Origin of the sequence: Geothrix mesophila, from assembly GCF_022808835.1 — a bacterium.
GTDB classification, from domain to species: Bacteria; Acidobacteriota; Holophagae; order Holophagales; family Holophagaceae; genus Geothrix; species Geothrix paludis.
Genome location: NZ_JAKZLD010000004.1, coordinates 267,872 through 324,874, shown reverse-complemented (window position 1 = coordinate 324,874; position 57,003 = coordinate 267,872). Strand labels below are relative to the sequence as shown.

Below are 57,003 nucleotides of genomic sequence, written 5' to 3'. Positions count from 1 at the left end.
GGCGCGCCGTTCACCACCTTCACGGGGAGATCCCGGAACGCCTCGATGGTCGAGGGGCTGGAGTTCGTCACCACCGGCACCTCGCGGCTGCCCATGCGGGTCATGCCCGCGGGGGTGATGACGTTCTCGGCGGAGAGGGCGTTCACCACGTCCGCGGGGCTGAGGCTCCGGGCCGCCAGCTTGGCCGTGTCGATGTCCACGGAGACCTGGCGTCCCTTGCCGCCGTAGGGAAGCGGCGTGGACAGGCCCGGAATGGTGAAGAGGCGGATGCGGATGAAGTTGGTGGCGTAATCCACGATCTTCTGCTCGGGCAGCGTGTCGCTGCGGGCCGCGAGCTGGACCACGGGCACGTTGCTGGCATTGAACTGGATGACGGCCGGCGCCGTCATGCCCGGCGGCATGAAGCGCAGGATGGGGCCGCTCACCGCCGAGATCTGTGCGATGGCCGCGCCGATGTCCGTGCCGGGCTGGAAGTAGACCCGCAGCAGCCCGACGCCCTGGATGCTCTGCGACTCGATGCGCTCGATGCCGTTCACCGTGGTGGACATGGCCCGCTCGCTGATGGAGATCACCCGGCGCTCCATCTCCTCGGGGGCGAGTCCGCCGTACTGCCAGACCACCGCCACCACGGGGATGTCGATGCTGGGGAAGATGTCCACGGGCATGCGGGTGACGGACAGGCCGCCCATGAGCAGCACCAGGAGGCACATGACGGCGGTGGTGTAGGGGCGGCGCAGGGCCAGTCGGACGATCCACATGGCGAGCTCCTACTTCCCTTCCGTTGAGCCGACCCGGCCTTGACCCAGATCCGGGCCCTGATCCTGGTCCTGCGCCATCCGGTCCAGCTCGTCCATCCGGTCCAGGTTGCCCATGACCGAGGCCAGAATGTCCCGGAGACGGTCCCGGTCCTTGGGGTCCAGCCCCTGTTCCATCCCCTCACGCATGGACTGGCGGAAGGTCCGCAGTTCCTGGACCAGCGCCTCAGCCTCAGGCAGGAGGTGGAACAGCACCCGGCGCCGGTGGGCGGGGTCGCCTTCGGCCCGCACGAGACCGCGGTCCTGGAGGGTCCGGAGAATCCGGGTGGCCGTGGGCTTGTCCATCCAGGTGCATCGGGCCAGGTCCCCGTGGCAGCGGCCATCCCGCTCGGCCACGGCCATCAGGAGCTGGAACTGCTGGGGCGTCAGCCCATAGGGGGCCAGGCGGCGTCCGGCCACCTGCCGCATGCGGCTCTTCACCGCGGTGATCATGTGGGACAGGCTGGCGGTCTTCCAGGAGGCAGTTAGTTGCATAAGCAACAAGGCTACGCGACAGGAATCTCCGGGTCCAGCCCTGTCTTCCCTCCGCTTCGCCCCGGAGGGATCAGACCGCCGGAGCGGGGTCCGGCAGCTCCCAGTCCTCCAGCTCCCGGGGCTTGGGCGGCCCGGGGATCAGCTCCCGCAGCCAGGATCGGATCTCAGGGATGCCCGCGCCCTGGAGCGCGCAGGCCTGGACGGCGCCCGGGTGGCGCTTCTTCAGATCCAGCTTCTGGGGCCGGTGCAGGCGGTCCACCTGGTTGAGCACCAGAAGTCGGGGCTGGGCATCGCCGTCCTCGGGAGCACAGCCGATCTCACGCAGGGTGGCGCCCACCACCTTGAGGTGGTCCTCCAGGTCCGGATGGGCCGCGTCGGCCACCACCAGGAGGGCGTCTGCCGTGCGGACCTCGCCCAGGGTGCTGCGGAAGGCGGCCACCAGCTGGTGGGGCAGCTTGCGGATGAAGCCCACGGTGTCGGCCACCAGACAGTGCTTGGGCTCCGGGCTGCCCTCGCCGGTCTCGGGGTCGAAGTCCTGGCCCAACCAAGCCTTGCGGGTGGTGGTGTCGAGGGTGGCGAAGAGCAGGTCCCGGGGCTCGCCTTCGCCGGTGAGTGCCTTCAGCAGGGTGGTCTTGCCGGCGTTGGTGTAGCCCACCAGAGCCACCCGGGGCAGGCCCTGGGGCCGGCCCTGGCGCTGGGTTTCCCGAACCCGCTCCAGGTGGGTGAGCTCCCGCTTGAGCTGGCTGATGCGGGTGCGGATCATGCGGCGGTCCACCTCGATCTGGGTCTCGCCGGGCCCCCCGCGCACGCCCACGCCGCCCACCTGGCGCTCCAGGTGGGTCCATGCGCCCTTGAGGCGGGGCAGCTCGTATTCCAGCCGGGCCAGCTCCACCTGGGCCTTGGCCTCACGGCTCTGGGCCCGCTGCTCGAAGATGCTGAGAATGAGTCCCGTGCGGTCGAGGCAGGTGAGGTTCGTGGCCTTCTCGATGGCGTTCACTTGGCTGCCGCTCAGCTCGTCGTCGCAGATGAGGTGGCGGACCCCCTGCCGGGCGGCCTCGTCCGACAGGGCCTGGAGCTGGCCGGAGCCGTAGAAGGTCCGCGGGGCGATCTGGGGGCGCTTCAGACGGCGGTGGGCCCAGACCTCGAAGCCGCAGCTGCGGGCCAGCTCCACCAGCTCCAGCAGGTGGTCCTCGATGCGGTCCTCCCGGTCCTCGGGGCCCTGGCGGGCGATGAGCAGACAGCGGGGAGGGGTTTCGGCCATGAGCCAAAGCTGCCGTGCCCGGGGGCAAGAATCAAGTCCCGGCTACCCTGGTGGCATGGCCCTGTTCGAACGCACCATCGCCGACCGCTACCTGAAGACTCACCGGAAGGGGGCCTTCGTGCGGATCATGGTGCGGTTCGCCCGGGGCGGCACGGCCCTGGGCGTCTTCGCCATGGTGGTGACCCTGGCCGTGATGAACGGCTTCCACCAGGAGATCCAGGCCACCCTCTTCAGCGCCACGGCCCACTTCACCGTCTTCAACCTGGGTGGCGACATTCCGGACACCGAAGGCGCCTTGAGGACCATCCGGACCGTCCCAGGTGTGCAGGCCGCCTCACCCATCCGGCTGGAAAAAGGGCTTCTGCGGCGCCCGGACAGCGACATGCCCCCCGAGACCGTGGTGGTGAAGGCCGTGGACCCCACCACGGCCCACGGGACCTCAAGCATCTTCGACTCCATGAAACCCCTCCCCGTGGAGCAGCTGAAGGAGGGCGAGATCATCCTCGGCAAGGAGCTGGCCCAGCGCCTCAGCCTCAAGGTGGGAGACACCGTGGCCCTGGCGGTCTTCCGCCTGGAGCTGGGCCTGGGCGGCCAGCAGCCCAAGGTGGCGGCCTTCCGGGTGGCCGGGACCTTCTACAGCCACAGCTCCGAGTACGACAAGGCCTGGGCCTTCATCCACCTGGCGGACGCCATGCGGATCGCCCGATCCGAGGGCCGGGCCGAGATGATCGAGGTGCGCGCCACCAGCATCGACGCCATCGCGGACGTGAAGCCCCGCGTCCTCCAGGCCCTCGGCCCCGCCTTCCAGGCCACGGACCTGCGGGAATCCAACCGGGCCCTCTTCGCAGCCCTCACCGTGGAGAAGTGGGCCTTCGCCTCCATCCTCAGCCTCATCGTGTTGGTGGCGGCCTTCAATATCGTGGCCTCCCTGGTGCTGCTGGTGACCGAGAAACGGCGGGATCTGGGCGTGCTGCTGGCCCTGGGCGCCACGCCGAAGCAGATCCAGCGGCTCTTCGAGCTGCAGGGCCTGCGCATCGGGGCCGTGGGCACGGCCTGGGGCCTGGGCGTCAGCGTGCCGCTGTGCCTCATCCTCGACCACTGGAAGCTTCTCAAGCTGCCGGCGGCGGTCTACGACTTCATCACCTACATGCCCTTCCGGCTCAAGGTACTGGACGTGGTACTGGTGGCCGTCTTCCCCCTGCTGGTCTCCTGGCTGGCCGCGCGCTACCCCGCCAAGAAGGCCGCGGCCCTGGACCCCGTCGACGCGCTGAGGGCCGAATGATCGGACAGCCCCTTTCCATCGCTGGCCTGCACAAGACCTACCCAGGCAACCCCCATCCCGTCTTCGACGGCTTCTCGCTCGACGTGGAAGCCGGCAGCCTCTGCGCCATCGTGGGCGTCTCCGGCGTGGGCAAGACCACGCTCCTGAACTGCATCGCCGGCCTCGACCACTGGGAGGGCGGCGGCATCGCCGTGGGCGGGGATCCCGTGCCCGCGGGCGCCGAGGCCCGTGCCCTCTACCGCCGGCGCCGGGTGGGCCTGGCCTTCCAGCAGCCCCACCTGCTGCCCGAATTCACCGTGCGGGAGAACCTCCGCATGCCGCTCCTCATCGACGGCGACGGCTCCGTCGAGGCCGAGGCCTGGATCGGACAGCTTCTGTCCACCGTGGGTCTGGGCGACCTCGGCGAGCGCCTGCCCGGCCAGCTCTCCGGTGGCCAGGCCGCCCGCGCCGGGCTGGCCCGCGCCCTGGTGCGCAAGCCCGCCCTCTGGCTGCTGGACGAACCCACCGGCAACCTCGATCCCGCCACGGCCGAGGAGGTCTTCGGCTTCCTGATGGGCCTCCATGCCGAGCTGCGGCCCACCACCCTGCTCGTCACCCACAACCCCGGCCTGGCCGAGCGCTGCATGCGGACGGTGCGGCTCGGCTGAGCCGGGCTCAGGCCATCTGCCCCAGCTTCAGCTTGAGGTCCATGAGCGTGAAGGGCTTCAGGATCAGGCCCACGTGAGCGCCCTGCTCGAGGATCCGGTCACCCCGCTCGTCCCGGTAGCCCGTGGCCAGCAGGACCGGCAGGCCGGGCCGCAGGACCCGCAGGCGTCGAAGGGTCTCTTCGCCGTCCATGCCCGGCATGCTGAGATCCAGGATCACGAGATCCGGGACGTAGCCCGCCTCCAGCCGCTCCAGGGCCTGGGCTCCCCCGGCCGTGGCCAGCACCTCGTGCCCCAGGGCCTCGAGCATGACCGGCACGGTGCCCCGGACGAGCTCGTCGTCGTCCACCAGCAGGATGCGGAGGCGCCGGCCCCTCGCCTCGTCCACCGGGGGGATTCCCACATCGAAGGGAAGGTCGGCCTGGTACGTCGGGAAGACGAGGGTGATCTCCGTGCCCTGGCCCGGCGTGCTGCGGAGGTCCACGCGCCCGCCGTGGGCCTTCATCACGCCGTAGACCAGGGCCAGACCCAGGCCGGTGCCCTTGCCCGCCGGCTTCGTGGTGAAGAAGGGCTCCAGGGCCCGGGCCAGCACCTCCGGCGCCATGCCGTGGCCCGAATCCTCCACGACGAGCTCCGCGGTTCCGCCCATTCCGGATCGGGTGGCGAGGCGCAGGCGGCCGCCCTCGGGCATGGCATCCAGGGCGTTGACGCAGAGGTTCATGAGGGCGCTGGAGATGGCGCTGGGATCACCCATCACCAGGGGCAGGCCCTCCGCCAGCGCCAGCTCCACGCCCACCTTCTGCAGGGTCGTCCGCTGGAGGAGGGCCGCCTCCTTCCGGACCACCTCGTTGAGGTCCAGCGGCTGGGGCTCGGGGAGGTCCTTGCGGGCGAAGTCGGTGAGCCCCTTCACCAGGTCCCGGCCCCGGCCCGCGGCGTGGAGCAGAGTGTCCATGGACTTCACCAGGTCCGGATCGTCCGGGCGCTTCTCCTTGAGCATGGACGCCACCGCCATGATGGCGGCCAGCACGTTGTTCATGTCGTGGGAGACGCCTCCCGCCAGGGCACCGAGGGACTCCAGCTTCTGCCCGTGGGCGACCTCGGCCTCGAGCCGCCGCCGCTCCTCCTCGGCCTCGCGGACCGGCGTCAGGTCGACGGTCGCGGTTCCCACCCCCGTGATGCGCCCTTCGGCGTCCCGCACCGGCTCGCAGTAGAGGTCCAGGAACAGGCGGCGTCCCGGGCGGTCCAGCCACATCTGCTGGTGGATCTCCGCGCCCTCCTCCAGCACCTGCCGCTTCAGCTCATCCAGCCGGGCCGCCTGGTCGGGGGAGAACAGGTCGGCGTCGCGCCGGCCCACCATGTCCTCGGGCCTGGCGGTCCGCTGGTTGTAGGCCCAGACGTAGCGCAGGTCCCGGTCCTGGACGGCCACCGACACCGGCGCGTTCCGCAGGGCCAGGCGGAAGCGTTGCTCGCTTTCGCGCAGGGCCTGGAGCGCCTCCACCCGCTCGGTGATGTCCTCCGAGAAGATCACGATGCCGCCCACGGTCCCGTCGGCGGCGTGCCAGGGCCTGAGCTCCCAGCGCCGCCAGTACACGGTCCCGTCCTGCCGGATGAAGCGGTCCTCCTCCGAGTGAAGGATCTCTCCCGCCAGCCCTCGCCGGTGGGCCTCCCGCCAGGCCTCGGGGATCTCCGGGAAGATGTCGTAGTGGGAGCGCCCCAGGATGGCCTGCTCGCCCAGATGGAAATCGCTGAGCCAGCGCCGGCTCACGGCGAGGTACCGCATCTCCCGGTCGAACATCGCCAGGGCCGCCGGGGCGTGATCGATGAGCATCTGGAGGCGCTCCTGGCTCTCGCGGAGGGCCAGCTCCGTGCGCTTGCGCTCGGTGATGTCCTGGAAGGTGCCCTGGATGCGGACCACCCGCCCGCCCATGACCACCGGCTGGCCCTGGGTCCACACCCACTTGCGCGCCCCCGTGGCGCTCACCAGCTCCAGCTCCAGATCGTAGGGACGCCCCTTCTCGATGGCCTCCCGGATGGCTTGTTCGATCAGGGGCCGGGACTGGGCCGTGTAGAAGTTCAGTCCCAGTGCCGCAGAGGCCGGCGTCGAGGGATCGAGGTCGTGGATGCGGGCCACCTCCTCCGTCCACCAACCCTCGCCCGAGTCCACGTCGAAGCTCCAGCCCCCCACCTTGGCCATCCGCCCGATGCGGGGCAGGAAGCTGGTGATGGCGTCCTCGAACCGCCGGCCCCGCCGCTCCTCGGAGCGGGCATCGCCAGAAGGGGCGTCGTCCGGCCCCTGAGCCTCCTTCAGGCCCACGGCCGGGATCCTTCCGGGGTCTCCGTCGCCAGGAGCCCACGGACGGCGCCTGCCTTGCGCAAGGCGGGACGGAGAGATCTGAGGGAACCTGCCATGCCTGGACCCCTGGCATCGGAGATGAAGGCTTTCAGAGCGACCCGGAGGCCAACGCCCCGCGACCCATCATGCATCGGTTTGGCCGGAGCTCAACTCAAGAAAGTTCTTGGATCCCCAGGATCCCTGTCGGCAAAAAAAGATGCAATCGGAGCAGCCCCTTCAGGCCAGCCCCGCGTCCTCCCGGCTGAGGCGTGAGAGGGCGGCCAGATCCTGCTCGCCGTAGCCTTTGGCCACGGCGGACAGGAGACGGTCCCGCAGGAGGCTGGCGATGGGCAGGGGCGCCTGGTAGGCCTCGGAGGCCCGGAGGGCCAGGCTCACGTCCTTGAGCCCCAGGCGCAGGGCGAAGCCCGCGGGCTCGAAGTCGCCCCGCACCACGGCGCCTCCGTAAGCGTCGGCCAGGGGAGACTTCAGCAAGGCCGTGTTGAGGATCTTCAGGGTGGTCTCCGGCGCGACCCCCGCCTTCTCGCCGTAGGCGAAGGCCTCGCTGAGGGCCTCCACGGCGGTGACGAGGAGGCTGTTGCCCGCCAGCTTCATGGCGTGGGCCGTGGAGGCCCGCCCCCCCAGGGGGAAGGTGCCTTGGCCCAGGGCCTGGAACAGGGGTTGGCACTTGGCCACCTGGTCGTCGGGACCGGCGGCCAGGATCCAGAGCTGGCCCGAGGCCGCCGCGGGCGGGCGGCCGAAGACCGGCGCCGCCACGAAGCCCTGTCCAGCTTCGGCGTGGGCCTCCCCCAGGCGGGCGGAGGTGGCGATGCCGATGGTGCTCATGGAGACGTGGATGGCCTCCGGGGCAAGGGTCTCCAGCAGGCCGCCAGGACCGAAGGTGATGGCCTCTTCCGCGGCATCGTCCGAGAGCATGGTGATGGCAACCTCCGCCCCCGCCACGGCCTCCCGCACGGAGCCCGCCACCTGGGCGCCCAGGGCCCCGAAGGGCCGGGCCCGGGCCATGTCCCGGTTGAAGACCGTCAGATCGAAGGCGCCCGCCAGCCGGCGCGCCATGGGATCACCCATCCGTCCCAGGCCCAGGAATGCGATGCGCATGGCTCCCTCCCGTCAGGGGATCAATCCAGACGGCTGGCGGGGATCCCCTTGGCCCGCCGGTCCTCCAGCAGCTCGTTCAGGATGACCGCCGCCGCGGCGGCGTCCAGCAGGAGCTTGCGCTTGTCGGGCTTCACGCCCCGCTCCCGCAGCAGACGGTCGGCCTCGGCGCTGGTGAGGTGCTCGTTCACGAAGCGCAGGGGCAGGCCCGTGCGGCCCGCGAGGGCCTCGCCGAAGGCCCGGGCCGCCGGGGCCGTGGCGCTCTCGGCGCCGTCCTTGTGCCGGGGCAGGCCCAGGCAGAGGGCCTGCACACCTTCCTCCTTGCAGAGCCGGGCCAGGCGGTCGAGCGTGCGGGTCTCCTCCTGGGGCCACACCTCGAAGGGCGAGGCCAGGATTTCCAACTCGTCCGAGAAGGCGAGCCCGAGCTTCTTCGTGCCGTGGTCGATGGCGAGCCAGCGCATGACGTCAAGCGTATCGGGACCCGAGCCTCCCGGGGGCCTTCCATGGCACGGGCCACCAGCATCACCAGCCCAGGCATTGGCGGCAGCCTGAGCGCCTCCGGCCTACAGAGAAGGGTTCCTGGATCCAGTCCAGGCGGGAACAGAGGCCCTGCGCGGAGAGGGGAACAACTCTGAATCATAGATGAATGGCGGATCCTTTTTGGTTGATCCGGATGCTGGCCCCAACCAGAATTGGGCTTTCCAAATACAGCTTCTCGTCGTCGAGCCAATCTGCAACCGAGGTCCCCATGAAGCTCCTCGCCCGCCTCTCCGCCTCACTCGTGATGGCTGTCCTCATGGCCTGCGGAGGTGGCGGCTCAACCAGCACCCCACCTCCACCTCCGACGCTCTACACCATCACCGTGGTGACTGGGGCGGGGGTACAGGCCAACCCGACCTCCTCCCAAGTGGAGGCGGGCAAGACGCTCGCCATCCATGTCGCTGCGGACCAGGGCTACCAGATCGATTCGGTCACGGGATGCGGCGGAACCCTGAAGGATAACGTCTACACCACTGCGCCCATCCATGCCGATGGCGTGGTGACGGTCAAGGCCAAGCCCTGCCTCTATACCGTCACCGCCAGCGTTGGTACCGGGGTCCATACCAGTCCCACGGCTGCCACCGTCGAGTACGGCAAGACCGCGACCTTCACCTTGAGCCTTGACGCGGGATTCGTCCTGGCGACCGCTTCCGGATGCAACGGCACGCTGACCGGCCTTACCTACACGACGGGCCCCGTCACCTCGGAGGGTGTCGTCCAGTTCACCGCAGCCATGGACATCCCCAGACAGGCAGGGAAGATCGCCTATGTGGTCGCTCCGGATGTGCTGGCGGACATGCCCACCCTGCTTCAGTCCTACATGGACGCCGTGGCTACCGATACCGGCTGCGAGAGCGTTCTGATCCAGTCTCCAGCGGACCCTGCCGCCCTCCGGGCCCTCCTCAAGGAGCAGGGTGGCAGCCTCCGCATGGCCTTCCTGATTGGGGACATTCCGGCCCTCATCGAGCGGAACATCTCGCCCTACGGAACCTATCTGAATGTAAGTGATCACTATTACCGCGCCCTAGACTACCCCTACGACCCGCCATCCCTGGATGCCTCTGGCAGGTTCGTGGTGGATGTGCAGACGTTCAGCTACCTCCTAGTCAACTCCTGTCCCACCATCGCCGTGACGCGGATCAAGGGGCTGTCACCCACCAGCCAGCTCGGGGACATCCGCCGGTACCTTGACCGGAACCTGCTGCTGCGAGGCGACCGGAACCGCTATTCCAGGGGAATGACCTTCATCTCGGCCGCCACCGACAGCGGCGTGGACGGCACCAAGTTCCTGGAGGCCTACCAGAACCATCCGCTGTACGGGAGTGGCGAGGTGACCTTCCTGGGCAACACCTCGGCTGCAGCCCTGAAGCAGGGTTTCCTCGATGCGCTGGCCGCGGGCAAGGAGCACTGCGAGGCCAACCTGCACGGGGCGCCTCTTTCGGTGCTCTTCCAGGGGCAGAGTGGGGATTCCCTTTCCATGGATGCTCCGGAATTCGGGGGCCTTGTCACCCGGGCGAAGGTGGTCAGCCTGGCCAGCTGCTCGACGGGGGATTTCACCACCCCGGGCTACCTCGCGGGCCAGATCCTCTTCGGCGTTGACAGCAGTGTGCTCCTGGTCAGGGCCAACCCAGCGGTGACCCTCTACACCGATAGCGCCTTCGCCCGGGAGGCCCGCGGGCTCGACATGGCCCTGGGCGTCGGCCGTTCCTACATGCAGAGTTACGCCACAACCTACTCCGGCGCTCCCCCCCATTTCCTGGGCGATCCCACCATCACCCTCAGGGTTGCAGATTTGGTGGCCCCCCGGCCTCGGCTGTTCCTGCAGGAGAAGCGCCACCACCAGGAGTTCCGGGAGCCGCTTGTCTTCCAGACCGCCAGCCTGAATGGTGCGGCGGTGGTGCAGGATCTGGTCTTCCAGAACCTCGGCGAAGCGGACCTGATCATCAACGGGAACGCCTTTTCTGCCGGCATCGACCTCGACGGGACCTTCCCCTGGGGCGTCAACAGCCTTGTGCCTACCTTCCATACGCCGTATATCTACGGCGACCCATCCATCCAGACGAAGATGGACGGCACTTACACGTTCAGACTCGCGCCCGGGGCTTCCAAGACCGTCCGCGTGGAGTTCACGCCGGTGAAGGTGGCCGACGGCTCGATTCCAGTCGGCAACTACCACGGCGTGATGTTCTTCAGCTGCAACGACCCGGAGATTGGCTCCTTCCGCGTGGACCTCACCGCTCGGACCCAATGACCCGGAAGGCCATGACCTTCCTCCTGCCCAGGGCGAGCCCGGCCGGGCCTTCCACCCTCACCTTCGCCACCGCCCTGAGCCGGATCCGCCTGGGCTGGACGGCGGAGGGGATCTGTGTGCTGCGGTTCGTAGACAACCCGGACCGGGAGGAGGCCCAGGCTGCCCCGGCCTGGGTGCTGGAGGCCGTGCGGCGCCTCATGGCGCACCTGGGGGGCCACCCCCAGGACCTGACCCGCATCCCCGTGGACCTGTCCGGCCTCACGCCCTTCCAGCGGCGCGTGGCCGAGGTGCTGAGGGCCACGGCCCCCGGCCAGACCCTCACCTACGGCGAGGTGGCCCTGCTGGCGGGCCGGCCCGGTGCCGCGCGCGCCGTGGGCCAGGCCGTGAAGGTCAATCCTGTGCTGATCCTGGTGCCCTGCCACCGCGTGGTGGCCGCAAATGGCCCCGGCGGCTGGAGCGCCTTCGGATCACCCGAGGTCAAGGCGCGGTTGCTCGAGCTGGAGGCGCCCCCAGGGCGATGAGGTCGGGAGCCTCGAGGATCGGCGTCGACGCCCCCTCCCGCGCCACGCGGATCATGGCCCGGCCCAGTTCTTCCGTGGTGAGAATGGCCTTCGGGAAGAGCCGGCGCAGCAGGGGGAGGGCGGGCTTCATCACGGTGTAGAGAGCCTGGTACCAGCCCGTCCGCGACCGGATGCCGTGGAGCGGTTGGATCAGGCCGGGGCGGAAGAGGTACACCGCCTTGAAGGGCAGGCGCCGCAAAGCGTTCTCGGTCTCCCCCTTCACCCGGGCCCACATGGTGCGGCCCCGCTCGGTGCCGTCCGTCCCGGCGCCGGACACATAGACGAAGGTCAGGGCCGGGTTGAGGCGCGCCAGCACCTCCGCCGCCGCCAGGGTGAGGTCCCGGGTCAGGCGCCGGTACTCGGCCTCCGGCAGGCCCGCCGACGACACGCCCAGACAGAAGAAGCAGGCGTCGAATCCGGTGAACTCCGGCTCCACCGCCCGGTAGTCGAAGAAGTCCGCGTGGGTCACCTCCCGCAGCTTGGCGTGCGCCGGAAGGGTGGGCTTCCGCACGAGGGCCACCACCTCCGTGACGCCGGGATCCAAGAGGCACTCGCGCAGGACGCCCTGCCCCACCATCCCCGTGGCACCGAAGATCAGGATCTTCATGGGAGGCCTCCTTCCACGGCGGGCCGCCCCGTCAGCGTGGCACGGACGGGCACCTCCGCCGCGGTCTTCCAGGGCAGCGCGGGCCACCAGCGCTGGGTCGGCAGGGGGCCGCCGGGCTCGAAGCCCTCACCGGGCCGCGGCGTGGCCACCGGGACGCCCGCCGGGTCCGCCGCGGCCAGCACCCGCTCCACGGGTTCCGTCCAGCCGTGGGCCGCCAGGTTGAAGAGGCCCCAGTGGAGGGGCAGGAGCACCCGGCCCCGCACCATTCCGTGGGCCTGGATGGCCTGCTCGGGGCCCAGGTGCCAGTCGGGCCAGGCCGGGTTGTAGGCGCCCGCCTCAATCATGGCCAAGTCGAAGGGCCCCAGGCGCGCGCCGATGTCGGCCAGGCCCGGGAACATCCCCGTGTCGCCGGAGAAGTAGACCCGGTGGCGGGGGCCGAGGAACGCGAAGCCGCCCCAGAGCGTCCGGTCCTTGTCCCGCAGGCCCCGGCCCGAGGCGTGCCGGGCCGGCACCAGCACCACCTCCAGGTCGCCCACCCACACCGACTCCCACCAGTCCAGTTCCGTGATGCGGGCCTCCGGCACGCCCCAGCGCGCCAGCCGCGCGCCTACGCCCAGGGACACCACGAAGCGAGTGTCCCAGTCCTTGATGCGGCGGATCGTGTCCCGGTCCAGGTGGTCGTAGTGGTCGTGGGAGAGGGCCACCACCTGCGGGACCGGCACCTCCTCCAGGGGGATGGGCGGCGCGTAGAAGCGGCGGGGCCCGGCCCAGCCGAAGGGCGAGGCCCGGAGGCCCCACACGGGATCCGTGAGGACGCGGGTGCCGTCCACCTCCAGGTACACGGTCGAGTGGCCCAGCCAGGTGGCCCGGAGACCGGTGGGAGCGTCCGCGGCGAGGTCAGCCCGGGTGGGATGGACCACGGGAATCTCGACCTTGGGGCTCGCATTCGGGTCCCGTCGCGCCAGGGCGGCGAGGGCCCCCCAGGGGTCGTTCCAGATGGGCTGGGGGTTGCGGAAGCGCCCCTCGTGCCACTGCGGAGATGGGTTCATGCGGGGACTCCTGAGGAAGTCGGGGGAGGAGCCGGCGGCCCAGAAGCCTCCGGCCACCATGACGGCGATGAGGAGGGACGCGGCCTTGCGGAGACGGCGGCTGGATCCGCTAGATCGGATACACCACCCCCGTGCGCTGCTCGGAGAGGCGCCACATCCAGCGCTGGAGGCCCTCGTCCCGCGAGCGGGCGTCGGATCGCACCGGCACGGGGGCTCCCTTCATCTCCTGGAAGCCCGAGGGACCGAAGTATTCGCCGCCCCCCGCCCCGGGATCCGTGGCGGCCCGCAGCAGGGGCTGGGCCCCGCCGAAGGCGTCCTGGCTCAGGAGGGCCTCCAGGCCAACGGTTCGCAGCCAGCGGATCCAGCCCGCGTGACGCTGGAGTTCCGTCCGCGCCCAGCCGGGGTGGGCGGCCACGGAACGCGTCGTCGAACCAGCCGCCGCCAGCCGGCGCTGCAGCTCGAAGGCGAAGAGGAGGTTGGCCAGCTTGGACTGGCCGTAGGCGGCCCAGGCCCGGTAGCCGCGCTCGAAGTCCAGATCGTCGGCGTAGATGCGGCCCATCCGGTGGGCTCCGCTGCTCATGGTCACCACCCGGGAACCCGGCGTGGCCATCAGGCGCGCCAGCAGGAGGCCCGTGAGGGCGAAGGGGCCGAAGTGGTTGGTGCCGAGCTGGGTCTCGAAGCCGTCCTCGGTCTTCCCGTAGGGCGGGACCATCACCCCGGCGTTGTTGAGCAGCAGGTCCAGGCGGTCGAAGCGGGCCAGGAGGTCCGCAGCCGCGGCCCGCACCGAAGCCAGGGAGGCCAGGTCCAGGGCCTGGAGTTCCACCCGGGCCCCGGGGTGGAGTGCCTGGATGCGCCGGGCCGCCTCCTCCGCCTTGGGCTGGTTCCGGCAGGCCAGGACCACGATGGCCCGGCGGGCCGCCAGGATTCGGGCGGCCTCGAAGCCGGTGCCGGAGGTGGCCCCGGTGACCACGGCGACCCGGCCGGTCTGATCGGGGACCTGGGCCCAGGTCCAATTTTCTTGCGTCATGTTGTTCTCCATGATTGGTTTGACACATTGACCGATAATGTCAGAAAGCCAATATTGACAATCGGACAAATTTTGTCAACACTCTTTTCATGGGAAACGAGAAGAAGGCCCGAGTCCTGGAGGCCGCCGAATCCGTGTTCCTCCGCTTCGGCTACCGGCGGACCACCATGGGTGACCTCGCCGCCGCCGCGGGCATGTCCCGACCGGCCCTCTACCTGGTCTTCTGCAACAAGGAGGAGGTCTTCGAGGCCGTCCTCCGGGCCTTCACCGCCCGCACGCTGGAGGAGGTCCGGCAGGGCCTGGACGCCCGCCCCACCCCCCTGGAGAAGCTTCGCTTCGCCTTCGACCTCTGGACCGTGCGCCCCTTCGGGTTCTTCGAAGCCTCGCCGGAGCTGCGGGAGCCCCTCCACGGTGGCCTCGCCTTCGCCAAGGGGGCCATCGACCAGGCCGTGGCGACCTTCGAGGCCGAGCTGGTGGGCATCCTCGCGCCCCTGGGCCCCACGGCACCCGCGAAGGCGCTGCCCCCCGAGCAGATCGCCCGCGTCCTCACCCGCGCCGTCCACGGCTTCAAGGAATCCGCCAAGGATGCCGACGAGCTCCGCGCCATGATCGACGGCCTGCTGGAAATGGTGCTGGCCTCGCTTCGGCCCGCGCCGGAGGCGGGGGCCTGAGCCGGTTCGTCCATACTGGAACCGATGACGCGCCCCCTGCCCGATGATCTGCTGAAGGTCCCCCACCGCCGGGACGTGCCCTTCGCGCGCCTCACCACGCTGGGTGTGGGCGGGCTCTGCCGCTGGCTCTTCGAGCCCACGACGGAAACCGAGGCCCAGGCCTTCGTGCGGGCCTGCGCGCGGGAGGGCCTGCCCTGGCGGGTGCTGGGGGGCGGCTCGAACCTGGTGGTGCTGGGCGACATCGACACGCCGGTGCTGCGGCTCGCCCTGCCGAAGGTGGTCCAACGCGACGGCACGCGGTTCACGGCGCCGGCCAGCCACGGCCACATCGCTCTGGCGGAGGCCGCGGCGGCCGCAGGGCTGTCGGGCCTGGAGTTCGCCAGCGGCATTCCTGGCTCCCTGGGCGGGGCCATCCGCATGAACGCCGGGGCCTACGGCCGCGAGTGGGTGGATGTGCTGACCCGCTACCGCTTCCTCACCCCCGAGGGCGAGCTGGTGGAGAAGGCGCCGGAGCCCGGCGAGTTCCGCTACCGCTGGAGCTTCCTCACCGGGGGCCGCGTGGTGCTCTCCGCCACGGCCCAGCTCGCGGAAGGCGACCCGACCGCCATCCGCGCCCAGGTGGCGGAGTACCGGGCCAAGCGCGGCACCAGCCAACCCCTGTCGAAGCGCAACGCCGGCTGCATCTTCAAGAACCCGCCGGGCCAGAGCGCCGGCCGCCTCATCGACCAGGCGGGCCTCAAGGGCCTGCGGGTGGGCGACGCCGAGGTGAGCCCTGAGCACGCCAACTTCCTCGTGAACCACGGCCATGCCACTGCCGCCGAATTCGCCGAGCTGATGGAACAGGTGCGAACGAGGGTGCGGGAAAGGCATGGCGTGGAGCTGGAACCCGAAGTGGAGATCTGGCGGGAGCACCCTTGATCTCCAACGGCCAGCGCCTCGAGATCTGATGGCCAGTTAAGCGGGGTTAGGCCGCCCTCACTGACGGACATAGCGCAGGTGTGTGGCGGCCGGACCATCAAAAACCTTGTCTATGCGAAACTGCGGCCCGGGCTCGCTTAGGTTCTCGAAGAGACGCCGCCCGCCGCCGAAAAACACGGGTGCCAAGGCGATTTCCAGCTCATCAACGACACCTAGGTTCAGATACTGCTGGATCACATCCGGTCCACCCGCGACACGAATATCACGACTGCCTGCGGATTCCCGAGCCAATTCTAGGGCGCGCTCTGGCCCTTCATTGACGAAGTAAAAGGTCGTGCCACCGGGGCGTATCCAGGGCTCGCGTTTCTCATTGGTAAGAACGTATACCGGTGTGTGAAACGGAGCCTCTTCTGGCCAGGCGCGCTCGCCTTGGTCGAACATCCGCTTGCCCATGATGTTGGCACCGATGCGCTCGGTGGTCCTGCGAACCAGGTCATTGACCGGTCCGGTTTCTCCTCCTGATTCGAGCTTGAGGAGGTTCTCGCGAAAGTACTGTTGATTGATGAGCCAAGCCATCAGCGCACCCCACTTGGCACCCCAGTTCTTATACGCGGGGTTCTCCATGGTCATTCCTTCCGGCGCCATGTAGCCATCGAGGCTAATCGCGATGTTCACAAATACCTTGCTCATGATTTTCCTCTCGTATGTTTAGATGCCATGCAAGCTCGGGATTACGGCAAGAAAAAACTCGTTGAACTCATGATCCGCGTGCAGAAGAAAGTGCACGCAAACCAAGGCAGGGAGTTGGAATCCGAAGTGGAGATCTGGCGGGCCTGATGCGCCCTGCTCAGGAAGCAGGTTTCCCCTTGGCCTTGGCACGCCGTGCCTCGCTTTCGCGAATCATCTTGTCGAGGTCCGCCGCCGGCCGGATCTCCCAGGGCCCCATCTTCAGGCCCGGGTGGTTCGAGATCAGGTGGATGGCGTGGTTGAGGTCCCTGGCCTCCAGGATCAGGAGGCCGCCCAGCAGCTCCTTGGTCTCGGCATAGGGGCCATCCGTCACGGACACCTTGCCCTGCTCGAGGCGCACCATGACGGCGGTGTCCGGCCCCTGCAGCCCCTCCCCGCCGACCCAGTGGCCATCCTTCTTGAGGCCCTCATCGTAGGTGAAGCACGCGTCGAACCTGTCGTTCTGCTCGCTTTGGGAGAGGGTCGACCATTGCTGGACATCGAGGTACCCGAAGCAGATGTATTTCATGGTGGCTCCTATGGGGTCGTCCTGACCGCCTTCAACCTCTGGTCGTTCGGGGAGGGGCCTTTTCGACAGGGAACCGAAGATTTTTTGGGTGATCGGCCTGACTCAGCCAGAAAAGCAAGGAACCGCGAATGACGCGAAAGGGCGCGAAACGCGGCGGAGATGGGCCGCCTGGGCCTTCGGCCCCCAGCCGCGCGATGCGCGGCTGGCCACACGCGGGGTGGGGATGCCGGCTTCTGAAGGCCGCCAGACCCGCCCCGCGCGTGGAGGCGGAAGCGGGATCGTTCGCCATTCGCGCGCCCGCAGGGTGATTCGTGTCTTTCGCGGTTCGATCATTACCAAGCGCGGGTAGGCCAATGATCAGGAATTATTTTTGAAGTTCGGTCACCCGCCGTTCGAGGAACCGCCGCTCGGGCCCCTGCTGGACCAGCTCGAGGGCCCGGCGGTAGGAGGCCAGCGCCTCCTCCGTCCTCCCCAGGCGGCGGCAGAGGTCCGCGCGGGCCGCGTGGGCCAGGTGATACTCCGCCATGTCGCGGCGCGCCAGGAGGGCGTCGGTGAGGTCCAGCCCCGCCTGGGGGCCGTCCCGCATGGCCACCGCCACCGCCCGGTTGAGGTCCACCACCGGCGAAGGCGCCACCCGGGCCAGGAGGGTGTAGAGCCCGACGATCCGGCCCCAGTCCGTGGCCGGGGTCCCGGCGGCCTCCGCGTGGACGGCGGCGATGGCGGCCTGGAGCGTGTAGGCGCCCGCCCGGCGGGAGGCCAGCGCCTGGTCCGCCAGGGCCTTCCCTTCGGCCATCAGGACCCGGTCCCACCGGGAGCGGTCCTGGTCCTCCAGCAGCACCAGGTCCCCCTCCGGCGAGATCCGCGCGGCCCTCCGGGACTCCTGCAGCAGCATGAGGGCGAGGAGACCCATGACCTCCGGATCCGGCAGCAGCTCGAGGAGCAGCCGTCCCAGGCGGATCGCCTCGCCCGAGAGGTCCGGGCGCGTCAGCGCCTCCCCCGAAGAGGCGGAGTAGCCCTCGTTGAACACCAGGTAGACGACCTTCAGCACGGCATTCAGACGGTCCGGCAGGTCGGCCCGGCCGGGGATCTCGAAGGGAATGCCTGCGTCGCGGATCTTCGCCTTGGCGCGGACGATCCGCTGGGCCAGCGTGGACGGGGCGGTGAGGAAGGCCCGCGCGATGGCCTCCGTCGTCAGGCCGCAGATCTCCCGGAGCGTCAGCGCCGTGCTGGCTTCCGGAGGCAGGGCCGGGTGGCAGCAGGTGAAGATGAGCCGCAACCGGTCATCTTCGACGCCCTCCTCCTCCACCCACTCCAGCTGCCCCTCGGCGGGCAGCTCGGCCAAAGCATCGAGCGAGGTGCTGAACCGGGCGGACCGGCGCAGGCGGTCGATGGCCTTGAAGCGTCCCGTGGACACCAGCCAGGCGCGGGGGTGGTCCGGCACCCCATCCCGGGGCCAGGCCTCCAGCGCGGCCGCGAAGGCGTCATGCATGCCGTCCTCGGCCAGGTCGAAATCCCCGAGCAGCCGGATCAAGGAGGCGAGGACCCGCCGCGACTCCGAGCGGAAGAGTGAATCGAGGAGATCCGGAATGCCCCCGGGGGCGATGGAAGCCATGGGGCATCCTCCCAGACCCTAGAGGATATAGGAGGCTTCCAGGCCCTCCAGGCCGCCGCCTCCAGGCGGTAGACTGGCCCCCATGTCCATGCTTCCCCGCACCCGCCCCAAGCGCCCCTGGTTCCCCTGGGTGCGGGCGGGGATCACGCTGGCGGTGCTGGGCGGGGGGGCCTGGGCCCTGATGGAGCTCGGCACACGGTATCTCGGGCTCCAGAAGCTCACCATCGAGCAGGTGAACGTGAGCGGTTGCCGGGGCGAGCGCCAGGCGGAAATCCAGGCACTGGCGGAGAAGCTGGCGCTGGGCAAGCCCCTCTTCTGGCTGGACGCGGAGGACCTGCGCGCCCGGATCGAGGCCAAGCGCTGGGTACGGAACCTCCAGATCCGGAAGGACCCCCCGGACCGCCTCAGCCTCGTCGTCGAGGAGCGGCGGCCCGTGCTCTGGCTGGTGCGGAGCAACGGCGTATTCCTCGTTTCCGACGACGGCATCCTCCTGGATCGGGTCAATCAGGCGAACCTAAGTCCCATTCCCGTCGTGGTGGATCCCGCCAGCCAGACGGACCAGGGTCTGGCCCGGCTTGTGAGCGCCGCACGGGTTTTGAGGGAAAAGCAGGCAGGGTTTTACGACCGGGTGACTGAGTTCCGCTGGAGCCCCAAGGGGCCCGTGGCCTACATCGAGGGCCTTCCGGCCCCGATCTACCTGTCCCGCCAGGATGTGACGAAAAACGTGCCCAATTTCCAGGGCCTGTTCGTCGACCGCCTGTCCCAGCGACCGGACCTGGCCCGGCTCCGGTACATCGACCTGCGCTGGGACGAGGAGGTCGCCGTGGGGGAACCCGAGGATGCCCCGGCCGGCGTCAAGACGCCACGCTGACCCGCAGGGGAAGAAAGCGGCGTTTTTTCCGTGTGCAAAGGCTCGAACCTGGCACGGAAGTGGTGTAAACCTAGAGCAAGGAAAAGGATCTTCATGCCTCAGCGTGCCGTTCTCCTAGGCCTCGACCTCGGTGCAAGCAAAGTGGTGGCGGTGGTGGCCGTCCAGGAGGAAGACGGGACGCTGAATGTGACGGGCACCGGGCAGGCCTCCCCCCAGGGCGGCTTCACCCAGGGCCAGATCACGGACATGGACCTCTGCACCCGCGCCGTCGTGCGCGCCGTGGAAGAGGCCATGAACACCGCCGGCCAGACCAAGGTGGATGGCATCCGCGTGGCCGTGGACGGCATCCAGTTCAAGGGCGAGAACCTCCGCGACTCCATCACCATCAGCAGCAGCGACAAGATCATCACCGCCTCGGACCGCGACCGCGTGCTGGAGCAGGCCACCAACGGCTGCAAGCTGGCCAAGGAGGAGCTGGTCCTCCACCGCATCCCCCAGATGTTCCACATCAAGGGCCAGCGCGACATCCGCAACCCCGTGGGCATGTTCGGCGAATCGCTGGAGGCCGAAGTCCGCATCATCGTGGCCCCGAGCCCCGTCATCATGAACATCCAGCTCGCGCTGAAGAACGCGGGCCTGCACGGCGCGGAGCTGATGTACTCGCCCCTGGCCAGCGCCGAGGCCGTGCTGAGCCGCGAGGACCGCGAGAACGGCGCCGTGGTGGTGGACATCGGCGAGCACCTCACGCACCTGGGCATCTTCCTGCACGGCACCCTGTTCCACTCGGCCGTGATCCCCATCGGCGGCATGCACTTCACCCGCGACCTGGAGATCACCAAGCACCTGGGCGGCATCGCTGCTTCCGAACGCATCAAGATCCGCTTCGGCACCGTGCTGCACAACCACGTGCCCCCCGAGGAATCCATCGAGCTCGAGGAGGAGGGCCGCCTGGTCTCCCGCCGCGAGATCGCCGAGGTGCTCCAGGCCCGGGCGGCGGAGCTGCTCAACCTGGTGCTGGCGGAGATGGGCCGCACGGGCCTCATGCACGAGATCCACGGCGGCGTGCACCTGGTGGGCGGCGGCGCCCTCCTCACCCACCTCGCCATCCTCGCCCAGACCATCCTCGGGCGGCCCCGCGTCGTGCTGGGCCGCATCATCGGCGTGTCCGGCCTGCCCCAGGCCACCGGCAACCCCTACTTCGTGAACGCCCTCGGCGCGGTGAAGTCCCTCGCCCGGGACATGAGCGAGACCCGCGGCAAGCAGGACCGGGGAGACGGTTTCCTCGGCCGTTTCAAGAAACTCTTCTAGTGCCTGTCCTCTGTGATGCCCCACTCGGGAGTTCCGATGTCTGAGACCCCCTTCCTCCCCTGCCCCCACAGCCTCCCCGGCGCCAACATCAAGGTGCTGGGTGTGGGCGGCGCGGGCTGCAACGCCATCAACCGCATGATCGAGAGCGGCGTGACCGGCGTGCAGTTCATCGCCATGAACACGGACCAGCAGAGCCTCTCCCAGAGCAAGGCCCACCTGAAGCTGCCCCTGGGCCCCCAGAGCAGCCGCGGCCTGGGCGCGGGCGGGAGCGCCGAACGCGGCGCCGTGGCCGCCGAGGAGAGCCGCGAGGAAGTGCTGGCGGCCCTCCAGGGCGCCGACATGGTCTTCATCACCGGCGGCATGGGCGGCGGCACGGGCACGGGTGCGGCGCCGGTGCTGGCCAGCTTCGCCCGGGAGCTGGGCGCCCTCACCGTGGCCGTGGTGCTCACGCCCTTCGCCTGGGAGGGCCGCAAGAAGGGCGACCTGGCCCTCCAGGGCCTGTCGAACCTGCGGGAAACCGCCGACACCGTCATCGTCGTGAGCAATGAGCGCCTGAAGGCCGTCTGCGATGCCCGCGTGACCATGAAGGAGGCCTTCCGCGTGGCCGACGGCGTGCTCATCCAGGGCGTGCGCGGCATCGCGGACCTCATCCTCAAGCCCGGCATCATCAACGGCGACTTCGCGGACGTGGAGGCCGTGCTGCGGGATGGCGGCGAAGCCCTCATCGGCACCGGCGCGGGCCGCGGCGAGGAGGCCGTCATGGACGCCCTCAAGAAGGCCCTGGCCTGCCCCCTGCTGGAGCGCGCCCAGACTGGCGCCGCCGCCAACGTCATGGTGTCCATCACCGCCGATTGGGAGGTCATGGAGGCCTCCGCCATCGAGACGGCCATGAACTACCTGCAGGAGCACTACAACGGCCGCCCCGACATCAAGGCCTGCACCGTGGAGGGCGAGGGCATGGAGGACCGGGTGCTGGTCACCGTCCTGGCCAGCGGCTTCGACGGCGAGGACAAGCTCCTGCAGGACCGCCGTCACAGCCTGAACCTGGCCGGGGCCGTGGAGGCCGCCGCGCCGACGCTGGTCGCCGCCGGGATCCAGCCCGTGGATGGCCAGGCCGTCCTGCCCGTGAACGGCCCCAGCGGCCGGGTCTACGGCGAGGTGCCCGCCAGCGAGCAGGGCCCCACGCCCACCCGCCTCCTGCCCCAGGCCCCCACACCCAGCGGCGAGCTGCCCGGCGGCAACGAGGATCTCCACGTGCCCGCCATCATCCGGCTGGGCCAAGGGCGACTGCCCATCGAATGACGGCGCGACTGCCCATCGAATGATGGTGCGACTGCCCATCGAATAGCGGCGCTGCTGCCTATTTGAGTCCGCATCCACTGAGAGTGTTTCTCAGGATTCTGTGTTTCCGCGCCACAGCATGCGCAGGTCTCGAATTCCCTGCGGATTCGGTGCTTGCACCGGGCTAAGGTTAGGGGAATCGGCCGGATGGCCCATCGCCGGCCCTGCGGACGTGCCTGTGATCCCGACTGCCGCACCTCGTACGCATCGACCGTCCGGCCTCGACCTGGAGGGCTTTGCCGGCCTCTCCGAAGCCGAGGCGCAGCTTCGCCTGGAGCGCGACGGACCCAACGAGCTGCCCTCCCGGGACCGGCGCGGCTTCCTGGCCATCGCCTGGGAAGTGATGCGGGAGCCCATGTTCATCATGCTCGTCGCGGCGGGAACGCTGTACCTGCTGATGGGCGAGCACGGGGACGCGGCGATGCTGCTCGGGTTCGTCTTCGTGGTCATGGGCATCACCATCGTCCAGGAGCGGCGGACGGAGCACGCGCTGGAGGCCCTGCGGGACCTCTCCAGCCCCCGGGCCCTGGTGATCCGGGACGGCCGGCAGCACCGCATCCCGGGCCGCGAGGTGGTGCCCGGCGACATCCTGGTCCTGGCCGAGGGCGACCGGGTGCCCGCGGACGCCCTCCTGCGCGCCGGCCTCCACCTGTCGGTGGACGAGTCCCTCCTCACCGGCGAGTCCGTGCCCGTCCGCAAGGCGGCCTCCGCCGAGGCCCGCGCCATGGAGCCGCCGGGCGGGGACGATCTGCCTTCGGTCTTCTCGGGCACGCTGGTGACCGCGGGCCAGGGCGTGGCCGAAGTCCTGGCCACGGGCCTCCAGACAGAGCTCGGCCGCATCGGCAAAGCCCTGCAGTTGGTGGAGCCGGAATCCACCTTCCTCCAGCGGGAGACGGGCCGGCTGGTGCGCACCTTCGCCCTGCTCAGCCTGGGAGCCTGCCTGACGGTGGTGGTCCTCTACGGCCTGACTCGGGGCGGCGCCCTGGAGGTGTGGAAGGAGGGCCTGCTGGCCGGCATCGCCCTCGCCATGGCCACCCTCCCCGAGGAATTCCCCGTGGTGCTCACGGTCTTCCTGGCCCTGGGCGCCTGGCGCATCTCCCACCATCGGGTCCTCACCCGGCGCATGCCCGCCATCGAGACCCTCGGCGCGGCCACCGTCCTGTGCGTGGACAAGACCGGGACCCTGACCCTCAACCAGATGACCCTCCGGCGGCTGGACGTGGAGGGGCACGCCCAGGATCTGGCGGCGACCGGGCCGGACCTTCCTGAGCCGATGCACGAGCTGATGGAATACGCCATCCTGGCCAGCCGGAAGGATCCCTTCGACCCCATGGAGCGGGCCCTCCACGCCGCCGGCAAGACCTGGCTGATGGAGACCGAGCACCTGCACCCGGACTGGTCGCTGGCCAGGGAATACCCGCTGATGCCAGGCCTGCTGGCCGTCACCCACGCCTGGACCCGGGCGGACGGCCAGATCGTGGTGGCCACGAAGGGCGCCCCCGAGGCCGTCGTGGACCTCTGCCACCTGCCCCCGGACCGCCGCGCCACGGTGGACGCCCGGGTGGCGGAACTGGCGTCCCGCGGCCTGCGCGTCCTGGGTGTCGCCCGCGGCCGCTACGGCGCTGCCGACCTTCCGGAGGGTCACCACGACCTGGACCTCGACTTCGTGGGCCTGCTGGGGCTGGAGGATCCAGTGCGCCCCAGCGTGTCCGCCGCCGTGGCGGAGTGCCGCACCGCGGGCATCCGCGTGGTGATGATCACCGGCGATTACCCGGCCACCGCGGTCAGCATCGCCCGGCAGGCGGGCCTGCCCCATCCCGAGCACGTCCTCACCGGGCCCGAGCTGGACCGGATGAGCGACGCGGACCTCGCGGCGAGGATCCGGGAGGTGGATGTCTTCGCCCGTGTGGTGCCGGAGCAGAAGCTGCGTCTGGTCGCCGCCCTCAAGGCCAACCGCGAGGTGGTGGCCATGACGGGCGACGGCGTGAACGACGCCCCGGCCCTCAAGGCCGCCCACATCGGCGTGGCCATGGGGGGCCGCGGCACGGACGTGGCCCGGGAGGCCGCCGACCTGGTGCTGCTGGACGACGACTTCTCCTCCATCGTGGCCGCCGTCCGGATGGGCCGGCGCATCTTCGACAACATCCGCAAGGCCGTGGCCTTCATCCTGGCCGTGCACATCCCCATCGCCGGGCTGTCCCTGCTGCCGGTCTTCCTCGGCTGGCCCCTGCTCCTGCTGCCGGTCCACATCGTCTTCCTGGAGCTGGTGATCGATCCTTCCTGCACGCTGATCTTCGAGGCGGAGGCGGCCGAGCCCGACGTCATGCGTCGGCCGCCCAGGGACCCCGAGGAGCGGCTGTTCAGCCTGAAGGCCACCGGGCTGGCCGTGCTCCAGGGGATCACCGCCCTGGCCGCCTGCGTGGCGGTCTACCTCCTGGCCCGGCCCACCCACGGCCACGACGCGGCCCGTGCCCTCACCTTCGCGGGCCTGGTGGCGTCCTTCCTCGCCATCATCCTGGCCAACCGGTCCTGGTCGAGGAGCATCCTCGGCAGCCTGGGGAGTCCCAACCCCGCCCTCTGGTGGGTGCTGGGCGGCACCACCGCCTGCCTGGCCCTGGTGCTCGCCTGGCCCGTGGCCCAGCGCCTCTTCCACTTCGCCCCGCTGCACGGCCTGGACGTCCCGCTGGCCCTGGGGATGGGCTTCGCCAGCATCCTCTGGTTCGAGGCCTTCAAGCTCCTGCGCCACCGGGCCGCCCCGGCCGGAGGCTGAGCCATGTTCATCGGCCTCCTCCTCCTGGTCTCGGCCCTGGTGCTGGCCTACGTGGCCTGGCGCACCGCCTCGGTTCCCTGGTTCGCACGCGGGCCCCGGCGACGCCTCTGGGTGGCCTTCGCGGGGGCCTGGGGCCTGATGGTCGCCGGGGGCATCCTGGGACACGAGGCCACCTTCCCCGGCGCGGGCTGGGTGGCCCTCGCGGGCATGACCCTGCTGGGCCTCCTCTTCCTCGCCTTCGCCTGCCTCCTGGCCGTGGACCTGGCCACGGGGTTCGGCTGGTGGTTCCGCGCCGCCGCGCCCCGCCTGCGCGGGTGGGCCCTCCTGGCCAGCCTCGGGCTGGCCGCCGCCGCGACCGTCCAGGGCCTGCGCCCGCCCGAGATCGTGGCCTACGAAGTGCGCCTGCCCGGCCTGCCGCCGGAGCGGGACGGCCTCGTGGTGGCGGCCCTGTCGGACCTCCACGTGGGCGCCATCCTGGGGCCGGACTGGCTGGCCGCCCGGGTGGCGCAGGTCCAGGCCCTGAGGCCCGACCTGGTGGTGCTCCTCGGGGACGTCTTCGAGGGGCACGGCCGGCCCGCCCCCCGCTCGATCCAATCCCTGGGCGACCTGCGGGCCCCCTTGGGCGTCTGGGGGGTGGATGGAAACCACGAGCACTACGGCGTCGCCGGAGCCCCCCTGGAGTCGGCGGGCGTGCGGGTCCTGCGGAACGCCCTCGCCAGCCCCGTACCTGGGCTGGTCCTGGCGGGCCGGGCAGATGCGGGCCGGAGCCTCCGCCAGGCCGCGTGGGCCGTTCCCCGGGAGCGCCCGGAAGGCGCGCTGGTGCTGCTGTCCCACCGGCCCACCCAACTGGAACCGGCGGCCCGCTCGGGCGTGGGGCTCATGCTCGCCGGCCACACGCACGCCGGCCAGATCTGGCCCTTCGGGTACCTGGTGGTGAGGGTCTATCCCACTCTGGCCGGGCGGGCCCAGGTGGGGGACATGACCCTGATCGTCAGCCGCGGCACCGGCACCTGGGGCCCGCGCATGCGGCTGTGGCGCCGGGGCGAGATCAGCCTGATCCGGCTGAGGCCGGCGGAGGCAGGCCGCCCCGAGGGAAGGATCCACTCCGGAGGCACCGAGAATGCGGAGGGAAGGCGCTGAGAAAAGCCATTCGCCACCGATCTCGCCGATGGCGGTGACGGCGCCCTGGAAGGATCGAACCGCGAAAGACGCGAATCACCCTGCGAGCGCGCGAAAGGCGCACAATCTTGCTTCCGCCTCCACACGCATGGCGCGACTGGGGGCCGAAGGCCCGGGCGGCCAGACTCCGTTGCGTTTCGCGCCCTTTCGCGCCTTTCGCGGTTGCATGCTCTTCAGGCCGAGTCAGGCCGACCAGCTCCCGCTCCGCCCTGGCCAGCGCAGCGCCTCCGCCAGTTCCTCCAGGAACAGGGCGCGGGGCACAACCTGGAAGCCGTAGTCCCTCAGGCCCTCGTGGGGCAGCTGGCCGTCGATCAGGGCGAAGTCCCAGGCCGCGAGCCGCTCGTCCAGGGCCTGGAGGGCGGCGCGGCTGGCCTCGGGCTCGAGGCTGAACATGCTCTCGCCGAAGAAGGCTCGGCCCAGTGACACGCCGTAGAGGCCGCCCCTCAGCTCGCCGTCGCGCCAGGCCTCCACGCTGTGGGCGTGGCCCGCGCGGTGGAGTGCGATGTAGGCCTCCCGCATCTCCGGCGTGATCCAGGTGCCATCCTGGCCGGGGCGCGGCACCTGGGAACAATGGCCGATGACCCCTTCAAAGGCCGTGTCGAAGCGGATCTCGAAGGGGCGGTGGCGCAGACTCCGGCGGGTGCGGGCGGAGAGGTACAGGTGGCCGGGGCGCAGCAGGGCCCGCTCCGGCGGCGACCACCAGAGCAGCGGATCGCCCTCGCCGTACCAGGGGAAGATGCCGCTGCGGTAGGCCAGGAGGAGGCGCGCCTCGCTGAGGTCGCCGCCGATGGCCAGCAGGCCGTCCTCCGCCAGCTCCGGGTCCGGGAAGACCAGGGCCTTCGTCAGCCGAAAGACAGGCACGGCCGGCCGTCCTGGAGGTCCACGGTGACCCTGCCGCCCTTGGCCAGGGGCCCGAAGAGGATCGCTTCCGCCAGGGGCCGGCGCAGCTCGCGCTCGATGAGCCGCGCCATGGGCCGGGCGCCGAAGGCCGGGTCGTGGCCCTTCTCCGCCAACCAGGCCCGCGCCGCGGATGTGCAGACGAGGCTGACACCCTTCTCCTTGAGCTGCTCCTCCAGCTCGCGGAGGTGCTTGTCCGCCACGCGGACCATCGACTCGCGGCCCAGGGGCGCGAACTGGAGGATGGCGTCCAGGCGGTTGCGGAACTCGGGACTGAAGGCCTTCTCCAGGGCCCCGGTGGCCGTCTTCCGGGCCCCGGCCTCGGCGAAACCCACCTGCCGCGCCGACAGCTCCCGGGCGCCGACATTGGTGGTCATCACGAGCACCGTATGGCGGAAGTCCGCGCTGCGCCCATGGCTGTCCGTGAGCGTGGCGTGGTCCATCACCTGGAGCAGGATGCCGAAGAGGTCCGGGTGGGCCTTCTCCAGCTCGTCCAGCAGCAGCACGGCGTGGGGGGATTTCCGCACGGCATCCGTGAGCAGGCCGCCCTCCTCGTAGCCCACGTACCCGGGTGGCGCGCCGATGAGCCGGGCCACCGTGTGCTTCTCCTGGTACTCGCTCATGTCGAAGCGCAGGAAGGCGATGCCCAGGGCCTTGGCGAGCTGCTTGGCCAGCTCCGTCTTGCCCACGCCCGTGGGCCCCGCGAAGAGGAAGCAGCCCATGGGCTTCAGGGGATCCCGCAGGCCGGAGCGCGCCAGCTTGATGGCACCGGCGACGGTCTCGCAGGCCTGATCCTGGCCGTAGATCTGCGCCCGGAGCTGCGCTTCGAGCGTCTGCAAAGCTTCACGATCGTCAGCGCTGACGGAGGCCACCGGAACGCGGGCCATGCGGGCCACCACAGCCTCGATCTCGGCGGGGCCCACTTGCTTCGCTCGCGCCTTCTTCGGCAGCAGCTTCTGCGCGGCGCCGGCCTCGTCCACCACGTCCAGGGCGCTGTCCGGCAGCTTGCGGTCCGTCAGGTGCTTGGACGCCAGGCGCACGGCCGCTTCCAAGGCCTCGTCCGAGTACGTCACACCGTGGTGCGATTCGTAGGAGGCCTTGAGCCCCTGCAGGATGGCGAGCGCGTCGGCCGTGGTGGGCTCGCTCACCTCCACCACCTGGAAGCGCCGGGAGAGGGCGCGGTCGCGATCCAGGGAGCCCTTGAGGTCCTGGAAGGTGGTGGCGCCGATGCAGCGCAGGTCGCCGGAGGCGAGGGCCGGCTTCAGCAGGTTGGCCGCGTCCATGGCGCCGCCGCTGGTGGCGCCGGCACCCACCAAAGTGTGCAGCTCGTCCACGAAGAGGATGGCGCCGGGCTCGTCGGCCAGGGCCTTCAGCACGGCCTTGAGGCGCTCCTCGAAGTCGCCCCGGTAGCGGCTTCCGGCGAGGAGCGCGCCCAGGTCCAGGGCGAAGATGCGGGCGTGCTTCAGAGGTTCCGGCACCTGCTTCTCGTGGATGCGGCGGGCCAAGCCCTCCACGATGGCCGTCTTGCCCACGCCGGGCTCACCCACCAGCAGAGGGTTGTTCTTCCGGCGCCGGCAGAGCACCTGCGCCATGCGGGTGATCTCGGCGTCGCGACCCACCAGGGGATCCAGCCGCCCCGCCGCGGCCCGGGCCACCAGGTCCGTGGCGTAGGCCTCCAGGGGGTTCTCGGCCACGGTGCCTTCTTCTTCCTCTTCCTCCACCTGCTTCTTCGCCGGAGCCTTGGCCTTGGCGGTCGCAGGCCCATGGCTCAGCACCTTCAGCAGGGCCAGCCGCTTCACGCCGTGCTTCTCCAGCAAGTGGCGGGCGTGGCTGGCCTCCTCCTCCAGGAAGGCCGGCAGCAGCTCGCCGCCGCGGACCTCCTTCCGGCCAGCGCTGAAGGCGTGGACCAGGGCCCGCTCCACCACGCGGACGAACCCCAGGGTGCTGTGGGGCTGGACCTCTTCGCCCTCGGGCACCGGCTCGAACAGGCGCTCCAGGGCGGCCTCCAGGTCTCGGCGAAGGGTGTCCAGCTTCACGCCGCATCCCTTCAGCGCCTTGGCCGCGTGGGGATCGTCCAGCAGGGCCAGCAGCAGGTGCTCCAGGGCCACATCCTCGTGGCGCCGCGCCTTGGCCAGGTCGAAGGCCCGCTGGAAGCCCTGGTTCAGGTCCTTGCTGATGTTCGGAGACTCAGGCATCTTCCGCCTCCACGGTCAGCAGCAGCGGGAAGCCCTCCCGCTCGGCCAGCCGGCGGCCCCGCTCGGCGCGGGTCTCGGCCACGTCCTTGGTATAGACCCCCGCCACACCCACGCCGGCCCGGTGCACCGCCAGCATGATCACGGTGGCTTCGGCTTCCGGCTTGCGGAAGACCGTCTTCAGCAGCCACACCACGAACTCCTGGGTGGTGTAGTCGTCGTTGTGGAGGAGCACCTTCCACAGACCGGGCTCCTTCACCTTCGCCCGCTGGCGGGTGAGGACCTGGCCCGCCTCCTTCGACTGCCTGGCCATGGATCGTGCCTCCGGGGCACCAGGATAGCGGGGCTCCGGGGCGAGGAGAAATCAGCGGTGGATTCACCGCGGAGAACGCGGAGAACGTAGAGAAATCAGCGTCTGCTTTCCTCTGCGTTCTCCGCGTTCTCTGCGGTTGGCGTTTTTCTTTCCCCTGGCTACGACAGCCGCAGGAACCCGCCCCGGGCCAGTTCCCGAAGGAACAGGGCGGCGCGGAAGCCGGCATCGGCCTCGCCGGGATTCGCCTGGGCCATGACCTCCATCACCTGCGCCACGGTGCGCGTGCCATCGCAGGCCTCCCACAGGGCCGTGCCGCGGGCGTCGAGCTTCACCCGGAAGTTGGGTCGCTTCATCAGCCGCACCAGCCAGGCCCAGCGTGGGGACAGGATCTTGGGGCGGATCAGGACCAGCGTGTCCCCCTCGCCGGGCTCGGCCGTCACGGCCTGAACCGGCACGAGGGCGAGGAAGTTTTCGTCGTGGAAGGGGTTCATGCTCGACCACTTTCAAACAGAAAAGATGAACCACGAAGACGGAAAGACCACGAGGGAAAGTTCATCCCTCGTGGTCTTCCTGTCTTCGTGGTGAACGTCAAGGCCCTAGAAATTGGCACTGGGCGGGGCGGGCTCGTCGGCTTCGCCGGCGTTGGCCAGGGGCACCCGGATCAGGTAGACGGCGATGCCGGCCAGGATCAGCAGGCTGATCCAGAACATGCCGGGGTCGGCGAAGATCTTGTACTTCACCTCGAAGAAGGCGAAGGAGGCGAAGAGCAGGCCCACCAGGGCCTCGCCGGCGATGAGGCCGGCGGCCAGCAGCACGCCATTGTTCTCCACGCGCACCTTCTGGGCCTCGTTGAGGCCCCGCTTGGCGCCGATCATCTCCACGGCGCCCTTGATGAGGCCGCCCAGGAAGATCGCGAAGGTGGTCTCCAGCGGCAGGTACATGCCCACCGACACCAGCATGGGGCTCTTGACCTGCATGAGGATGAAGGCGAAGCCCATCATCATGCCGACGATGATCAGCGGCCACGCCATCTTGCCTTCCACGATGCCCTTGCTGAGCAGGGCCATGAGGCCCGCCTGGGGCGCCGCCAGCTGCTTGGAACCGAAGCCGGCGTCCAGGGAGAGCACGGCCTTCTTCTGGTCCGCGGGCAGCTTCTTCACTTCGTCCAGGGTGTAGCTCTTGCCATCGGGGGCGGTGACCACCTGCACCTGCTGGGCGGTCAGCTCGGCGATGCGCTTGGTGCCCTGGGCGGAGATGTCGCCTTCGTGCAGCACCATGAGGGGGATGAACAGCACCACGGAGGCCAGGGCCACGCCGATGAGGTCGCCCATCTCCATGCGCCAGGGCGTGCCGCCCAGGATGTGCCCGGCCTTGAGATCCTGCAGCATCTCACCGGCCACGGCCGCGGAGACACAGACGATGGCCGCCACGCCCAGCACCGCCGCGACGCCCTCCTGGCCCTTCACGCCGAGGAGCACCATCACGAGGGCCGTGATCACCAGGGCCGTCAGGGTCAGGCCGGAGATGGGGTTGTTGCTCGAGCCCATGATGCCGACCAGGTAGCCGCTGATGGCCGCGAAGAAGAAGCCCAGGATCACCACCACCAGGGCCGCCACGAAGGAAACCAACGGGCTCACCTGGAAGATGCGCCAGGTGATGAAGAAGGTCACCAGGGCTGCGAACCCGAGGCCGAAGAGGACGTTGGTGAAGGGCAGGTCCTTGTTGACGCGGTCCACCACGTGCTCGCCGGCGGCGGCCTTCTTCATGTCGGAGACCGAGCGGGTGAGGCCCGTGGCCAAGCTCTTGCGCATCTTGAAGAGGGTGAAGCCGGCGCCCACGAGCATGCCGCCGATGGCGATGGGGCGGACGATGAACTTCCACACCGAGTAGGACAGGGCGATCCAGTCGCCCTGGGAGGCGCCCTCAGGCAGGACGCCCGGCGCCATGAAGTAGGTGATGATGGGCACCAGCAGGCCCCAGGCGATGATGCCGCCGGAGAAGTTCAGGGCCCCGAGCTTGGGCCCGATGATGTAGCCCACGCCCATGTAGGCCGGGCTGATGCCGGGGGAGCTGAGCAGCATGCCGCCGGCCACCTTGGCCTTCCAGGTGCCGACGAGGTTGATGGTGCTGGTCTTGAAGGCCACGAACCGCTCCCAGGTGCTGGCGAAGACCGAGATCTGCACCAGGGCCTGGATGGCGGCGCCGAGGCCCATGGCGCCGAAGAGGAACTTCGTGCCGCTGCCCCCGCGGGCGCCGGCCTTGTGGATCTCGGCGGCGGCCACGCTCTCGGGGTAGGGCAGCTCGGCGTCCTCCACCATCACGCGGCGGAGCAGGGCCACGAACATGATGCCCAGCACGCCGCCGCCGAACATGATCAGCGAGCTGGTGACGTAGTGGCCGGCCGTGAAGAACTTGGGCCAGATGCCGCTGATGGCGAAGGCCGGGACGGTGAAGATGGCGCCGGCGGCCACGGACTCGCCGATGCTGCCGACCGTTCGGGCCATGTTCTCTTCCAGGATGGTGCCCTTCATCAGCTTGATGAGGGCCATGCCGATCACGGCCGCGGGATAGGTGGCGGCGATGGTCATGCCGGCCTTCAGGCCGAGGTAGGCGTTGGCGGAACCCAGCACCACGGCCATGACGAGGCCGATGAGCACCGCCCGCAGGGAGAACTCCCGCAGGTTCTGGTCAGAGGGGACAAAAGGTTGCATCGGTGCTCCTGGAAAGGCGCAGAGGGATGGAAAGAAAGGTCGGATGGAGCGGATAGTCTAATACATCGCTGTTTGATCCATCCCAGATCCCACGGGGAACCTGGGCTCCCGGGCGCCCCGGAGGGCCGCCTCCCGGCAGACGACCCCGGGGAAACAGGCCTCCGATCCTGCTCGGAGAGAGTCCAACAGACCACCCGCCCGAATCACCGCTCCGCCAGGGGCTCGTCCGGTCGCCGCTCCACGGAGAGGAGGATCACCGCCCCGAGGATCAGGGCCGCGCCCACCCACTGCCATGGCAGCAGGATCTCGTGGAGGAAGAGGGCCCCGAACAGGCAGGCGGCCAGCGGCTCCAGGGTGCTGACGACCGAGGCCCGGGCGGCCCCCACCCGGGCCATGCCCGCCAGCAGGAGGGGAATGGGCAGCAGGGTGCCGATCACGGCAAGCCCCAGCAGGGGCTTCCAGGCACCGAGGGCCAGCGCCGGCTCCCACCGGTGCGACCCCAGGGCCAGGATCAGGTACATGAGCCCCGCGCTGGACATGATCCAGGCGCTGGCGACCAGCGAGGGCACGCCCTTCTGGAGGCGCGCGCCCAGCAGGATATAGGCCGTATAGCCAAAGGCCGTGGCGAGCCCCATGACGAGGCCCAGGACATCCGTTCCCCGGCCCGGCGCACCCACCGCCAGGGCCGTCCCCAGAAGCGACGCGAGGAGGGCGATCAGGTCGCGGCCCGCCAGGCGGTGCCGCCCGCCCAGGACCTCCCACAGGGCCACCATGGCGGGGTAGAGGTAGAGAAGCAGGGCCGTGAGGGCCACGGGGATCCGGCGGGAGCTGGCGAAATAGAGGCCGCTCTCCACCACGTAGAGGGCGCCCATGCCCACGAAGCCGGCGATCTGGGCCGGCGTGAGGCTGAAGCGGACCCCCCGCAGGACCAGCCACAACCAGAGGGCGCCTCCGGCCACGAGGAAGCGCACCGCCAGGAAGGTGGGGAGTCCCAGGCCCAGGGCGGCCGCCTGGCGGTTGAAGATGGGCAGGAGGCCGAAACAGATCCCCGACACGGCCACCAGCAGGAAGCCCAGCCCCCGGCCTGTGCCCGAACCCCCGGTGGCCGGGTCCTTCGCGTCGTCATCCATCCCAGCAGGGTATCGCGGCGCCCAGGAGGGCATCGCGGGGCATGCCACGGCCTTCTTCAGAGGAGGCGACCCGGCTCCCTGGCATGATGCTCATGTTGGCGCTGCCATCCCCAGGGTGGGGGCGTCCCGTGATGCCCCCGGACCCGGTCCCCATGCCCACCCTCACCAGCAAAGCCAATCCGCGCTTCAAGGAGCTCCTGGCCCGCCTCCGCCCGGGCGGCGCCCGCCGCGAGGCCACGCTCCTGCTGGGCGCGAAGCTCATCGAGGCCTGGGCGGAGGCCCGGCGGACCCCCGCCGGAAAACGTCTGCGCCCCGCCCTCTGGCTGCGGCTGGAGCAGGCCGCCCCCCACCCGCTGGAGGCGGCCCTCGGCCTGGACACGCAGGTGCTCGGCGAGGCCCTCATGCGGGAGCTGGCGGACGCGGGCAGCCCGCCGGAGCACGCCCTGCTGATGGACCTGGACCCCGAGCCCGCCGGGCCCCTGGCCAAGCGCGTCATCGGCGCCTGGGGCATCCAGGATCCGGGCAACCTCGGCGCGCTCCTCCGCAGCGCCGCCGCCTTCGGCTTCCAGGAGGCCCTCCTGGGTCCGGGCTGCGCGGATCCCTTCCACCCCAGGGCCCTGCGCGGCAGCATGGGCGCCGCCTTCCTGATGCCCCTGCGCCGGGCGGCGCGCCTGGAGCCGGATGGGGGTCGCTGGTACGCCCTGGACGGCGGGCCCGGCGCCGTGCCCCTGGCCGAGGCCGATCTATCAGAGCCCCTGCGCCTGTGGGTGGGCAGCGAAGGCCATGGCTGGCAGGGGGTGGACCTGCCCCCGGCCGTGCGGCGCCTGGCCATCCCCATCCAGGGCGTGGAAAGCCTCAACGCCGCCGTGGCCGCGGGCATCGCGTGCTACGAGGCGGCGCGGAGGCTGGGCCGGGAGCTTGATCGGGAGCTGAGTCGGGAGCCGGGGCGGTGACCCGCGGCTGGCTCCTCCGCCTTCTCGAAGCCGCCGTGCTGGCGTGCGTCTTCATGCTCGCCTTCCGCTTCCCCGGCGCCCTGGGGGGCTGGCTGGAGCCGGCCCTGGCGCTGCTCTTCCCCCTGCTGCTGCTGGAGGGCCTGTTCAAGGGACGCCACGCGTTCTGGACCTGGGTGGCGATCCTGGGCGGCCTCCTCCTCCTCTACCAGTGGGTGCCGCAGACCCTGGCCTCCAAGGGCGGACTGCCCTTCGGCCTGGCCCTGCTGGGGACGGTCCTGCTGAGCCTCTGGGAAGCCACCGGGCTCTGGCTGGTGGCCCTGGGATCGCGCTGGGCCTTCCGCCGCATCGGGCCCCTGGCCGCCGCCTGCGTGGCCGCCTTCCTCCTGATGGGCTGGGAGACCTGGGGCTTCCATGTCTATCCCTGGACCTGGGGCGCCGCCTTCGGCTCCCTGCCCTGGCCCGCGCGCTCCGCCGCCTTCCTGGGCGCCTCGGGGCTGTCGGCCCTGGCCTGGGGCGCCGGAGCCTGGGCCGCCGCCCACCTGGCGCGGGGCGCCTCTCCCCGGCGGATCCTGGCGGGGCCCGGCTTCGCCGTGGGCATGATGCTCCTGCTGGGAGGCGCCTGGTTTCTGCTGCCCCGCGACGGGGAACGGACCCTCGACGTGGCCATGATCCAGCCCAACTTCCCCGCCGGTGTGCGCTGGCCGGGGATGGAAGCGGAGATGTGGCGGCGCAGCGACGCGCTGCTGAAGGCCCGGGGCTGGCCGAGGCCCGGGCGGACGACCCTGCTGCTCTGGCCCGAGAGCTCGGTGCTGGGCCGGGATGACCGTCATCCGGATCTGCGGCTTTCCGCCGAGGCCGTGTCCCGGGGCGTGGCCTGGCTCTTCGGCACCGAAGGAGGTCCCTACAACCTGGTGCGGGGCGAGGCGGCCGGCCGGCCGGCCTTCGTGTTCGCGAAGACGGAGCCCATGCCCTTCGGCGAGCGCACGCCGGGCCCAGAGCCCTTCCGCCGGTGGCTGGACGGGAAGATGGGCTTCGTGTCCCAGGAGGCCGGAGAGCTCAAGGAGGGCTGCGCCTTCGCCGTGCCCACCCCCGCCGGCGACCTGCATGTGCATCCCCTCATCTGCAGCGAGGCCCTCCTGACCCAGCGCACCCGCCGGGGCTTCGAGCTGGGCCACGCGGACCTGCTGAGCAACCACACCAACGACGGCTGGTTCGACCGCAGCATCGCCACGGACCTGCACGCGGCCCAGATCCGCCTCCGCGCCACGGAGCTGGGCGTCCCTCTGCTGCGGGCCACGCTCACGGGGAAGTCCGGTGTGTTCCAGGAGGACGGCCACTTCGAGCTTTGGGGAGAGCCTCTCAGTGAAGGAGCCTTCGCCGTGGTGTTGACCTGGCGGCCTGTGCACACCCCCGCGCGTTCCGCCTGGCTGCTGCCGGGGCTGATGGCGGGACTGGCGCTAGGAACGGTACTGCTAGGCTGGAAGACCCTAGGGCCTGTTTTCAAAGTGGGGTGTGGCCGCGCAAGGGGCGCCGCCCAAGCGAGGCAAGGAGAACGGCGATGGCAATAGCGGCCCTATTGGCGAGGCGTTCGACGCAGGATCGCGCCGGGCGCCGCCCCTTGCCCTCCGGGACGGGGCCAGCCGCGCGTCCAGCGGCGTCTGCGGCCTTGAACGATGCACCACATCGCCCTGCGGCCGCATCCTTGCTGGATCACGCGGCTGGACCCGTCGCGGCTCGCATCCACTTTGGAAACAGACCCTAACCCGGAAGGCCTGATGGACCGCGATCTCCTCGTACCCGAGCCGCTTTCGACCCCGCATGGCACCGTGGCCTTCTTCGACGAGACCTGGAGCGTGGACCCCCGCGAGCTCCAGATCTTCTTCCAGGCGGAAGAGGTCTACTGGACCGCGGACCGCACCATCGGCCAGTGGCGGCGGCTGCTGGCCTGCTCCCGCCTGCTGACGGCCCGGCTCGTGCCCGAGGGCCACCGGGGCGGCCGCCTGGTAGGCGCCACCCGGCTCTGGTCCGATCACGCCTACGAAGCCAAGCTCTACGACGTGGTCACGGCCCGGGACCTCATGGGCCTGGGCGTCGCGACGGAGCTGGTGAAGTGGGCCTTGCGCCACCCCTGGACCGGCGAAGTGCAGCGCTTCGTCCTGGAGACCCGGGACGCGGCCAACTTCTACCCCCGCTTCGGCTTCCGCCTGGGCCAGGAAGTCGACAGCTTCCACATGCGGGTGGGCATCGCCGAGCTCGAGCAGCGGGGTCTGCGGTGAACGAAACCCTCCCCGGCCTCCCCGAGGCCGCCCTGAAGCCCCTGATCCTGGCCAGCAGCAGCCCGCGCCGCCGCCACTGGCTGGAGGCCATGCGCATCCCCTTCGAGATCCAGGCGCCTGAGGTGGACGAGACGCCCCTGCTGGACGAGGAGCCCGGCGACCTGGTGCTGCGCCTCGCGGAACTGAAGGCCGAGGTGGTGGCGGGCCGCAACCCCGACCGCTGGGTCATGGCCGCGGACACCACCGTGGCCGTGGACCATCACACGCTCAACAAGCCCCTGGACACGGAAGACGCCGTGCGGATGCTGGGCCTGATCCAGGGCCGTGCCCACCAGGTGCACACCGGCTTCTGCCTCCAGCGGAACGATCAGGTCCACAGCTTCGTGGACACGGCCCAGGTGGTCTTCCGCCCCCTCACCGAGGCCCAGATCCGCTGGTACATCGGCACCCACGAACCCATGGACAAAGCGGGCTCGTACGCCATCCAGGGCATCGGGGCCCTGTTCATCGAGGGGGTCGAGGGCAGTTTCTCCACGGTGATGGGCCTGCCCGTGGAGCGCATGGGCGCCCTGTTCCTCCAGCTGGGGCTCCTGAAACCCTGGATGGGCTTCCCCAGGTAGGGTGGTCAGACCTCGCGAAAAATCCCAAACCCCTGACAAAGAAGAGGTTCCGGGAGGTTATGCGCCACCTCGGGTGCGGAGGCGGAGTCGGCCTCGTCTCGACGGCCTGCGGCCTGGAGGAAATCGCCACCTTCACAAACCTCCAAATAGAACACCGGATAATCCCCTTAGTCGCTGGATCTGCCTCAGAAAAAAGGGATAAACAATCCTGTGGCACTGATCTATGATGGTGACTTGCGACACAAATTTGCCGAATGTCGCCCCAGTGTGACCAAGTCCTCTGGACACGAGTGTCGTCTTACTTCAGACGCCGCTCCGCCGACATTCTCTGGACGGAGACGCCGAGGCCCGGAAGGAATCCCTTCCGGCTCGCCCGGCACCTGCCAGAATCCCTGGCCATCACCTCCGATCCGTCCCGCGTCCCACCGTCCCTTCAGTCCCCACTGGCTCCGGCCACCGTGCGGATCCGAACTTTCCAGGGGTTGTGCATGCACCAATTCGACCGAGCGTTCCGCTTCGTCCTGCCGGCCGGGGCCGTGGCGGTCCTTCTCACGGTGCTCACCGTGGGCTGGTTCACCCAGCCGGACCGCTTCGCCAAGGGCTATGCCCCCGAGCAGCCCATCCCCTTCTCCCACGAGCTGCACGCCGGCACCCTCCGCATGCAGTGCCAGTACTGCCACTCCGGCGTGGACAAGTCCCGCACCGCCGGCATCCCCAGCGTCGACCTCTGCATGGGTTGCCACAAGGTGACCCGGACCGACCGGCCCGCCATCCAGAAGCTGACGCAGATCGCCAACTCCGGCCAGCCCATCCTCTGGCAGCGGGTGCACACCCTGCCGGATCACGTCTTCTTCGACCACCGGCCCCACGTGAACGCCGGCATCACCTGCCAGAGCTGCCACGGCGAGGTGCAGACCATGAAGGTGGTCACCCGCGAGATGGGCATGCGCATGGGCAACTGCCTGGCCTGCCACCGGGATCCCCACGCCGCGCTGCCCGCCGGTTCCAAGATCACCCGGGGCGCCGAGAACTGCGCCGCCTGCCACCGCTAGGAGCTCCGACGATGGCCGACGAGACCCGCAAGCCGCTGCTCGACCGCGCCGCCGCCCTGCTGGCGGGCCCACTCCTCCTGGGCCGGGAGGCCCTGGGCCTCGTCTTCCGCCCGGACCGCGAGACCCCTCCGGAGACGCCGCCGGAAGCGGTTCCGCTCCGCATCCCCATCACGCCCCCCGAACACGCCATCAAGCGCCGCGGATGACCCCATGAAGACACGACTTCCCGAACACGGCCCCATCGAGACCCCGCGCTTCTGGCGCACCCTCGAGGAGCGCATCGAGACGGCCGAGGCTCAGCAGGCCGCCCACGATGAGTTCCTCCCCGGCGCCATTCCGAGCGGCCCCAACTACGACGATGTCCATGGCCTGCCGCCCCAGAGCGGTGTCTCCCGCCGCGACTTCCTCGGCCTGGTGAGCGCCGCCGCCGCGCTGGCCGCCACCGTGGCCTGCGACCGCAAGGGCCAGGGCACCGTGGTGCCCTACACCAAGCGCCCCGTGGAGGTGATCCCCGGCGTGGCCAACTACTACGCCAGCGCCACCCACGAGGGCCGCCGCGTCTATCCCGTGCTGGTGAAGACCCGCGAGGGCCGCCCCATCCACCTCACAGGCAACGACGAGCACCCCGGCGTGAAGGGCAAGACCAGCCCCCGCGTCATGGCCGACGTGCTGCGTCTCTACGACCCCGATCGCCTCCGGGCCCCCAAGGCCCAGGGCCATGTGGCGAGCTGGGCGGAGGTGGAGGCCCAGCTCCACGGCGCGCTCCGGGGTGCCAAGGCCGCGGGCAAGCCCGTGCTGCTGATCTCCGGGGCCGTGACCTCGCCCAGCCGCAAGGCCCTGCTGGCGGACCTCAAGACCACCCTGCCCACCCTGGAGCATCTGGCCTATGAGCCCGCCGCCGGCGACGCCGCCGAGGTGGCCGCCCTGGCCAGCTTCGGCCAGGCGGTGGACCTCCAGCCCCGGCTGGACAAGGCCAAGGTCATCCTGTCGCTCGGTGCAGACTTCCTGAATGGCGAGGATCCCGAGGCCCAGGCCGCCTGGGGCGCCAAGCGGCGGTTGAAGAGCGCGAAGGATGAGATCAACCGTCTCTGGGTGCTGGAAGGCCCCCTCACGCTGACCGGCACCAACGCCGATCAGCGCGTGCCCGTTTCGCCCTCCCGCCTCGGCGCCGTGGCCTTCGCCCTGGCGAAGGAACTGGCGGCCAAGGGCGTGGCGCTGCCCACCGGCACGGATCTATCCGGAATTTCCGCGGGCGCCCCCGCGGGCATTCCGGCAGCCACCTGGTCCAACCTGGTGAAGGACCTCCGGGCCGCCGGCCGGAACGCCGTGGTGCTCTGCGGGGCCCAGATGCCCGCCGAAGCGCACCAGGCCGCCCACCTGCTGAACGCCATGCTGGGCTCCGAAGCCGTGGCCCTCCGCGCCGCCGAGCCCCTGGTCACGGTGAAGGATCTGGAAGCCGCCGCGCAGAAGATGGCCTCCGGCGCCTACGCCGCCGTCCTCTTCTGGGACGTGAACCCCGCCTACACCTACCCGAAGGCCGCCGCCTGGAAGGACGCCGTGGCCAAGGTCCCCTTCCGCGCCTGGATCGGCCAGGTGGAGGACGAGACCGCCGCCCAGTGCCAGCTGCTGCTGCCGGAGAACCACTGGCTGGAGAGCTGGGGCGACTACACCACGCCCGGCGCGGCCGTCCTCCAGCAGCCCGCCATCGGCGCCCTCTACGACACCCGCCAGGGCGAGGACATCCTCCTGGGCGTCCTGAAGGCGCTCGGCGCCACTGTCCCCGACGGCTACCACGCCTACTTGCAAGCCCGTTGGAAGAAGGAGCTGCCTTTCGGAACCTCCTTCGAGCAGGCCCTGCACGACGGCCTGGTGAAGGGCGAGGCCAAGGCCTCGGCACCCGTCTTCAAGGGCACCTCCGTGGCCGTGGCCGCCAAGAAGGCCGCCTCAAAGATCGACGGGATGGAGCTGGTGCTCTTCCCCGGCTTCGCCACGCACGACGGCCGCCATGCCAACAACAGCTGGCTGCAGGAGACGCCGGATCCCATCACCAAGATGACCTGGGACAACCCCGTGGCCGTGTCCGTGCAGGACGCCAAAGCCCTGGGCCTCGAGGAAGGCGATCTGGTCACCCTCACCCTCGATGGCGCCACCCTCAAGCTGCCCGCGGTGATCCAGCCGGGTCAGGCGCCGGGCGTGCTGGCCCTGGCGCTGGGCTACGGCCGCACCACCGGTGGCGTGGCCAAGGGCATGGGCGTCAACGCATTCCCCCTGGTGGGCCTGGATCCCGCCAGCACCCACGTCCGCGGCGGCGCGAAGCTGGCCAAGGTCGGCGGGAAGAAGGAACTCTCCCGCACCCAGAGCCACCACCGCATGGAGGGCCGCGACCTCGTCCGCTCCCTCACCATGGACGAGTTCGCCCACAACCCCCAGGGGCACCACCACATGCCCGAGCTGGTGACTCTCTACGAGGATCAGAAGTTCCCCGACCACAAGTGGGGCATGGTCATCGACCTGGCGGCCTGCACCGGCTGCTCTGCCTGCATGGTGGCCTGCCAGTCCGAGAACAACGTGGCCACCGTGGGGCCCGAGCAGGTGGCCCGCGGCCGCGAGATGCACTGGATCCGCATCGACCGCTACTACGAGGGCGAGCTGGAGAACCCGAAGGTGGTCCACCAGCCGATGCTGTGCCAGCACTGCGACAACGCGCCCTGCGAGAACGTCTGCCCGGTGAACGCCACCAACCACAGCCCCGAAGGCCTGAACCAGATGGCCTACAACCGCTGCGTGGGCACCCGCTACTGCGCCAACAACTGCCCCTACAAGGTGCGGCGCTTCAACTTCCTGGAGTACACCGCCTACAAGACCGAGCCCGAGACCCTGGTGAACAACCCCGAGGTCACGGTCCGTCCCCGCGGCATCATGGAGAAGTGCTCCTTCTGCGTGCAGCGCATCAATGACGTGAAGATCCGCGCCAAGGGCGACGGACGCGCCATCCTCGACGGCGAGATCACCACCGCCTGCATGGCCGGCTGCCCCTCGGACGCCATCGTCTTCGGCGACCTGAAGGACCCCAAGAGCAAGGTCTCCCAGCTGGTGGCCGCCAGCCGCGCCTACCGCGTGCTGGAGGAGCTGGGCGTCAAGCCCGCCATCACCTACCTGGCCGATCTGAAGAACCCCGCCGTTGAGGCCACCGTGGGAGGTCACCATGAAGCCTGATGCCGCCATCCTGGCCGGCGACATCCCTCAGGGCCTGCTCGAGCCGGCGCTCACCGAGGGCGTGGTCACGCCCGGCAGCCTCGACGACCAGGTCCTGGCCTTCCCCGAGACGAAGCCCCCGAAGCAGTGGTACATCGGCCTGGCCGTCACCCTCACGGCCCTCCTCATCGGCGTCGGCTGCATCGGCTACGTCTTCGTCACCGGCATCGGCGCCTGGGGCAACACCAGCCCCGTGTTCTGGGCCTTCGACATCATCAACTTCGTGTTCTGGGTGGGCATCGGCCACGCCGGCACGCTGATCTCGGCCATCCTCTTCCTCTTCCGCAAGCGCTGGCGCAACGCCATCGCGCGCTTCGCCGAGGCCATGACCATCTTCGCGGTCATCTGCGCCGTGATCTTCCCACTGATCCACGTGGGCCGTCCCTGGCTGGCCTACTGGCTCTTCCCCTACCCGAACCAGCGCGCCCTGTGGACCAACTTCCGCTCGCCGCTGCTGTGGGACGTCTTTGCGGTGAACACCTACTTCTCCGTGTCCCTGATGTTCTGGTACCTGGGCCTCATCCCCGACATCGCCTCCATGCGCGACCGCACCAGCAGCAAGCTGCGGAAGGTGATCTACACCGTGCTGGCCATGGGCTGGCGCGGCGCCGCCTCCCACTGGCAGCACTACGAGAAGGCCTACCTCCTGCTCGCCGGCCTGGCCACGGGCCTGGTGCTCTCCGTGCACTCGGTGGTGAGCTTCGACTTCGCCACCTCGGTGGTCCCTGGCTGGCACATGACCATCTTCCCGCCCTACTTCGTGGCGGGCGCCATCTTCGCCGGCTTCGCCATGGTGGTGATGGTGCTGGTGGTGGTGCGCGAGACCATGCAGCTCAAGAACCTCATCACCATGCGCCACCTGGACGTGATGAACAAGGTGATCCTCGCCATGAGCTGCATCATGGGCTACAGCTACATGATGGAGGGCTTCACGGCCTGGTACTCCATGAACGAGTACCTCCACCACGGCTTCATGAACATCATCAGCGGCACCTACGGCTGGGCCGGCTGGGTGACCATCAGCTGCAACATCTTCATCCCGCAGATCCTCTGGTTCAAGAAGGCCCGTGCCAGCTACTTCTGGATGATCCTGGTGGCCGTGGGCGTGACCATCGGCATGTGGTTCGAGCGCTTCGTCATCATCGTGATCTCGCTGCACCAGGACTACCTGCCCTCCGCCTGGCGCATCTACAAGCCGACCATGATCGACTTCGGCGTCCTCCTGGGCACCTTCGGGATCTTCTTCACGCTCGTCCTGCTCTTCGCCCGGGTGCTGCCGGTCATCGCCACCACCGAGGTGAAGGCGATCCTGCCCGGCGCCCAGCCCTCTCACCATGGAGACGACCACCATGCCTGAGACGTCCTACGCCGTCCTCGGCGTCTTCGAGACGCCTGACGCCCTCATGAAGGCCATCCCCCAGGTGCGCGCCGCCAAGCTCGGCACCGTGGAGGCCTACACGCCCTACGCCCTCCACGGCATCGAGGAGGCCCTGGGCCTCCGCCGCTCCCCCCTGGGCGGCATGGTGCTCGTCATGGGCATCCTGGGTGCCATCACCGCCTTCGGGTTCCAGTACTGGATCAGCGCCATCGACTACCCCATCATCACCGGTGGCAAGGGGGCGGGCTCCTGGGAAGCCTTCATCCCCATCATGTTCGAAGTGACGGTGCTCTTCGCCACCTTCACGGCGGGCCTGGGGATGCTGTTCCTCCTGAACAAGCTGCCCTTCTTCGGCCACCCGGTGCTCTCCTCCAAGTCCATCAAGGGCATCACCCGGGACCGCTACGTCCTGGCCCTGGAGGCCGAGAGCGAGGCCTTCGACAGCGCCGCCGCCACCCGGACCCTCCAGGCCGCCGGCGCCATCGAAATCGAGGCCCTGCCCGCCCCGGACCGCAGCCCCTTCCTCACCAGCGACTACATCCTGCGCACCCTGGGCGGTATCTTCATCGCCTGCGTGGTGGCGGGACTGGCGATGTACTTCGCCACCAAGTGGTTCCCCGTGCTGGCCCCCATGAAATACATGCAGGAGCAGCCCCGGTTGAACGCCCAGAAGGCCTCCGACTTCTTCAAGGACGGCCACGGCATGCAGCAGCCGGTGGCGGGCACCGTGGCCCGGGGCTACTTGCCCACGGCCACGGGCACCCAGGAGGAGGCGGCCTCGCTGGTGAATCCGCTGCCGCGCACCCCGGAGGTCTTCGCCCTCGGGAAGAAGGTCTACACCAACCGCTGCGAAGTGTGCCACGGCGCCGTGGGCAACGGCGTGGGCAGCCTGACGGCCGCCTACGGGGCCAAGCCCGCCAACCTGCAGGCCCAGCAGTTCCTGGACTACCCGGACGGCAAGATCTACTGGGCCATCGTGAACGGCAAGAACGCCATGCCCTCCCACGCCCCCTACCTCTCCGAGCGGGAGCGGTGGGCCGTGGTGGATTACGTGCGCGCCCTCCAGCGCGCCCAGAACGCCAAGGACGAGGACCTGAAGGTGGCCACGCGATGAGCCAGGACAAGAACACCTCCAACCTCCCCGCCTCCTGGCTCTGGGGCGCCGTGGCCCTGGGCGCCCTGGGCGTCCTGGGCAGCTACGTCGCCGCCGGCCCCGAGCGTTTCTGGGCCAACTGGGTCTTCTGGTTCGTGCTCCTCTTCACGCTGGGCCTGGGCTCGCTGTTCATCGTGGCCCTGGAGCACCTGGTCAACGCCAAGTGGAGCGTGCCCATCCGGCGCATCCCCGAGCGCCTGGCCACCCTGCTGATCCCCTCGATCCCCGTCGGCCTCATCGCCCTGGGCGCCATCCCGGTGCTCTATCCCGGCGCCAGGCCCGAGGCGGCCCACCATCCGCTCCTGGCCGGCAAGGCCTTCTGGTTGAGCCTGCCCTTCTTCTCCGCGCGCACCGTCGTGGCCCTGGCGCTCTGCCTCCTGGGCCTGTGGGTGCTGGTGGGCGGCTCGCTCAAGCAGGACGCCACGAAGGACCCGGCCTTCAACTTCCGGGCCCGCAAGTTCGCCCCCGCTTTCATGGCCATCTTCGCGCTGGTGGTGACGCTGGTGGCCTTCGACTGGATCTCCGGCCTCACGCCCGAGTGGTACAGCGACATCTTCGGCGTCTACGTCTTCGCCGGCGCCTTCCTCAGCGGCCTGGCGGCCACGGCCCTGGCGGTCCTGCACCTCCAGGACCAGGGCCGGCTGGAGGGCGTGCGGGGCGACCACCTCTACAACCTGGGCGGCTTCCTCTTCGCCTTCACGGTGTTCTGGTCCTACATCGGCTTCGCCCAGTACATGCTCATGTGGTACGCGAACCTGCCGGACGAGGTCATCTGGTACAAGGTGCGCCTCCAGGGTTCCTGGCACCTCATCACGCTGGTGCTGGCGGGCCTGCACTTCGTGCTGCCCTTCTTCGCCCTGGTGACCCGGGACTCGAAGAAGGATCCCCGGCGCCTGCGCCGCGTGGCCTACCTCATGCTCGGGGCGCACGTGCTCGACATCTACTGGCTCATCTTCCCCATCCTCGGCGCCAGCCCCAGGTTCTCCTGGCCCGAGCTCAGCTTCGCCCTCTTCTTCCTGGGCGGGATCCTGCTCTGGGCCCGCGGCGCCATGCAGAAGGGCGAGGATATGCCCGTCGGCGATCCCTTCCTCCGTGAGGGCCTGGAGTTCCGGCTATGAAGATCCAAGACTACCTCTCCCCCGAGGAGCTGAAGCGCCTGCTGTCCGCCCTGCTGGTGGTGATCTGCTTCATCTTCATCGCCGCCTTCTTCGGCTTCACCGTGCTGCCCGGCCTGCGCTACCAGGCCCACACGCAGCCCGACGCCGTGCCCGTCCAGGCCGTGCAGGGCGAGACCGGTTGGCTGGACCCCACGGACTACCCCGCCCAGGCCCGCCAGATCATCCCGCCCATCGACCCCAAGACCGTCATGACCCCCAACCCCGAGCTCATGGCCCGCGGCAAGGCGATCTTCGCCCAGACCTGCGCCAGCTGCCACGGCCCCGAGGGCAAGGGGGACGGCCCGGCGGGGAAGGGCCTCAACCCCATGCCCCGCAACTTCACCCAGAGCGCGGGCTGGAAGAACGGCACCCGCGTCGAGGACATCTACAAGACCCTGAACGAGGGCATCAAGGGCAGCTCCATGGTGGCCTACACGGACCTCTCCAAGCGGGACCGCATGGCCCTCGTCCACGTGGTGCAGTCGCTGGGCACCTTCGACCACGGTGCGAGCGATCCGAAGGCCACCGCCGCGATGGAGAAGCTCTTCGCCAGCGCCGGTGAAGTCATCCCCAACCGCATCCCCGTCTCCCGCGCCGTGGACATCCTCTGCCGGGAGTACGCCGAGGCCCATCCCCAAGGCCGGCCATGATCTTCCGTCCGCTCCGCTCCTCCTTCTCCGGCCTGATCCTCGCAGCGGCGCTCCTGGGCCTTCCGGCCGGGGCCCAGGCGACCAAGTCCACCCCGGCGCCCGCCCCCGCCCCGGCGCCCGCGGCCGTCGAAGGCCCGGCGGCCCCCGCCTTCACCCCCCAGGAAGTGGGCATCGACGAGAAGCTCGGAGCCACCCTGCCGCTGGACCTGGCCTTCAAGGGCGAGGACGGCCAGCCCGTCACCCTGCGCCAGCTCATCGACAAGCCCACCATCCTGACCCTCAACTACTTCCGCTGCGCAGGCATCTGCACGCCCCAGCTCAACGGGGTGGTCGAGGTGCTGAACCGCACCCAGGCCGTGCCCGGCAGGGACTTCCAGGTCCTCACCGTCAGCTTCGACGGGCGGGACACGCCGGAGATGGCCGCCCAGAAGCGCACCAACTACCTGGGCGAGATGACCCGGCCCTTCCCGCCGGCGGCCTGGCGCTTCCTCACGGGCCCCTCCGCCGCCTCCAAGGCCCTGGCTGACGCGGTGGGCTTCAAGTTCAAGCAGACCGGCGACGACTTCGTGCATGCGGCGGCCCTCATCTTCCTCAGCCCCCAGGGCAAGATCACCCGCTACATGTACGGCGTGACCTACCTGCCCGCGGACCTCCAGTTGGCGGCCCAGGAGGCCGGGCGAGGCGAGGCCCAGCCCACCATCAACAAGTTCCTGAAGTTCTGCTTCAGCTATGACCCCGCGGGGCGCAGGTACGTCCTGAACACCACGGCCATCAGCGCCACCGTCACCATCCTGGCGGCCCTGATCTTCGTGGCCGTCCTCGTCCGCCGGGGCCGCAAGACCAAGTCCGAGGAGGCCGAATGACCACCCACGCCACCGCCCAGCCCAGCTATCTGGTGGACACGGGCTCCCGCAAGGGCCTCATGGCCTGGCTGACCTCCACGGACCACAAGCGGGTCGGGGTGCTCTACCTCTACTCGATGATCAGCTTCTTCTTCGTCGGCGTGGGCATCGGCTTCCTCATGCGCCTGGTGCAGCTGACGCCCTTCCAGCACCTGATCACCGCCCGGACCTACAACGCCCTGTTCACGGTCCACGGCGTGATCATGATCTTCCTGTTCGTCATCCCGGGCCTGCCCGCCGTCTTCGGGAACTTCTTCCTGCCGATCCTGATCGGCGCCAAGGACGTGGCCTTCCCCCGGCTGAACCTGGCGTCCTGGTACTTTTTCATGATCGGGGCCATCCTCGCGGTGCTCTCGCTGTTCACTGGGGGCGGCGCGCCTGACACGGGCTGGTCCTTCTACGCGCCCTTCAGCCTGAAGACCGGCACCAACGTGAGCCTGGCGGTGTTCGGCGCCTTCATCCTGGGCTTCTCGTCCATGCTGACGGGCATCAACTTCATCACCACCATCCACCGCCTGCGGGCGCCGGGCATGAAGTGGTTCCGCATGCCGCTCATGTGCTGGGCCCTCTACTCCACCTCCTGGATCCAGCTCCTGGCCACGCCCATCCTGGCCATCACCCTGGTGCTGGTCATCCTCGAGCGCTTCTTCGGCATCGGCATCTTCGATCCCGCCAAGGGCGGCGATCCCCTGCTCTACCAGCACCTGTTCTGGATCTACTCCCACCCGGCGGTCTACATCATGATCCTGCCGGCCATGGGCGCCATCACCGAGATCATCCCCACCTTCGCCAAGCGCACCATCTTCGGCTACAAGGCCATCGCCTTCTCCAGCATGGCCATCGCCGGCGTGGGCAGCCTGGTGTGGGCCCACCACATGTTCACCTCGGGCATGAGCAGCCTGGCCACGCTGCTCTTCTCGCTGCTGACGATGATCGTGGCCGTGCCCAGCGCCATCAAGGTCTTCAACTGGGTGAGCACGCTCTACAAGGGCAGCATCGACTTCCAGCCGCCCCTGCTCTTCGCCCTGACCTTCATCTTCCTCTTCGCCATCGGCGGCCTCACGGGCGTCATGCAGGGGGCCCTGGCCATCAACGTCCACATCCACGACACCTACTTCATCGTGGGCCACTTCCACTACGTGATGTTCGGCGGCACCGGCTTCGCCTTCTTCGCGGCGCTGCTCTACTGGTTTCCCAAGATGTCCGGAAAGATGTATTCCAAGAAGGCCATCTACGCCTCCTGGTTCCCCATGTTCATCGGCTTCAACATGCTCTACTTCGGCATGCTGATCCTCGGCATGATGGGCATGCCTCGCCGCTACTACGTCCACCTGCCCCAGTACCACACCATGCACGTGGTGGCGACCGTCGGCAGCTGGTTCCTGGTGCTGGGCCTCCTCGCCTTCTTCGGAACACTCATCTACGCCCTCTTCAAGGGATCGAAGGCCGAGGACAACCCCTGGGGCGGCGTCACGCTGGAGTGGACCATCCCCAGCCCGCCCCCCCAGGAGAACTTCGAGACCATCCCCACCATCACCCACGGCCCCTACCACTTCGAGCAGGAGTCCAAATGAGTGAGCACGTCCACCGCGACGACTTCGGCGCCCGGCTCGGCATGTGGTTGTTCCTGGTGACGGAGATCGTCCTCTTCGGCGGCCTCTTCATCGGCTATTCGTACATGCGGTACAAGTACCCCGTCGAGTTCCACCACGGCGGTGCCGAGCTGAACGCCACCCTGGGCGTCATCAACACCCTGGTGCTGCTCACCAGCAGCCTCACCGTGGTGCTCGCCATCGTGGCCATCCAGCGGGCGGAGAAGAAGCGGGCCATGGCCTTCCTGGGCACCACCCTGGCCCTGGGACTCACCTTCCTGGTCATCAAGTCCTTCGAATGGGCCGCCAAGTTCCACCACGGCCTCTATCCGAACGCCTCACACCTGGGCACGCTGCCGCCGGGGGAGCAGGTCTTCTTCGGCCTCTACTTCACGATGACGGGCCTCCACGGGCTCCACGTCATCGTCGGCCTCTCGCTCCTCTCCGTCATGCTCTGGTGGGTGGCCACGGACCGCATCCGCGCGGACCGCTACATCTACTTGGAGAACAGCGGCCTCTACTGGCACCTTGTGGACGTGATCTGGATCTTCCTCCTCCCGTTGTTCTATCTCGCCGCGTAAGGGCATGACCATGAGCGAACACGCCGAACACGCTGTCGACCACGCCCAGGGGCACCCCGGCTACGGCACCTTCATCAAGGTGTGGGTGGCCCTGCTGATCCTCACGGGCGCCCTGGTGGGCGTGAGCCACCTGGGCCAGACCTACGCCGTCTGGGGCCTGCTCACGCTGACGCCCCTCAAGGCCGGCCTGGTCTTCTACTTCTTCATGCACCTGAAGTACGAGGGGCCGCTGCTCAAGATCGTGGTCCTGGTCACCCTGGGCACGCTGCTGATCTTCTTCGCCCTGCTCTTCTCCGACGTCGCTTTCCACTGAGGCACCCATGGACTGGATGAACCAAGCCGCCCTATCGGCCCAGAAGTCCGACGCGGTCTTCTTCTACGTGTTCGGCCTCTCCGTCGCGTTCCTCATCTTCATCACGGCGCTGATGATCTATTTCGTGGTGCGCTACAGCAAGAAGCGCCACCCGAAGGCCGAGCAGATCGAAGGCCACCTGGGCCTCGAGGTCCTGTGGACCACCATTCCCCTGGCCCTGTTCCTCTCGATCTTCTACTACGGCTGGACCAACTACGAATACATGCGCCAGGCCCCCCGGGACGCCATGGCCGTGAAGGTCACCGCTCGCCAGTGGAGCTGGTCCTTCGAATACCCCAACGGCAAGAAGAGCAAGGTGCTCTTCGCCCCCCTCAACAAGCCCATGAAGATGGAGGTCCGCAGCGCCGACGTGGTGCACGGCTTCTTCATCCCCTCGTTCCGCCTCAAGATCGACGCCGTGCCCGCCCGCACCAACACTACCTGGTTCCAGGCCACCAAGCTGGGCTCGTATGACATCGAGTGCACGGTCATCTGCGGCGTGGACCACAGCCTCATGCTGAGCAAGGTCGTGGTGGTGCCCGAGGACGAGTTCAAGGCCTGGTACTTCGGCGGCGACGACGCCCCCGAGCCCGGCAAGGCCATCCGCGCCGCCGAGGCACATCCCGACCTCAAGGACCTGCCGCCGGGCCTCGCCGTGCTCACCTCCAAGGGCTGCCTGGCCTGCCACTCGGTGGACGGCAAGCCCAAGGTGGGCCCCACCCTCAAGGCCCTCTACGGCCGGCAGGAGGAGGTCCTCGTGGCGGGCGCCATGCGCGCCGTCACCGTGGACGAGGCCTACCTGCGCCGGGCCATCACCAACCCCATGGAACAGGTGGTGCGCGGCTATCCGCCCGCCATGCCCCAGACGCCCATGACGGAGCAGGAGCTCGCCGAAGTCGTGCGCTACCTCAAGACGTTGAACTAGGAGCACCCTCGTGAGCGTGGCCGCCCTTCCCCTGTCCAAGCCCAGCCCCGTCTCGACCTTCCTCGAGCTGACCAAGCTGCGCATCTCCGGGGCCTCCACGTTCACGGCGGCGGCGGGCTACGTGGCCTTCCTCCGCGGCGTGGACGCCGGCCTGGTCACCACGCTGATCGGCATCCTCCTCCTCGCCATGGGCTCCAGCGCCCTCAACGAGGTGCAGGAGCGGCGCTACGACGCGATGATGCCCCGCACGGCCGGTCGGCCCATCCCGCACGGGGACATCTCCGCCGGGTCCGCCACGGTCCTCGCCGTGACCCTGGCCGTGGCCGGGTTCGGCCTCCTCTGGGCCGCCCACAACCTCACCTCCGCGCTCCTCGGCGCCCTGGCGCTGGGCTGGTACAACGGTTTCTACACGCCCCTCAAGCGCGTGAGCGCCTTCGCCGTGGTGCCGGGCTCGCTCATTGGCGCCCTGCCCCCGGCCATCGGCTGGACCGCCGCCGGCGGCAGCGTGGCGGATCCCTCGGTCCTGGCCCTGGCCTTCGTCTTCTTCATCTGGCAGGTGCCCCACTTCTGGCTGCTGGTGGGCCTCCACGCCGAGGGCTACGAGAAGGCCGGCTTCCCCACGCTGGTCTCGGTCTTCGGCCGGCCCCGGCTGTCGCGGCTGACCTTCACCTGGACCTGCGGCACCGCCGCCGCGTGCGGCCTGCTGCCGATGTTCCGGGTGCTGGTCTCCTGGCCCTCCGAGGTCATGCTGGGCCTCGGCGCGGCCTGGCTCATCGCCGGATCGCTGCCGCTGCTGCGCGAAGGCCAGGATGCCCCCCTCTACCGCCGCGTCTTCATGAACATCAACCTCTTCGCCCTGGTGCTCACCGCCGCCGTCATCCTGGATCCCTTCTTCAGCCGCTGAGCGGCTCGGCTGAGTCCGGTCGAAAGGCTTTGTTGCCACCGGCCAACTCATTCCCCGGATCCCTGCGGTACACTTCCCGCCATGCCCCCTCGTCCCGCTGAACCCGCGCGAAAGCCGCATCCGTGGATGTGACGCGCTTCCTCGGGACGCACCGCTACACCTGGCTCATGGACCTGGGCCAGGGCGAGGACTGCGCCTTCCAGCTCCTGCGGCGGGAACTCGACGGCGCGCGCTTCCTGGCGCAGATCTGGTCGCCGCTGCCCGCGGAGCGCGACCTGGACCAGCTGCGAGACACCTTCCTGGCCCGCTTCCGCGACGCCGACCCGCTGGATCCGATCATCGGACACTTCGGCTTCGACGACGGCCAGGCCTGGCACCTCCAGACCCTCCAGGGGACGCCCCTCTCCCGCCTCTGGCCGGGCTGGGGCCCGGCCCAGCGCGCCGCCCTGACACAGCACCTCGCGCGGGAGCTGGCGCGCGACCTCCACCCCCGGTTCCTGCACCCCGAGGTCATCTCCTTCCGCGCCGGGCTCACCCTGATCCCGCGCGCCCTCGGCGGGGCTCCCTGGGGCCTGCCGGAGCTCGCCAGTCTCCTGCCCGAGGCCGTTCCCGCCTCGGCCCTCTCCGAGGACCTTCCCTGGACCCACACCCGGGATCTGTCGGAACTCATCGCCCGGCCCCTCCGGGGGCGGAGCCAGGAGCTGCCCTACCTCAAGTCCCTCATGCTCGGCCTCAACGCCCCCATCCCCATGGAGCGCATCGTCCTCCTCCAGGGCGAGGAGGGCGTCGGCAAGGCCCACCTGGCCGCCTGGGCCTGTGCCGTGGCCGAGGGCGAGGGCATCTGGGTCCACCCCCTCGAAGCCTCCGCGGATGAATCCGCCGGACGGTTCCTGGGCCGGCTGCTGGAGACCCTGCTCGCCGGTAACGAGGCGGACCTCTACGCCCAGCATCCCGAGACCGCCCGGGCCCTGTCCCTGCGGATGCCGGCCTTCGCCTTCCTCACGGGCGGACGCCACCGGAACCGCCAGGACCCCGGCCCCGAGCCCGAGGAGGTGAAGGCGGCCCTCGAGGCCCTGGACTTCGCCCGCCTCCTCCATCCCCGCCTCGTCCACCTCTCGAACCTGGAGCGCGCCGCGCCGGAGGTGCTGTCGCTGGTGCGGGAGCTGGTCCACCGCTCGGACCTGCCCTGGCTGCTCTCGCTCACCACGGGCGCCCAGGGCGCCGGTCTGAAGCCTTTCATCGCCGATCTGCGGCAGGAGGCCTCCGCGGCCCTGGTGGGCGTCAACCGCATGGAGGACGAGGACCTCCGCGCCATCCTGGACGACCTGCTGGGCCGCCACGCCCTGCCCCCGGCCTACGTGGCAGACCTGCTGGCCCAGAGCCTGGGCAACCCGGGCCTGCTGCGGAACGTCCTGGAGCTGGCCCAGCAGGAGGGCGCCCTGGCCTGGGACCAGGATCACTGGATCCTGGCCCCCGACCGCCCCGCGACCCTCCAGGCCCAGGCCGACCTCGTGCAGCAGGTCTTCCTGGGCCGCCTCCAGCGGCTCACCCCCGCCGCCGCCACCCTGGTGCGCCTGCTGGCCCTGGCAGACCGGCCCGTGCCCGCCGGCTCCCTCGGCCGCCTGCTGGGCCTCGCGGGCGATGCGCTGGAGGACGCCCAGCAGGGCGCCCTGGGCTCCCGCCTGGTCCAGCTCCAGGGCGGCCAGGCCCTCATGCCCGATCCCCGCTGGCGCGAGCTGGTGCTCGCCCACACGCCCCAGGCCGAGCTCAAGCGGCTGGCCCGCGCCCTCCTGGCGGTCATCCAGGAGCAGGGCGGCCCCGTGGCCCACTCGGTGACGCTCCAGGCCCTCGCCTCCGACGAGGCCACCGCGCTGGCGGCCGTGCTGGAGGCCCTCGACCACCACCCGCCCGCCCCGCCCCAGGAGGCCCAGCGGATGGTGGCGCAGGCCCTCCAGCTCCAGCCCCGGCCCTGGGACGAGGCGCGCCTGCACGAACACCTGGCGGATGCCTGGGCCGCCGGCTCCCAGGGACCTCTGGCGGATGGCGAGACCCCGGCGCGGCCCGTGGCGGACCTGGCCCTGGAGGCCCTCGACCACGCCCTGGACGCCCTGGGACGATCCGCCTTCCACGAGGGCGTCCGCCTGGCCGAGGCCCGGGTGCTGCGGAAGCGGGCCATGCTCCTGCTCCACCTCCACCGCCCCGGCGAGGCCCAGGAAGCGGTCATGGGGGCCGCCGCCCGCCTGAAGGACCACCCCCTGCATCCCGAGCAGCCCCGCCTGCGTCTGGCCCTGGGCCAGCTCCACCTGCTGCAGGGCCACCTGACCAAGGGCATCCGCGCCCTGGAGGAGGGCCTCCATCCCCAGGGCGGCCGGTCCCAGCCCCAGGACCAGGCGGCCCTGCTCACGGCGCTGGGCCGGGCCCTGGCCGCCCAGGGGCAGTTCCAGCGCGCGGCCGGCCACCTCGAATCCGCCCAGCGCCTGCTGGAGCACGGTCAGGACTACCGGGGCCTGGTGCCGGCCCAGATCGGCCTGGCCCAGGTCCGCCTCGCCCAGGGCCAGGCCGGCCCCTGCATCGCCCTGCTCCAGGAGGCCCTCCAGACCGCCCGGCTGCAGGGCGACCTCGGCCTCCAGAGCCAGAGCCACCTGGCCCTGGGGGCCGTGCGGAGCCTCCAGCAGTTCCTGGGGCCGGCCCTGACGCACCTGGACCGGGCCCTGGGCCAGGCCCAGCGGCTGGGCGACGCGCCCCAGGTGGCCATGATCCAGATCTGGCGCGCGCGCACCTTCGCCGCCATGGGCGATCCCGTGGCCGCGGACCACGCCCTGTTCCAGGCCCAGGGCCCCTCGTCGGGCGCCCAGCGCCTCCTGCTGGCCCCGGAGGAGCAGGGCGACCACACCCTGCTCCAGGGCGACGTGGCCCGGTTCCGCGGCGCCTGGCGGGATGCGGCCCGGCTCTTCAAGGCCGCGGCCGACCAGTTCGAGGCCTCCGGCATGCTCTGGCGCCTTCGGCTGGCCCAGCTCCGGCTGGCCCAGGTGCTGTCCCGGGAATCCCAGCGCACCCGGCAGGAAGCCCCGGAGCAGGGCTGGGCCATCCTCGAGAACCTCAAGGCCCCCGTGGAGGGCTCCGGCTCCCGCTGGCTGGAGCTGGAGTGGCATCGGGCCCATGCCCTGCTGCTCTCCACCGTGTCCGCGACGGAGGCCGTGGCCGAGGAGGGGCTGGAAGCCTGGAGCGAGGTGCTGGCCGCGGCCCGGGACCTCCAGTTCCCCGCCCAGGTGGTGGAGGCCTGCGCCGAGGGCGCCCAGCTCCTGCTCCAGCGCGGCGAGAAGCTGGGCGCCAAGGCCCGCCTGCAGGACGCCTTCCCCAGCTTCCAGGAGCTCTGGTCCCACCTCCCCGAGAGCCAGGGCAGCGCCTTCCTGGGCCGCGAGGACCTGCACCGCTTCCGCCAGACCGTCGAAGCCGCCGGCCTCCGCTGGATCCTCCCCGACCGCGCCGACCCCCTCCAGGACTGGACCCCCACCCAGATGAACCTGCCCGTGGTGCCCGAAGGGGAGTGAGGCGGGCTTCCAGCGAAGGGCTTTCCAGCCACCGATTTCGCCGATGGCGCTGATTGGGCCTCGGATGGGTCCCGCATGGGCCCGCCGCAGACGACTTCCGGCCTCGCCGGAAGTCATGGGGGGCGCCGGGACCGCGAGCCCCCGAAAGATCGTGGCCCTGCGCCCCCCATGGAGCCCATGCTGCGCTCGAGCCGGGTATCGCTTTAAAATCACTGAAATCAACGAAATCGGTGGCGAAAAAAGTCCTTTTAAAGGAGCCGACCAGGCCTCCAGCTGTAGGCATCCCGGGTGTGCCTCACGTCACAACCAGGATCCCGGTTTTCCATCCGCCACCCCATCCAGCCCAGTTCCGGCCTTGTCCCGACCGGGATCCCATGTCACCAAACGACTTCGTCATCATTCGCCCACATGGTCATCAATCCCTTACCGCGCAGTCATACAAACGGAAAATACCAGCATTGATATCATCATTATGACGAATGAATTACCTAGTAAAACTGTTACAATAATGCGCTATTGTCCCAACATAAAGGAAAGCGCCCAGCTGACCGATTAGCCAGTTTTTGATGCCATCAGGCTCACTAGGCCCTTTAGGGCCTAGGTTACGTTCGGGGCATGTCAAAACTGGGCACATTAAGCCGGCTGGAAAACGATTATCACATGTCTTCTTTTTCCGCACTCATTGCTTGTATTTCATGACGATACCTCTTTCACATGCCCTACCATCGAGTCATCTAAGAAAGCCACACCGATGGATGCCGTCCCCTCCCTGAATCCGAGCCAACCCATGCCCACCAACCGCACCTTGAGGCGCCACCCCCTGCTTCGGAAGGCGGTCAAGCTGACCCTGGACCTCCTCCTGGCGGGCCTGGCGTGGGCGGCGAGCGAGCGGTTCCTGTCCGTGGGACATCCCATCGCCTGGCACCTCTATGCCTGGGTGGGCTTGTGCGGGGTGATCAACCTCGGCTTCCGCCTCACCCGCCAGCAGTACCGCTACATCGGCTTCCGGGACACGCTCCAGCTGGTGGCGGCCTCCCTCACGCTTTGCCTGACCGCCCTGGTCCTCGGCCGACTCACGCCCGACCTCGAAGGCGCCTTCACCTTCGACACCCTCGTCACCGCCAGCCTCGCCACCGCCGTGACCTGGGCCCTCGCCCGCACCTTCGTCCGGGCGCGCTACGAGGGCTTCCTGCCGGAGAAAGCCCCCGACACCCGCCAGCGCACCCTCATCGTGGGCGCCGGCCGGGCCGGGCTCCTCGTCGCCCAGGAGATCCAGCGACATCCCGAGCTGAGCAGCCAGGTCATCGGCTATGTGGACGACGCCTTCGACAAGCAGGGCATCCTCCTCCAGGGCGTCCCCGTGATGGGCCCGTCCCGGATGCTCCGCACCCTCATCGCCGATCACCGCATCGCTCAGGTGGTGCTGGCCATCCCCAGCGCCAACGGGGCCACCATCCGCCGCCTGCGGGAGGAGGCCCAGGCCACCGGGGTCCGCATCAAGACCGTGCCCGGCATCTCCGACCTCCTGGGCCCCCGGACCTGGAAGCCCGAGCTGCGCGACGTCTCCATCGAGGACCTGCTGCGCCGCGAGCCCATCCAGCTCGACCAGAGTGCCCTCGGCAGCATCCTCGAGGACGCCACGGTACTCATCACCGGCGCCGGCGGCTCCATCGGCAGCGAGCTGGCCCGCCAGGTGGCCGCCTTCCGCCCGGCCCGGCTCATCCTCCTGGGCCGCGGCGAGAACAGCCTGTGGGAGATCGAGCGCGATCTCCGCGCCCTGTTCCCCAACCAGGCGCTCTCCCTCGAGCTCTGCGACATCCGGCACACCAACCGCCTGCGGCACGTGTTCGAGCGCTGGCGGCCCCAGGTGGTGCTCCATGCCGCCGCCCACAAGCACGTGCCCTACCTCGAGGCCCACCCCGAGGAGGCGGTCAACAACAACATCTTCGGTACCGAGCGGGTGCTGGACGCGGCCCTGGCCGTGGGGGTCCACACCTTCGTGAACATCTCCACGGACAAGTCCGTCAACCCCACCAACGTGCTGGGGGCCTCCAAGCACATCGCCGAAGGTTTGGTGCTCCGCGCCGCCCGCCGCGCGCCCGCGGGCGCCCACTACGTGAGCGTGCGCTTCGGCAACGTGCTGGGCAGCCGGGGCAGCGTGATCCCCATCTTCCGCCAGCAGATCCAGGCCGGCGGCCCCCTCACGGTGACCCACCCGGACATGATCCGCTACTTCATGACCATCCCCGAGGCCAGCCAGCTGGCCCTGCAGGCCGGCATCCTGGGCGACACCGGCAAGGTCTACGTCCTGGACATGGGCGAGCCCGTCCGCATCGTCGACCTGGCCACGGACATGGCCCGCCTCTCGGGCCTGGTCCCCGGCCGGGACATCGAGGTGAAGTTCACCGGCATCCGGCCCGGCGAGAAGCTCTTCGAAGAGCTGTTCTCCGCCCAGGAGGAATCCCGCACGGACGTGCACCCCAAGGTCCTGGACGCCCACCTCCAGGAGCCGGACGACGCCCTGTTCGAGCAGGGCCTGGATGGCCTGCGCCTGGCCATGGAGGAGGACGAGGGCCGGC

Annotated in this window: 48 protein-coding genes (2 of these 48 only partly in view); 30 read left to right on the top strand and 18 right to left on the bottom strand. The window is 69.7% G+C overall.

From position 1 onward, the window contains the following. From MLG87_RS13810 to hflX, 3 genes are all read right to left on the bottom strand, one after another. On the bottom strand, nt 1-758 hold the 5' portion of the coding sequence (locus tag MLG87_RS13810; RefSeq protein WP_243295728.1) for an efflux RND transporter permease subunit. It extends 2,467 nt beyond the left edge of the window; the window shows 758 of its 3,225 coding nt (coding positions 1-758); the start codon lies at nt 756-758; its stop codon lies beyond the left edge, outside the window. A 9-nt stretch (nt 759-767) separates the two neighbouring features. Beyond that, on the bottom strand, nt 768-1,289 hold the full coding sequence (locus tag MLG87_RS13805) for a MarR family winged helix-turn-helix transcriptional regulator (protein ID WP_243295727.1): 522 nt from the start codon (nt 1,287-1,289) through the stop codon (nt 768-770). A gap of 70 nt (nt 1,290-1,359) precedes the next feature. Next, nucleotides 1,360-2,550, bottom strand: a complete 1,191-nt coding sequence (gene hflX / locus MLG87_RS13800; RefSeq protein WP_243295726.1) for a GTPase HflX — start codon at nt 2,548-2,550, stop codon at nt 1,360-1,362. A 55-nt stretch (nt 2,551-2,605) separates the two neighbouring features. Between hflX and MLG87_RS13795 the strand changes: the two genes are divergently transcribed. Together MLG87_RS13795 and MLG87_RS13790 are read left to right on the top strand one after the other, a co-directional pair. Further along, the gene (locus tag MLG87_RS13795; protein ID WP_243295725.1) at nt 2,606-3,832 is read left to right on the top strand and encodes an ABC transporter permease; all 1,227 of its coding nucleotides are present in this window, start codon (nt 2,606-2,608) and stop codon (nt 3,830-3,832) included. After that, on the top strand, nt 3,829-4,479 hold the full coding sequence (locus MLG87_RS13790; protein WP_243295724.1) for an ABC transporter ATP-binding protein: 651 nt from the start codon (nt 3,829-3,831) through the stop codon (nt 4,477-4,479). Before MLG87_RS13795 ends, MLG87_RS13790 begins: the two co-directional genes overlap by 4 nt. Before the next feature lie 7 nt (nt 4,480-4,486). On the opposite strand, the gene MLG87_RS13785 is transcribed toward MLG87_RS13790, so the two are convergent. The 3 genes from MLG87_RS13785 to ruvX form a co-directional block, all read right to left on the bottom strand. Continuing rightward, nucleotides 4,487-6,790 carry a hybrid sensor histidine kinase/response regulator gene (locus tag MLG87_RS13785; protein WP_243295723.1) on the bottom strand — a complete coding sequence of 768 codons (2,304 nt, stop codon included), beginning with the start codon at nt 6,788-6,790 and terminating at the stop codon, nt 4,487-4,489. A 255-nt stretch (nt 6,791-7,045) separates the two neighbouring features. After that, a complete protein-coding gene (locus MLG87_RS13780; protein ID WP_243295722.1) occupies nt 7,046-7,924 on the bottom strand; it encodes an NAD(P)-dependent oxidoreductase in 879 nt (292 codons plus the stop codon). Nucleotides 7,925-7,944: 20 nt separating this feature from the next. Continuing rightward, nucleotides 7,945-8,382: a Holliday junction resolvase RuvX gene (gene ruvX, locus MLG87_RS13775; protein ID WP_243295721.1), complete on the bottom strand. Its 438-nt coding sequence runs from the start codon at nt 8,380-8,382 to the stop codon at nt 7,945-7,947. 287 nt (nt 8,383-8,669) lie between these two features. Between ruvX and MLG87_RS13770 the strand changes: the two genes are divergently transcribed. Both MLG87_RS13770 and MLG87_RS13765 read left to right on the top strand, forming a co-directional pair. Continuing rightward, nucleotides 8,670-10,712: a hypothetical protein gene (locus tag MLG87_RS13770; protein ID WP_243295720.1), complete on the top strand. Its 2,043-nt coding sequence runs from the start codon at nt 8,670-8,672 to the stop codon at nt 10,710-10,712. Nucleotides 10,713-10,723: 11 nt separating this feature from the next. After that, the gene (locus MLG87_RS13765) at nt 10,724-11,233 is read left to right on the top strand and encodes a methylated-DNA--[protein]-cysteine S-methyltransferase (protein ID WP_243295719.1); all 510 of its coding nucleotides are present in this window, start codon (nt 10,724-10,726) and stop codon (nt 11,231-11,233) included. Here MLG87_RS13765 and MLG87_RS13760 read toward each other — a convergent pair. From MLG87_RS13760 to MLG87_RS13750, 3 genes are all read right to left on the bottom strand, one after another. Then, nucleotides 11,190-11,879: an NAD(P)H-binding protein gene (locus MLG87_RS13760; RefSeq protein ID WP_243295718.1), complete on the bottom strand. Its 690-nt coding sequence runs from the start codon at nt 11,877-11,879 to the stop codon at nt 11,190-11,192. The two genes, MLG87_RS13765 and MLG87_RS13760, sit on opposite strands and share 44 nt — an antisense overlap. After that, nucleotides 11,876-12,928: an MBL fold metallo-hydrolase gene (locus tag MLG87_RS13755; protein ID WP_243295717.1), complete on the bottom strand. Its 1,053-nt coding sequence runs from the start codon at nt 12,926-12,928 to the stop codon at nt 11,876-11,878. The genes MLG87_RS13760 and MLG87_RS13755 overlap by 4 nt, the downstream gene beginning before the upstream one ends. A 109-nt stretch (nt 12,929-13,037) precedes the next feature. Further along, nucleotides 13,038-13,955, bottom strand: coding sequence for an oxidoreductase (locus MLG87_RS13750; RefSeq protein WP_243295716.1), 918 nt, complete (start codon nt 13,953-13,955; stop codon nt 13,038-13,040). 89 nt (nt 13,956-14,044) lie between these two features. Here MLG87_RS13750 and MLG87_RS13745 point away from each other — a divergent pair, with 89 nt between their 5' ends. Next, on the top strand, nt 14,045-14,626 hold the full coding sequence (locus MLG87_RS13745; RefSeq protein ID WP_279341294.1) for a TetR/AcrR family transcriptional regulator: 582 nt from the start codon (nt 14,045-14,047) through the stop codon (nt 14,624-14,626). Between the two features lie 24 nt (nt 14,627-14,650). Further along, nucleotides 14,651-15,544 carry a UDP-N-acetylmuramate dehydrogenase gene (gene murB / locus MLG87_RS13740; protein WP_243295714.1) on the top strand — a complete coding sequence of 298 codons (894 nt, stop codon included), beginning with the start codon at nt 14,651-14,653 and terminating at the stop codon, nt 15,542-15,544. Between the two features lie 57 nt (nt 15,545-15,601). On the opposite strand, the gene MLG87_RS13735 is transcribed toward murB, so the two are convergent. The 3 genes from MLG87_RS13735 to MLG87_RS13725 form a co-directional block, all read right to left on the bottom strand. After that, complete coding sequence (locus MLG87_RS13735; RefSeq protein WP_243295713.1) at nt 15,602-16,234, bottom strand: dihydrofolate reductase family protein; 633 nt, start codon at nt 16,232-16,234, stop codon at nt 15,602-15,604. Between the two features lie 157 nt (nt 16,235-16,391). Then, nucleotides 16,392-16,799 (bottom strand): YciI family protein, encoded by a 408-nt coding sequence (locus MLG87_RS13730; protein ID WP_243295712.1) that lies wholly within the window; start codon nt 16,797-16,799, stop codon nt 16,392-16,394. A 364-nt stretch (nt 16,800-17,163) separates the two neighbouring features. Beyond that, a complete protein-coding gene (locus tag MLG87_RS13725; protein WP_243295711.1) occupies nt 17,164-18,411 on the bottom strand; it encodes an RNA polymerase sigma factor in 1,248 nt (415 codons plus the stop codon). A gap of 82 nt (nt 18,412-18,493) precedes the next feature. Here MLG87_RS13725 and MLG87_RS13720 point away from each other — a divergent pair, with 82 nt between their 5' ends. The 5 genes from MLG87_RS13720 (at nt 18,494) to MLG87_RS13700 (ending at nt 25,841) form a co-directional block, all read left to right on the top strand. Beyond that, nucleotides 18,494-19,282 carry a cell division protein FtsQ/DivIB gene (locus tag MLG87_RS13720; RefSeq protein WP_243295710.1) on the top strand — a complete coding sequence of 263 codons (789 nt, stop codon included), beginning with the start codon at nt 18,494-18,496 and terminating at the stop codon, nt 19,280-19,282. 93 nt (nt 19,283-19,375) lie between these two features. After that, a complete protein-coding gene (gene ftsA, locus MLG87_RS13715) occupies nt 19,376-20,590 on the top strand; it encodes a cell division protein FtsA (protein WP_243286886.1) in 1,215 nt (404 codons plus the stop codon). A 36-nt stretch (nt 20,591-20,626) separates the two neighbouring features. Beyond that, a complete protein-coding gene (ftsZ, locus tag MLG87_RS13710; protein WP_243295709.1) occupies nt 20,627-21,892 on the top strand; it encodes a cell division protein FtsZ in 1,266 nt (421 codons plus the stop codon). A 220-nt stretch (nt 21,893-22,112) separates the two neighbouring features. Next, nucleotides 22,113-24,701 (top strand): cation-translocating P-type ATPase, encoded by a 2,589-nt coding sequence (locus MLG87_RS13705; RefSeq protein WP_425250898.1) that lies wholly within the window; start codon nt 22,113-22,115, stop codon nt 24,699-24,701. A 3-nt stretch (nt 24,702-24,704) separates the two neighbouring features. Further along, entirely contained in the window at nt 24,705-25,841 is a 1,137-nt protein-coding gene (locus MLG87_RS13700; RefSeq protein ID WP_243295707.1) for a metallophosphoesterase, read from the top strand. A gap of 222 nt (nt 25,842-26,063) precedes the next feature. Here the strand turns inward: MLG87_RS13700 and aat are convergent, their stop codons facing one another. The 6 genes from aat to MLG87_RS13670 form a co-directional block, all read right to left on the bottom strand. Beyond that, a complete protein-coding gene (aat, locus tag MLG87_RS13695; protein WP_243295706.1) occupies nt 26,064-26,741 on the bottom strand; it encodes a leucyl/phenylalanyl-tRNA--protein transferase in 678 nt (225 codons plus the stop codon). Beyond that, on the bottom strand, nt 26,723-28,972 hold the full coding sequence (gene clpA, locus MLG87_RS13690; RefSeq protein WP_243295705.1) for an ATP-dependent Clp protease ATP-binding subunit ClpA: 2,250 nt from the start codon (nt 28,970-28,972) through the stop codon (nt 26,723-26,725). Before clpA ends, aat begins: the two co-directional genes overlap by 19 nt. Beyond that, nucleotides 28,965-29,282, bottom strand: coding sequence for an ATP-dependent Clp protease adaptor ClpS (locus tag MLG87_RS13685; protein WP_243295704.1), 318 nt, complete (start codon nt 29,280-29,282; stop codon nt 28,965-28,967). Before MLG87_RS13685 ends, clpA begins: the two co-directional genes overlap by 8 nt. 158 nt (nt 29,283-29,440) lie before the next feature. Then, entirely contained in the window at nt 29,441-29,773 is a 333-nt protein-coding gene (locus MLG87_RS13680) for a PqqD family peptide modification chaperone (protein WP_243295703.1), read from the bottom strand. 105 nt (nt 29,774-29,878) lie between these two features. Then, complete coding sequence (locus tag MLG87_RS13675) at nt 29,879-31,993, bottom strand: OPT family oligopeptide transporter (protein WP_243295702.1); 2,115 nt, start codon at nt 31,991-31,993, stop codon at nt 29,879-29,881. 203 nt (nt 31,994-32,196) lie between these two features. Then, complete coding sequence (locus MLG87_RS13670) at nt 32,197-33,123, bottom strand: EamA family transporter (protein ID WP_243295701.1); 927 nt, start codon at nt 33,121-33,123, stop codon at nt 32,197-32,199. A gap of 152 nt (nt 33,124-33,275) precedes the next feature. On the opposite strand from MLG87_RS13670, the gene MLG87_RS13665 reads away from it, so the two are divergent. The 19 genes from MLG87_RS13665 to MLG87_RS13575 form a co-directional block, all read left to right on the top strand. After that, complete coding sequence (locus MLG87_RS13665; RefSeq protein ID WP_243295700.1) at nt 33,276-34,076, top strand: TrmH family RNA methyltransferase; 801 nt, start codon at nt 33,276-33,278, stop codon at nt 34,074-34,076. Continuing rightward, on the top strand, nt 34,073-35,644 hold the full coding sequence (gene lnt / locus MLG87_RS13660) for an apolipoprotein N-acyltransferase (protein ID WP_243295699.1): 1,572 nt from the start codon (nt 34,073-34,075) through the stop codon (nt 35,642-35,644). Before MLG87_RS13665 ends, lnt begins: the two co-directional genes overlap by 4 nt. Before the next feature lie 207 nt (nt 35,645-35,851). Further along, nucleotides 35,852-36,352, top strand: coding sequence for a GNAT family N-acetyltransferase (locus MLG87_RS13655; RefSeq protein ID WP_243295698.1), 501 nt, complete (start codon nt 35,852-35,854; stop codon nt 36,350-36,352). Further along, nucleotides 36,349-36,972: a Maf family protein gene (locus MLG87_RS13650; RefSeq protein WP_243295697.1), complete on the top strand. Its 624-nt coding sequence runs from the start codon at nt 36,349-36,351 to the stop codon at nt 36,970-36,972. Before MLG87_RS13655 ends, MLG87_RS13650 begins: the two co-directional genes overlap by 4 nt. 488 nt (nt 36,973-37,460) lie before the next feature. Further along, nucleotides 37,461-38,024, top strand: a complete 564-nt coding sequence (locus MLG87_RS13645) for a cytochrome c3 family protein (RefSeq protein ID WP_243295696.1) — start codon at nt 37,461-37,463, stop codon at nt 38,022-38,024. An 11-nt stretch (nt 38,025-38,035) separates the two neighbouring features. Further along, a complete protein-coding gene (locus MLG87_RS13640) occupies nt 38,036-38,230 on the top strand; it encodes a hypothetical protein (protein ID WP_243295695.1) in 195 nt (64 codons plus the stop codon). 4 nt (nt 38,231-38,234) lie between these two features. Next, complete coding sequence (locus MLG87_RS13635; protein WP_243295694.1) at nt 38,235-41,240, top strand: TAT-variant-translocated molybdopterin oxidoreductase; 3,006 nt, start codon at nt 38,235-38,237, stop codon at nt 41,238-41,240. Further along, nucleotides 41,230-42,636, top strand: a complete 1,407-nt coding sequence (gene nrfD / locus MLG87_RS13630; protein WP_243295693.1) for an NrfD/PsrC family molybdoenzyme membrane anchor subunit — start codon at nt 41,230-41,232, stop codon at nt 42,634-42,636. Before MLG87_RS13635 ends, nrfD begins: the two co-directional genes overlap by 11 nt. Further along, on the top strand, nt 42,629-43,771 hold the full coding sequence (locus tag MLG87_RS13625) for a quinol:electron acceptor oxidoreductase subunit ActD (protein WP_243295692.1): 1,143 nt from the start codon (nt 42,629-42,631) through the stop codon (nt 43,769-43,771). Before nrfD ends, MLG87_RS13625 begins: the two co-directional genes overlap by 8 nt. After that, entirely contained in the window at nt 43,768-44,928 is a 1,161-nt protein-coding gene (locus MLG87_RS13620) for a hypothetical protein (RefSeq protein ID WP_243295691.1), read from the top strand. Before MLG87_RS13625 ends, MLG87_RS13620 begins: the two co-directional genes overlap by 4 nt. Further along, entirely contained in the window at nt 44,925-45,617 is a 693-nt protein-coding gene (locus tag MLG87_RS13615; protein ID WP_243295690.1) for a c-type cytochrome, read from the top strand. Before MLG87_RS13620 ends, MLG87_RS13615 begins: the two co-directional genes overlap by 4 nt. Then, nucleotides 45,614-46,480, top strand: a complete 867-nt coding sequence (locus MLG87_RS13610; RefSeq protein ID WP_243295689.1) for an SCO family protein — start codon at nt 45,614-45,616, stop codon at nt 46,478-46,480. The genes MLG87_RS13615 and MLG87_RS13610 overlap by 4 nt, the downstream gene beginning before the upstream one ends. Further along, complete coding sequence (locus MLG87_RS13605) at nt 46,477-48,093, top strand: cytochrome c oxidase subunit I (protein ID WP_243295688.1); 1,617 nt, start codon at nt 46,477-46,479, stop codon at nt 48,091-48,093. The genes MLG87_RS13610 and MLG87_RS13605 overlap by 4 nt, the downstream gene beginning before the upstream one ends. Then, complete coding sequence (locus MLG87_RS13600) at nt 48,090-48,692, top strand: cytochrome c oxidase subunit 3 family protein (protein WP_243295687.1); 603 nt, start codon at nt 48,090-48,092, stop codon at nt 48,690-48,692. The genes MLG87_RS13605 and MLG87_RS13600 overlap by 4 nt, the downstream gene beginning before the upstream one ends. A 10-nt stretch (nt 48,693-48,702) precedes the next feature. After that, on the top strand, nt 48,703-49,005 hold the full coding sequence (locus tag MLG87_RS13595) for a cytochrome C oxidase subunit IV family protein (protein WP_243295686.1): 303 nt from the start codon (nt 48,703-48,705) through the stop codon (nt 49,003-49,005). Between the two features lie 7 nt (nt 49,006-49,012). Continuing rightward, nucleotides 49,013-49,969 carry a cytochrome c oxidase subunit II gene (coxB, locus tag MLG87_RS13590; protein WP_243295685.1) on the top strand — a complete coding sequence of 319 codons (957 nt, stop codon included), beginning with the start codon at nt 49,013-49,015 and terminating at the stop codon, nt 49,967-49,969. Nucleotides 49,970-49,979: 10 nt separating this feature from the next. Next, nucleotides 49,980-50,873, top strand: coding sequence for a protoheme IX farnesyltransferase (locus tag MLG87_RS13585; RefSeq protein WP_243295684.1), 894 nt, complete (start codon nt 49,980-49,982; stop codon nt 50,871-50,873). A 122-nt stretch (nt 50,874-50,995) separates the two neighbouring features. Beyond that, entirely contained in the window at nt 50,996-54,424 is a 3,429-nt protein-coding gene (locus MLG87_RS13580; protein ID WP_243295683.1) for a hypothetical protein, read from the top strand. Between the two features lie 787 nt (nt 54,425-55,211). Next, nucleotides 55,212-57,003: the 5' portion of a polysaccharide biosynthesis protein gene (locus MLG87_RS13575; RefSeq protein WP_243295682.1), read on the top strand. Its footprint extends 143 nt past the window's final position; the window shows 1,792 of its 1,935 coding nt (coding positions 1-1,792); its start codon is at nt 55,212-55,214; its stop codon lies off the right edge, out of view.

Excerpts from the sequence above, each read along its gene's own strand:
- MLG87_RS13805 (WP_243295727.1), bottom strand. The coding sequence starts at position 1,289 with ATGCAACTAACTGCCTCCTGGAAGACCGCCAGCCTGTCCCACATGATC.
- MLG87_RS13600 (WP_243295687.1), top strand. The coding sequence starts at position 48,090 with ATGAGTGAGCACGTCCACCGCGACGACTTCGGCGCCCGGCTCGGCATG.
- MLG87_RS13625 (WP_243295692.1), top strand. The coding sequence starts at position 42,629 with ATGCCTGAGACGTCCTACGCCGTCCTCGGCGTCTTCGAGACGCCTGAC.
- MLG87_RS13770 (WP_243295720.1), top strand. The coding sequence starts at position 8,670 with ATGAAGCTCCTCGCCCGCCTCTCCGCCTCACTCGTGATGGCTGTCCTC.
- MLG87_RS13615 (WP_243295690.1), top strand. The coding sequence starts at position 44,925 with ATGAAGATCCAAGACTACCTCTCCCCCGAGGAGCTGAAGCGCCTGCTG.
- hflX (WP_243295726.1), bottom strand. The coding sequence starts at position 2,550 with ATGGCCGAAACCCCTCCCCGCTGTCTGCTCATCGCCCGCCAGGGCCCC.
- MLG87_RS13610 (WP_243295689.1), top strand. The coding sequence starts at position 45,614 with ATGATCTTCCGTCCGCTCCGCTCCTCCTTCTCCGGCCTGATCCTCGCA.
- MLG87_RS13795 (WP_243295725.1), top strand. The coding sequence starts at position 2,606 with ATGGCCCTGTTCGAACGCACCATCGCCGACCGCTACCTGAAGACTCAC.
- nrfD (WP_243295693.1), top strand. The coding sequence starts at position 41,230 with ATGAAGCCTGATGCCGCCATCCTGGCCGGCGACATCCCTCAGGGCCTG.
- MLG87_RS13655 (WP_243295698.1), top strand. The coding sequence starts at position 35,852 with ATGGACCGCGATCTCCTCGTACCCGAGCCGCTTTCGACCCCGCATGGC.
- MLG87_RS13675 (WP_243295702.1), bottom strand. The coding sequence starts at position 31,993 with ATGCAACCTTTTGTCCCCTCTGACCAGAACCTGCGGGAGTTCTCCCTG.
- MLG87_RS13620 (WP_243295691.1), top strand. The coding sequence starts at position 43,768 with ATGAGCCAGGACAAGAACACCTCCAACCTCCCCGCCTCCTGGCTCTGG.
- MLG87_RS13605 (WP_243295688.1), top strand. The coding sequence starts at position 46,477 with ATGACCACCCACGCCACCGCCCAGCCCAGCTATCTGGTGGACACGGGC.
- ftsA (WP_243286886.1), top strand. The coding sequence starts at position 19,376 with ATGCCTCAGCGTGCCGTTCTCCTAGGCCTCGACCTCGGTGCAAGCAAA.
- MLG87_RS13685 (WP_243295704.1), bottom strand. The coding sequence starts at position 29,282 with ATGGCCAGGCAGTCGAAGGAGGCGGGCCAGGTCCTCACCCGCCAGCGG.
- MLG87_RS13665 (WP_243295700.1), top strand. The coding sequence starts at position 33,276 with ATGCCCACCCTCACCAGCAAAGCCAATCCGCGCTTCAAGGAGCTCCTG.
- coxB (WP_243295685.1), top strand. The coding sequence starts at position 49,013 with ATGGACTGGATGAACCAAGCCGCCCTATCGGCCCAGAAGTCCGACGCG.
- MLG87_RS13595 (WP_243295686.1), top strand. The coding sequence starts at position 48,703 with ATGAGCGAACACGCCGAACACGCTGTCGACCACGCCCAGGGGCACCCC.
- MLG87_RS13640 (WP_243295695.1), top strand. The coding sequence starts at position 38,036 with ATGGCCGACGAGACCCGCAAGCCGCTGCTCGACCGCGCCGCCGCCCTG.
- MLG87_RS13635 (WP_243295694.1), top strand. The coding sequence starts at position 38,235 with ATGAAGACACGACTTCCCGAACACGGCCCCATCGAGACCCCGCGCTTC.
- clpA (WP_243295705.1), bottom strand. The coding sequence starts at position 28,972 with ATGCCTGAGTCTCCGAACATCAGCAAGGACCTGAACCAGGGCTTCCAG.
- MLG87_RS13780 (WP_243295722.1), bottom strand. The coding sequence starts at position 7,924 with ATGCGCATCGCATTCCTGGGCCTGGGACGGATGGGTGATCCCATGGCG.
- murB (WP_243295714.1), top strand. The coding sequence starts at position 14,651 with ATGACGCGCCCCCTGCCCGATGATCTGCTGAAGGTCCCCCACCGCCGG.
- MLG87_RS13670 (WP_243295701.1), bottom strand. The coding sequence starts at position 33,123 with ATGGATGACGACGCGAAGGACCCGGCCACCGGGGGTTCGGGCACAGGC.
- MLG87_RS13730 (WP_243295712.1), bottom strand. The coding sequence starts at position 16,799 with ATGAAATACATCTGCTTCGGGTACCTCGATGTCCAGCAATGGTCGACC.
- MLG87_RS13750 (WP_243295716.1), bottom strand. The coding sequence starts at position 13,955 with ATGACGCAAGAAAATTGGACCTGGGCCCAGGTCCCCGATCAGACCGGC.
- MLG87_RS13760 (WP_243295718.1), bottom strand. The coding sequence starts at position 11,879 with ATGAAGATCCTGATCTTCGGTGCCACGGGGATGGTGGGGCAGGGCGTC.
- MLG87_RS13700 (WP_243295707.1), top strand. The coding sequence starts at position 24,705 with ATGTTCATCGGCCTCCTCCTCCTGGTCTCGGCCCTGGTGCTGGCCTAC.
- MLG87_RS13755 (WP_243295717.1), bottom strand. The coding sequence starts at position 12,928 with ATGAACCCATCTCCGCAGTGGCACGAGGGGCGCTTCCGCAACCCCCAG.
- ftsZ (WP_243295709.1), top strand. The coding sequence starts at position 20,627 with ATGTCTGAGACCCCCTTCCTCCCCTGCCCCCACAGCCTCCCCGGCGCC.
- MLG87_RS13680 (WP_243295703.1), bottom strand. The coding sequence starts at position 29,773 with ATGAACCCCTTCCACGACGAAAACTTCCTCGCCCTCGTGCCGGTTCAG.
- MLG87_RS13720 (WP_243295710.1), top strand. The coding sequence starts at position 18,494 with ATGTCCATGCTTCCCCGCACCCGCCCCAAGCGCCCCTGGTTCCCCTGG.
- MLG87_RS13790 (WP_243295724.1), top strand. The coding sequence starts at position 3,829 with ATGATCGGACAGCCCCTTTCCATCGCTGGCCTGCACAAGACCTACCCA.
- MLG87_RS13725 (WP_243295711.1), bottom strand. The coding sequence starts at position 18,411 with ATGGCTTCCATCGCCCCCGGGGGCATTCCGGATCTCCTCGATTCACTC.
- MLG87_RS13735 (WP_243295713.1), bottom strand. The coding sequence starts at position 16,234 with ATGAGCAAGGTATTTGTGAACATCGCGATTAGCCTCGATGGCTACATG.
- MLG87_RS13645 (WP_243295696.1), top strand. The coding sequence starts at position 37,461 with ATGCACCAATTCGACCGAGCGTTCCGCTTCGTCCTGCCGGCCGGGGCC.
- MLG87_RS13765 (WP_243295719.1), top strand. The coding sequence starts at position 10,724 with ATGACCTTCCTCCTGCCCAGGGCGAGCCCGGCCGGGCCTTCCACCCTC.
- MLG87_RS13745 (WP_279341294.1), top strand. The coding sequence starts at position 14,045 with ATGGGAAACGAGAAGAAGGCCCGAGTCCTGGAGGCCGCCGAATCCGTG.
- ruvX (WP_243295721.1), bottom strand. The coding sequence starts at position 8,382 with ATGCGCTGGCTCGCCATCGACCACGGCACGAAGAAGCTCGGGCTCGCC.